This window comes from Clostridium algoriphilum (assembly GCF_020443705.1).
In the GTDB taxonomy this organism is placed as follows: Bacteria; Bacillota; Clostridia; order Clostridiales; family Clostridiaceae; genus Clostridium_AD; species Clostridium_AD algoriphilum.
Map to the genome: position 1 here is coordinate 115,344 of NZ_JAIZZK010000002.1, position 57,671 is coordinate 173,014.

The following is a 57,671-nucleotide window of genomic DNA, read 5'->3' on the forward strand; positions in this document are numbered from 1 at the left end:
ACCCATTAGTGCTTAATAATATAAGTAGATTTGTAACATTTGATGAAATAAAAGAAAAAGTTTCAAAAGTAAAAGAAATAGGGACTATTAATCAACATTTAGACCTAATAGCAGGTCTTCCAGGTGAAAATTATGAATCATTTAAGGAATCTTTTAATGACGTCTATAGCATTCACGCAGAAGTTATACAACTAGGCTTTTTAAAATTACTTAAAGGTTCAGATATGATGAATGAGGTTTCAATGTGGGGAATGGTATATGCACCCTATCCACCTTATGAAATTTTAAAAACAAGGGATATAAGTTATGAGGAATTAGTTAGATTAAAAAGGGTAGAAAAAATGGTAGATAAGTATTACAATTCACAAAAGTTTAGTACCATTTTAAAATACTTTGTTGAAAAGTTTAATACACCATTTGAATTCTATTATGAACTAGGTTTGTTCTTTTATCAAAAGGGATACTTGAGTAGAAAGATTTCATCTGTAGATTACTATAAAATATTTATTGAATTTAATGAGGAAAAACTTAAAGAGGAAAGTTTTGCTTTAAAAGAGATTGTTAAATACGACTATCTTAAATATAATAAAAAGAAATGGCTTCCAACCTTCCTAATTAGAGAGTCGAATAAAGAATTAGAAAGAAACATTAAGATGAAAATGTTAGAAAACAATATTATAAACAATGAATCTGATATTCATATTGAAAAATTCACCATTAATATTCTAGATTATTTAGATAATAATAATATATGTAAAGAAGATCAATATTTAGTATATGATATTAATAATGAGGAGAATATAAAGGATATAACTTATTTATTAATGTAAAATAATAATGAGTAAAATTGGTATGTTTATAAAAGAGGACATATATTTACTTAAGAAAAATTTCAAGCATAAATAAAAGAGTTAATATTACGAATATTCGCTTATTTTTACAAAAAAAGGTTGAAGTTTCTATTTATAATTAGTATAATTTAGTTGTAAATAATAACTACATAAAATATGATAATAATTAACATAAAGTGAAATTATTATATTATAAAGTGTTAATAATTAACTATACTCATAATACCTATTTAGGGACATAAGAATAAATGGCAAGTTAAAGCAAAATATCATGTTAACTTGCTATTTCTTTTTATGTGACTTTAAGGAAAAAGGTGGTGATATTTTGGCATTAGAGGCAATAAAAAGTATACAAGATGCAGAAAAGCAAGCAGTAGATATTATAAGTAAAGCAACTTTTGAAAGTAAAGACATACTTAAAGAATCTCAAACTTACGCTGAAGTTAAGTATAAAAAGATTTTGGATGAAGTTCGAGAAGAAAATAAAAAAATGATTGAAGACGCTAAAGAAGAAGGTAGGAGGAAGTCCGAACCAATTTTAGAAGCTGGTAAAATAGATATAGAGAATATACTCAATTTAGAAAAAGAAAGATTTGATAGGGCAGTTAGCATAGTGGTTGAGAGGATAGTGAAAAATAATGGCAATAGTTAAAATGAGTAAATTTACATTGTTTGCATTTGAATCACAAAAAGATGCTTTGTTAGATAACCTTCACAAGTTTGAAAATATTCAATTTATTAATCTACAAGAAAGCACAGGGGAACATTTACAATCTCTCCTAAAAGACTCGGAGAATGAAAAAGTTTCTTTTTTAGAAGGTGAGCAAGCAAAAATAAAATTTGCAATTGATCTATTAATAAAGTATTCAGAAAAAGAAGGTGCTATAAAATCTTTAGTCAAGGGTAAAAGTTTATTGAATTATGAGGAGTTAGAGACTTTAGCTAAAAAATCAAACTATAGTGAGAATTATAAGAGGCTAAAAGAAAAAGAGAATAATTTGCTCCAAATGAAGAATGAAAAAACTAAAATTACTTCGGAAATAGAAGTATTAACCCCATGGATATCATTGGATGCTACTTTCAGTGATCTAAAATCATTGAAATCGACCGTATTTTTAATGGGGTCAATTCCTAAAGTTATCAAAGAAACTTTTAGAGAAAAATTAGAAAGTGAAATTCCATATTCATACTTAGAAGTAATTAGTGAAGTGAAAGATGAAATAAATGTAATTGCTTTAGTACATAAGGATTATGAGGATAAAGCAGAAGACATATTTAAGAATCATAACTTTAATGCAATTAATTTTAAATATGATGGAATTCCAGCGTTGGTTATAAAAACGTTTAACAAAAGATTAGAAGAAATATCTAATGAAGAAAAAGGAATATATGTAGATATAAAAAATGATTGTATCTATCTAGAAGATTTTAAAATAGTATATGAATATTTATCAAATAAACATATAAAAGCGTTGGCATGTAAAAATTTCTTAAAAACAGAAAGTGTAGTTGCTATAGAAGGATGGGTCCCTTCAGGATTAACAAAAGATTTAGAGAAGACTATAAAACTTATAACTAAAGATAACTTTTATTTAGATCTTATAGAAGCTCCTAAAGAAAGTGATGAAGTACCAATACTTTTAAAAAATAATTCAGTGGTAGAACCTTTTGAATCAATAACATCAATGTATAGTTTACCTAAGTATTCAGAACTTGACCCAACCCCATTACTTACACCTTTTTATATGGTATTCTTTGGAATGATGGTAGCTGACATTGGATATGGAATATTAATGTTTTCAGTTATGGCATTTGCTTTAAAAAAATTCAATTTAAATGAAGGTCAACGAAAGTTTGCTAGATTTTTCCTAGTTCTTAGTGTACCTACAACTGTTGCAGGAGTTATTTATGGAAGCTTTTTTGGGGACCTAATAGGATTTATATCAAATCATAGTTTATTAAATCCTTCAAAAGATTTAATGACAATACTTATTATATCTATAGTAATGGGTGCATTCCAAATTTATTTTGGTCTTGCAGTTAAAGCTTATATATTAATTAAAGCCAGAAAGCCTATGGATGCTGTTTACGATGTATTAACATGGTATTTAGCATTAACTGGAGCATTTTTACTAATAGGTGGAGCACAAGTAGGATTAAGCCCACTTGTAATTAATATAGGTAAATGGGTTATGATAGCGGGAATGGTTGGACTATTACTCACTCAAGGAAGAGAAAGTAAAGGACTCGGCGGAAAGATTGGTGGAGGTATATATGGTTTATATGGTATTACGAGTTACATAGGAGATTTGGTTTCATACTCAAGACTTATGGCTCTTGGACTTGCCGGTGGATTTATAGCATCTGCGTTTAATAGCATTATTAGAATGTTACCAACACCATATAATATATTGCTGGGAGTATTTATATTTGTAGGTGCACAATTGTTTAATCTATTCTTAAGTTCTCTAGGAGCTTATGTTCATAGTGCTAGACTTCAATATGTAGAGTATTTTAGTAAGTTTTATAAAGGCGGGGGAAGAGCTTTCAAAGCGTTTAAACCCAAGAATCAATATATCAATGTAAAAAATAAGATGAAAATTTAAGGAGGAAATAATTATGACATTTATGGATTTTTTCGTTAAACATGGTGGATATGTTTTTGCTGCACTAGGGATGAGTTTAGCTGTATTATTACCAGGAATAGGATCAGCAAAAGGTGTAGGTTTAGTTGGTGAGGCAGCAGCGGGACTCACCACTGAAGAACCAGATAAATTTGGTAAAGCACTAATTCTTCAATTGTTACCAGGAACACAAGGGCTTTATGGTTTTGTTATAGGACTTATGATATTACCTAAATTAGCAACAGCAATGACACTAGATACTGGAATGTATTTATTCATGGCTAGTTTGCCAATAGCATTTGTTGGATTATATTCAGCAGTAGCTCAGGCTAAAACGTCTGCTGCAGGTATTGCAATATTAGCTAAAAATCCAGAACATACAACAAAGGCTATTATACTAGCTGTAATGGTTGAAACATATGCGATATTAGCATTTGTTGTTTCAATAATCTTAATAACAAAAATATTCTAATTTTAAACTAACAAGTTAAAGGGTGTGAATATATGTCAAATTTAGATAATTTATCAGCTAAAATAATAGAGGATGCTAATATTAAAGCTGAAGCTATATTGAAGGAAGCTAAGGAAAATGAGACTTTAATTATAGAAAAGAAGATAAAAGAAGCAGAGGTTGTAGAACATCAAATGCTGGAAAAAACTAAAATTGAGGCTATTATGGTAACACAGAGAGTTATATCAAATTCTAAGCTAACCGTAAGAAATGAAAAGTTAGTTGCTAAGCAGGAAATGATTGATAAGGTTTTTGTATGTGCTTTAGAAAAACTTTTGACAATGAATGATGATAAGTATTTTGAACTTATAAAAAGCTACCTTTTATCAATGCCAATAGTAGGGGATGAAGAAATTATATTTCCTGAAAAATATAAAAGTATTGTAGAGAATGAATTTTTATTTAATATTAATGCAGCACTTAAAACTTCAGGAAAAGTGGGAGATCTAAAAATAAGTTCTGACCAAAGGGATATAAATAGTGGATTTATAGTGCATAAAAATGGCATAGAAATCAACAACACATTTGAAAGTCTAATTAATTCACTAAGAGATGAGCTAGAACCTGAAATAGTTAAAGAACTGTTCAAATAGAAGGGAGATGACAATTGCTAATTGTTATCTACTCCTGATCTAAATAAGGAGGATAGCCATATATGGATAAAATGAATTTTACACAAGCTGTGGCTAGGCTAAGAGTATTAGAAACAAGACTCCTTACTAAAGTAAAGATTGAGAGAATGGTTGATAGTAACTCTGCGGATGAAGTACTTAAGATTTTGCAGGAAAATGAATATGCAATTTCTATGGGGAATGTAAAAAGAGTAGAGGACTACAACATACTACTTAAGGAGGAATTAAAAAGAGTATATTTACTTATGTATGAAATTTCTCCAGACCCCGATATAGTAGATATTATGAGCTTAAAATATGATTATCATAATATTAAGGTAATGCTAAAAGGGAAAGCTTTAGATAAGGATTTATCTTATATGCTAATTCCGGTTGGTGCAGTGGATATAGAAAAATTAAAGTCTTATATGATGATGCAGGAGTATAAGGAATTGAGCTCTAATATGAGGGAGTCAATACTTCAGTCAGAAAAAATATATCAAGAACTTAAAGATCCTCAAAAGATAGATATTATAACAGATCAATATATGTATAAAGATATGTTAATCAAGGCAGAGAAAACGAAAATCGATTTTATAATCGATTATGTTAAGAGAAGTATAGATTTTTCCAATATAAAGTCTATCATTAGATTGAAAAGACAACAAAAGGATGAGAGCTTTTTAAAAGAGGTTATACTTAGCGGTGGAGATATAGCTAGTGATATTTTATTAAGAGCTTTTAGTGAACCAATTGAAAATATGGCAGCTAAATTTACTTCATTCAAATATGGAGAAGTTGTAAGGCTAGGACTTGAAGAATATATTAAGACTGGTAAACTATCAGTTCTTGAAAAGCTATCAGAAAACTCTATTATGAAGGACCTAAAACCTGCTAAATATGTAACTTTTGGAGCTGAACCGATATTTGCCTATATTGCAGCAAAGGAAACAGAAATAAAAATAATAAGAATAGTTATGGTTGGTAAATTAAATAATGTTGATACGGCAGATATAAGAGAAAGGGTGCGTGATGTATATGCATAAGGTAGGAGTAGTTGGAGATAAAGATTCAATTCTTGCTTTTAAAGCTCTCGGTATTGACGTATACCCTGTTATTGAAATTGAAGAAGCTAAAAAAGTAATAGATAAAATGGCATCAGATAATTATGCAGTTATATTTGTTACTGAGCAGGTAGCTCAGCACTTAGATGAAACTATAGCAAGATACAATAGGCAGATGATTCCTGCCATTATATTAATACCAAGTAATCAAGGCTCACTAAATATAGGAATGCAAAAAATTAGAGATAATGTTGAAAAAGCAGTTGGCGTAAATATTTTATAGGAGGGATATAACTTGAAAACCGGTAAAATTGTAAAAGTTTCAGGTCCATTAGTTGTTGCGAAAGATATGGACGAAGCTAATATATATGACGTTGTTAAGGTTGGAGAAAAGGGTCTTATTGGCGAAATCATCGAAATGAGAGGAGATAGAGCTTCAATTCAAGTATATGAAGAAACATCAGGACTCGGACCAGGAGACCCGGTAGTTACTACTGGAGAACCGCTAAGCGTTGAGCTTGGACCAGGCCTTATGGAATCAATGTTTGATGGTATTCAAAGACCTCTTGATGCAATAAGAGCTATTGCTGGTAACTTCTTAACTAAGGGTGTAAATGTATCACCACTCGACAGAAAAAGAAAGTGGGATTTTGTTCCGACTGCAAAGGTTGGGGATGTTGTATCTTATGGGGTAGCTATAGGTACGGTTAAGGAAACTACTGTTATTACTCAAACAATAATGGTACCTAAGGGAATAGAGGGAACTATAACGTCTATAACTGCAGGAGAATATACTGTAGAAGAGGTAATAGCTGAGGTAAAAACAGAAGATGGAATTAAACAAATTACATTGATGCAAAAATGGCCAGTAAGACGTGGAAGACCATATGCTGAAAAATTAAATCCTGTAGAGCCACTAGTTACAGGACAAAGAGTAATAGATACTTTTTTTCCAGTAACTAAAGGTGGTACTGCGTGTGTTCCAGGCCCATTCGGAAGTGGAAAAACTGTAGTTCAGCATCAATTTGCAAAATGGGCTGATGCAGAAATAGTTGTTTACATAGGTTGCGGTGAACGTGGCAACGAAATGACAGACGTTTTGAACGAATTCCCAGAACTTAAAGATCCTAAAACTGGTGAATCCTTAATGAAAAGAACAGTGTTAATAGCAAACACTTCTAATATGCCAGTTGCAGCTAGAGAAGCTTCTGTATATACAGGTATAACAATAGCCGAGTACTTTAGAGATATGGGATTTGCTGTAGCTTTAATGGCTGATTCAACTTCTCGTTGGGCAGAGGCACTACGTGAAATGTCAGGAAGACTTGAAGAAATGCCAGGTGATGAAGGATATCCAGCATATCTAGGATCACGTGTAGCTGATTTTTATGAAAGGTCGGGAAAGGTAGTTTGCGTTGGAGATGATAAAAGAATAGGGGCAATTACAGTTATTGGTGCAGTATCGCCTCCAGGTGGAGATTTGTCAGAGCCAGTTACACAAGCTACACTTAGAATAGTTAAAGTATTTTGGGGGCTAGACGCTCAACTTGCTTATAGAAGACATTTCCCATCAATAAATTGGTTGGACTCTTATTCACTGTATATGGATCAACTAGCTCCGTGGATGGATGAGAATGTTGCACAAGATTGGACAAAGATTAGAGTTCAAGCTATGACTATTTTGCAAGAAGAAGCAAAGCTTGATGAAATAGTAAGACTTGTAGGTGTAGATGCCCTTTCTGAAAAAGATAGATTGAAACTAGAAGTTGCAAAATCTATTAGAGAAGATTATCTACAACAGAATGCATTCCATGAAGTTGATACGTTTACGTCACTTAGTAAACAATATAAAATGTTAAAGTTAGTCTTAGCATTTCATGTTGAGGGTGAAAAAGCATTGATCGCAGGAGTTTACTTAAAAGAGATATTGAATATGAAAGTAAGAGATAAAATAGCAAGAGCAAAATATATCCCAGAAACTGAAATGTCAAAAATTGATGATATATATACAGCCCTATCTACCGACATAGAAAAATTAATAACGGAAGGAGGAGTTGTTAATGATTAAAGAATACAAAACTATAACTGAAGTTGTAGGGCCACTAATGGTTGTAGAGAAAGTTGAAGGCGTTAAGTACGATGAACTAGTAGAGATAGAGTTACAAAATGGTGAAATTCGTAGCGGAAAAGTACTTGAAATAAACGAAGATAAAGCAATGGTTCAACTATTTGAAAGTTCAGCAGGAATTAACTTAAAAGGAAGTAAGGCTAAATTTCTAGGAAGACCATTGGAACTTGGAGTTTCAGAAGATATGCTTGGAAGAGTCTTTGATGGTCTAGGTAGACCTAAAGACGGTGGACCTAAAATTATACCAGATAAGAGATTAGACATAAATGGAGAAGCATTAAACCCTGTAGCAAGAGATTATCCATCAGAGTTTATTCAAACAGGAATCTCTGCAATAGATGGACTTAATACTTTAGTTAGAGGTCAAAAGTTACCAGTGTTTTCTGGATCAGGTCTTCCTCATGCTCAACTTGCAGCACAAATAGCAAGGCAAGCAAAGGTATTAAATTCTGAATCAAAATTTGTTGTTGTATTTGCAGCTATAGGAATAACCTTTCAAGAAGCACAATTCTTTATAGATGATTTTACAGCTACTGGTGCAATAGACAGAACCGTATTGTTTATGAATCTTGCAAATGATCCAGCTATTGAGAGAATAGCTACACCGAGAATGGCGCTCACTACAGCTGAATACCTTGCTTATGAAAAAGGATATCACGTGCTTGTAATTATGACTGATATCACAAATTATTGTGAGGCCCTACGTGAAGTTTCAGCAGCAAGAAAAGAAGTTCCGGGTAGACGTGGATATCCAGGATATCTTTATACAGATCTTTCGACTCTATATGAGAGGGCAGGTAGGATTAAAGGTCTTGAAGGTTCAATAACTCAAATACCTATACTTACAATGCCTGAGGATGACATTACTCATCCAATTCCTGATTTAACAGGTTATATAACTGAGGGGCAGATTATATTAAGTCGTGAACTTTACAAAAAAGGCATTATGCCTCCAGTAGATGTTCTACCTTCATTATCAAGACTTAAAGATAAAGGAATTGGAAAAGGTAAAACGCGCGAAGATCATGCAGATACAATGAATCAGTTATTTGCGGCTTATGCTCAAGGAAAACAAGCAAAAGAGCTTGCAGTTATTTTAGGTGAGTCAGCTTTATCAGATGCAGACAAGAAATATGCAATATTTGCAGATGCTTTTGAAAAGCAATATGTATCCCAAGGGTTTGAAACTAATAGGACTATAGAAGAAACAATTAATTTAGGCTGGGAGCTTTTAGCCATACTGCCTAGGAATGAATTAAAAAGAATTAGAGATGAATATCTAGATAAGTACTTACCAAGAAAAGAGGGTGAGTAAACATGGCAAGGCTTAATGTCAACCCGACTAGAATGGAACTTACTAAGCTTAAAAAAAAATTGGGTACTGCAACTCGTGGACATAAATTACTAAAAGATAAACAAGATGAACTTATGAGAAGATTTATTGATCTTATAAAACATAATAATGAGCTTCGAGCGAGTGTTGAAGATAAATTACAGAACTCATTTAAAGATTTTGTTATGGCCAGTGCATTAATGTCTCCAGAATTTCTAGAGGAAGCTATAGCGTATCCAAAAGAAAAAATTTCTGTAGAAGTTGAAACTAAAAATCTTATGAGCGTTAATGTTCCGATAATGAAGTTCAAAAGAAAATTAGAAAATGATCCTGGTAGTATATATCCCTACGGATTTGCCAGTACTTCAGCAGATCTTGATGGAGCAATAGAAAAGTTATATCTAATTTTACCAAGACTATTAGAACTAGCGGAAGTTGAAAAAACTTGCCAATTGATGGCAGATGAGATTGAGAAAACTAGAAGAACAGTTAATGCGCTTGAATATATGACAATACCACAACTTAAAGATACTATAAAGTATATAAAAATGAAACTTTCAGAAAATGAGCGTGGAGCTTTAACTAGACTTATGAAGGTTAAGAGCATGATGGAAAAGGCGCAAGAAATTGCAGATGCAAAAGGAATTAGCACATAGATAAGATGAAAATAAGGTGTATTTTATAACACCTTATTTTTTTATGATAACTTAAGTGGCTGTATGATATAATTAAAAATAGAATACAGAATATAGAATATAAAAATAAAATTATTGCTATGAAGGCAATTATCATAAAGAAGAGGAGAATGCATATGGCGGTTAGAAAAATTTTGCAATATGGGGACAAACATCTTAATACTACTTGTGAAAAGGTTGAAAAAGTTAATAAAAAAATACTGAACTTGGTTGATGATATGATGGATACATTGTACGAGGGCAATGGAATAGGTCTTGCTGCTCCACAAATAGGTATTTTAAAAAGGGTTATCTTAATTGATTTAGGAGAGGAAGAAGAAGATCCAATAATAGTTATAAATCCTAAAATAACAGCGCAATCTGGAAATGAAAAGGATTATGAGGGGTGTTTAAGTTATTTGGGATATGAAGGTGAAGTTTTTAGGCCTACAGATGTTACAGTTGAAGGAATTAATATTAAAGGGAAACCAGTAATATATAATGCGACCGGGTTACTAGCAAGGGCTTTCTGTCATGAGATAGATCATTTAGATGGAGTACTCTATATGTCAAGAGCTGAGGAAATGTATGAACTAAACCAGGAATAATAAATAAAGAACATGTCACATGATTATTAATATCATAGGGCATGTCTTTTTTATTTTTTGAATACATTGATTTCTTTCTTTACAAATGTTAATATAATATGGAATGCTAGTGTATATACATCAGTGTATACATATAAAGAAAGGGGTGTATGAGTAAATGCAGAACTTAAAAGAAAAGATTCAGAAATTGAAGAGAGAAAAAAATGCTTTGATCTTAGCACATTATTATCAGAATGATGATATTCAAGAGATAGCTGATTTCGTTGGAGATTCTTATTATCTTAGTAAAATAGCCAAAGAATGTAAAGAGCAAACCATAGTTTTTTGCGGTGTATTGTTTATGGCTGAGAGTGCAAAAATACTATCACCAGAAAAAACGGTGCTACTACCTAATATAGAGGCTGGATGCACTATGGCAGATATGATTAACGGAGAGGATGTTCGCGAACTAAAAAAAGAACATCCCAAAGCAAAGGTTGTATGTTATATGAATTCAACTGCAGAAGTTAAAGCTGAAAGTGATGTATGCTGTACATCCTCTAATGCATTAAAGATAATTAAAAAATTAAATAGTGATGAAGTAATATTTATACCAGATAAAAATTTAGGTGAATATATAAATGAACAAGCTCACGTAAAGAATATGATTTTTTGGAATGGTTTTTGTCGTGTGCATGAATTTGTTAATGTAGATGAAATTATGGATATTAAAAATGCAGATGAACACGTAAAAGTTTTAGTTCATCCTGAATGTAATAGAGAAGTTAGAAAACTTGCGGACTTTATAGGAAGCACTGGAGAGATAATTGACTTTGCTACAAAAGATAATTGTCAAAAGTATTTGATTGTAACTGAAGAAGGTATACTTTATAGCTTAAAAAATAAAAATCCCGATAAACAATTTATAACACCAAAGACACCTATGACATGTTGTAGTATGAAGAAAAATACTTTAAATGATGTTTATATGAGTCTTCTTAATAACCAGCATGAGGTAACGGTAGATGAAAATATAAGACAAGCAGCGCATAAATGTTTAAATGCGATGCATGAAATGACGAGGTGATATTAATATTATGGATATTATTGTTGACGTATTAATAGTTGGAACAGGGGCAGCAGGTCTATATTCCGCTTTAAATTTAAGTGATAATTTAAATATACTTTTAATAACTAAAGATTCTGTGGATAAATGTAATACATCATTAGCTCAAGGTGGAATTTCAGTAGCTAGAGATGAAAAGGATTATGATCTATTTGTGCAAGATACTTTAAAAGCAGGAAAGTATAAAAATTCTGTAGAAGCAGTAAAAACTTTAGTATATGAATCTATAGATAATATTAACGAAGTAATCGATTATGGAACAACTTTTGACAAAGAAAATGGAGGCCTAAGATATACTAAGGAAGGTGCTCACAGCATAAATAGAATTGTCCATAACAAGGATGAAACAGGTAAAGAGCTTTTTGAATCTTTACTAGAAGCACTTAAAAATAAAAAGAACGTTAGAATATTTGAAAATACTACACTTATTGATATCATTATTAATAATAATGTCTGCTGTGGCGGAGTAGTAACTAAGGGAGAAGAAAGAATAAATATATACTCTAAGGAGACTATTTTAGCTACAGGTGGAATTGGGGGTTTATTCAAGAACTCAACTAGTAGGAGAAGCTTAACAGGGGATGGGATAGCTATTGCACTAAGGCATAATATTAAAACCTCTGATTTAGACTATGTGCAATTTCACCCAACTGCTTTATACGATGATAAGGTCAATTGTGAGAAGTTTCTTATATCGGAGTCTCTAAGAGGTGAAGGTGCCAAACTAGTAAACGAAAATGGAAAAAGATTTGTTGATGAGCTTTTACCAAGGGATATAGTTGCTAGGGCAGTTTATGATGAAGAAGAAAAAAGCAGCAAACCGTATGTTTATTTAGATATTTCATTTAAAGGTAAAGACTATATAACAAATAGGTTTCCAGGAATATACAAAAAATGTTTAGAAAGTGGTATAGATATTACAAAGCAAAAAATTCCAGTAACACCAGTGCAACATTATCATATGGGAGGAATTGCTGTTGATTTATCTTCTAGAACATCTATGGATCATTTGTTTGCCTGTGGTGAGGTAAGCTGCACAGGAGTACATGGAGCAAATAGGTTAGCAAGTAATTCACTATTAGAAGCTTTGGTCTTTTCTAGAAGAGCCTCAAAATGTATTAATGAGTCCATTGGTGAAATTGCATCTTTAAGCCTTAAAGATATAAAGGGTATGGAGACCTTTGAAAATTATAGTGTAATTAATAAAACTATAGTTATAGATGAATTTAAGAAAATGAGGGAGGCTATAAGGAATGAATTGGTTAATTATTGATAGCCTTATCATAAATGCTATAAAAGAAGATCTACCACAAAATGATATTACAACGGAATTTATTATAAGAGATGAGTGCAATTGTAGTGTTGATTTAATAGCAAAGCAAAATGGAATAATTGCTGGGCTTCTTGTGTTTGAAAGAGTTTTTAAGTTACTGGGTGAAGTTAATGTGGAGTTTCTAAAATGTGATGGAGATGCAGTTACCGAGGGAGAATGCATAGCAAAAATAAGTGGGAAAACAAAACATATATTAACAGGAGAAAGAACTGCATTAAATTATCTTCAAAGAATGAGTGGCATTGCTACATTAACTAAAACTTACGTGAACAAGTTAGTGGGTAGTGGAGTAAAAATATTGGATACAAGAAAAACTACACCTAACATGAGAATATTTGAAAAATACGCTGTAAAAATTGGTGGGGGTTGTAATCATAGGGACAACCTTTCTGATGGTGTTCTTATTAAAGAAAATCATATAAGTGCTGCTGGAGGAATAAAGGAGGCAGTTAATATTATACGTGATAATGTTTCCTTTGTTAAAAAAATTGAAGTTGAAACAGAATCTTTAAAGCAAGTAAATGAAGCTTTAGAAGTTAAGGCAGATATTATAATGCTAGATAATATGGATGTTTTAGATATGAAAAAAGCCGTAGAGATAATTAATAAAAAAGCTTTAGTTGAGGCATCTGGAGATATAACAATAGACAATATTTCAATAGTAGCAAGCTGCGGAGTTGATTATATATCTGTAGGGGCGTTAACACATTCGTATAAGGTTTTAGATTTAAGTATGAAAAATTTAGTTAATAGTTAAGGTACTTGCGACATGTTATATTGCAAATCTAAAACATAAAATATGTTTATATAGTATTATAACAAAAGTATATATTGTGATAAATGCGGTTGAACTAGCCTTATTTGGTGACGTGAACGCATTGGAAGCAATATATACTTTTGTTGTTTTACATATAAAGAAAACTTAAAAACTTAAACTTTAAGGCACTTATCAATATATTCTTTTAGTCTATCAGTCCAAGCAGGAATCTCAATACCAAATGATTTTTTTATACGAGAAGTATTTACAGCGGTATACTTAGGCTCCTTTATAATATTAGATAAAAGTTTGTCTGAACTAACAATGAGCGGAACATTAAGATTACTGAATTTAATTATACTGTCTATTAGCATTGATTTTGATAGACATCCTTCATTTGTGTAATTATAAACTCCATATTTGTCAGTGGCTAAGAGTTTTTGAAGGACATTAGTTAAATCTTCAATATAAGTTATAGAAATAGTGGGATTTGAAAATAGATAAATTGCTGTATGTTTCCCATTTATGAGCTTTTTTACAAAACAATCATTACCACCATATATAGTTGAGCTACGAATAATGAAATATTTATTACAGATAGTTTGGATTATTTCCTCTCCACCTAATTTACTCTTGCTATAGGCATTTATTGGACTACAGTCATCAACTTCGCTGCAGGGTGATGTATAAGTATCGCCGTACACATCGGTGCTAGATAAGTATATTAGGGGTATATTAAGTGCATTACAACATTTGGAAATATTTAAAGTTCCCACTGTGTTTGTTTCATAAGCTAAAGTTTCATTATACTCGCAAATATATTTATTTGTTATGGCTGCAGTATGAATTATAGCATCAGGTTTTAATAATTCCAGTGTTTTTTCAGTAGCTAATTTGTCCACTATGTTAAGTTCAGTTTTATCTAGGCCATATATAGTATGTGATTTTGAAAGTGCGTTACAAAGATAAGTTCCAATATTACCTTTTGCACCAGTTATTAAAATTTTCATAGATACCTCCTAAAATTTCATGCTATTAAAGTATATGATGCAGTATCATTATTATTAAGGAATTTTGCAATTTACTATGTTAATTTTAATGATATTTGGAGATAATAAAAATCGGAAGTTTTCTTTTGTAGGTATTGCTCTAGATTATAGGTTAGAGACTAAAAAAAATAGAGCATTACATACATAAAATGCATGTCAGTTAACAATTGTTATTAGTTGAATGCATTTGGGAAATGTGGTAAAATATAATATATCTAATATGATTAAAATGATATATATATATATATAGGGGATAGCAATAATGATCTCTTATCTACTAAGAGAACTACAAGGAGGATTTATAATATGGAAACAACAAAACTAAAAGACAATATTTATTGGATTGGGGTAAATGATCCTAAGCTTAAGGTATTTGATATTATAATGGAAACAAAAAAAGGAACTACTTATAATTCATATCTAATAGATGATGAAAAAGTGGCTATAGTAGATTCTGTTAAAAACGGTTTTTTTGATGAATCTTTAAGTAAAATAAAAGGTATTATTGGAGAAAGAAAAGTTGATTATATAATAGTTCAACATACTGAACTAGATCATAGTGGTTCTTTAGGTAGACTATTAGAAGTTTACCCAGAAGCTGTTATTGTTGCTTCAAAAGCTGCTATAATATATTTAAAAGAAATAACAAACAAAGAATTTATTAGTAAACCGGCAGTGGGAGAACTCTCACTCGGTAAAAATACATTACAATTTATTTCTGCACCAAATTTACATTGGCCAGATACAATGTTTACATATGTGAAGGAACAGAAAATATTATTTACCTGTGATGTAATGGGGTGTCACTATTCACCAGCTAATTGTATAACTGATTCTTGCTCAGGTGATTATTTTGAAGAAATGAGATATTACTTTGATGTTATAATGGGACCATTTAAAAAATTTGTTAATTCAGGTTTAGATAAAATTAAAGATTTAGAGTTAGATATGGTAGCACCAAGCCATGGACCTATTCATATAGAAGACATTAAAATGTATGTAGACCTTTATAGAAAATGGGCTAAGGTTGAGGAAATTAAAGAAAAAAATATTCAAATTTTTTATATTTCAGCTTATGGTAATACTGAAATTATTGGGAAATATATTGCTAAAAAAATTAATGATAAGGGCATAAAAGCCGAAGCTCATGAAATAACATCTATGGATTTAGGTGAAATTATACCATTAATTGAAAAAGCTTCAGGGATAATGATTGGTTCTCCAACCATTAATCAAGATGCTGTAAAGCCTGCATGGGATGTTTTATCTCTTGTATGTCCAATTACTAATAGAGGCAAAATTGCAGCTGCCTTCGGATCATATGGGTGGAGTGGAGAAGGTGTTCCTATGCTTACACAAAGATTAAAGTCTTTAAAATTTAAAGTTGTAGAGGAAGGATTTAAGTTTAAATTTGTTCCAGACAACAAAGAATATGAGCAAGCTGATAAATTTGTGGAAGAGTTTTTGCAATTACTAAAATAAAATTATATTTTGGTATTTTAGATTTGTTTAAGACTCAGGTTAGAGTAAATAAGATAGATTAAATAATATAAAAAAGAAATCTCACTTACATAGTGAAATTTTTTTTTTATAAGTAATTAAAAATACACTAATGTAGGAATAAAATGATGAGTATATAAAATAATACTGTTGTACACTTTATATAGTGAGAATCTATATATAGAATATTAAATCGTAAATGATTTATGGAGGGGATGTATTTGAAAAAACAATATATAATTGATTTTTTAAATAAAAATGAATTAAGTGATATATCTGAAATCCAATATAAAAAGGGAACCATAGCACTGAAATTCAAATACTATTATGATGATGTAGAAATGCAAGCGGCTACATCCTATGCAAATGAAGAGGGTGATTTTAAACAAAACAAAGAAGAATGGTATGAAGAATTTTTTCTGCCTTACCTAAGTGATATTTCAGCAGATAATGTTGAAGACATTATGGAAGAATGTGCGGAAGAATTGGAAATTGAATACGAATTCATTGGTTGTGATATTTCGCAAGATGCATATGAGTTTAATGAATTCGCTGTTGTATTTTATGCAGAAGATTCAAATGTTGAGATTGATGATATTTTAATGGAATTGGATTTTTGATTATATATATATACTGAAAAGTGGTTTTGCTAAGCCACTTTTTTCGAGGTGGCTTTAACTTTCTGATATTTAACTATAACTTCATCTAACTGCTGACTACATGATACAACCATTTTATCCGTAGGTTTTTTAAAATTTAATAAAAAATGTAATATAGCTCTTAATGATTCTAATTCCTTGTTTATAATTCTTAGTTTTATATTCATATATTTACACCTCTTCCACTTAATTTAGTATTTGTGAAGTAAATACATAATACCATATTATTCAATCTATGTTAAATTTTTTGTTAGCCATGATAATGTAAGAAAATACAAAATATACTATAATATATGGGGATAAAGTGAAAATATATGGTAAATTGTACCATGAAAACCCACTCAGATGTTGAAAAAAGCTATTTGGTAAGATATGTAAATGACGAAAAAAGTCTTAATTTTCTTATGTTATTATGTAAATAATAGAGTATGTTTGTTTTATACTATTTATGATTAAAATTTTAAAATTAATAAAAAAATAGAATTATTGTAGGAGTGATATTATTAGTATGGATGAATTAACAAGCAGAATAAATTACCTTTATAAAAAAAGTAAAGAGGATAAGCTTACAGAGGAAGAGAAAGTAGAGCAACAAGAATTAAGGAAAAGATATGTAGAAAATGTTAAAAGAAATTTTAGATCTCAACTTGATACAATAAAAAAAGTATAAAAGTGAATAACAAATTTATAAAATAGTAGAAATGGGGAATTTTAATGGCTGTTACTATAGAGGAACTAATAGAATATTTTAAACTAGAGGTTTTAGTAGAAGGAGAAAAGGGTAAACTAATTAATATTAGTGATATTAATAGACCGGGACTACAAATTGCAGGGTTTTACGAGTATTTTGATAATAAGAGAGTTCAATTAATTGGCATGGCAGAGTGGAGTTTTTTAGATTGTATGGAGCCGGACCTTAGAAAAAAACGATTAAACAAATATTTTAAACTTGATACACCTTGTGTTATTTTTACTAGGCATTTGCAACCTCACAAGGAAGTTGTAAAGGCAGCTACTGAAAATGGACGATGGGTTTTACGAACAAAATTAATTTCAACAAGATTTATTAGTAAGCTAACAAATTACTTAGATACTAAGTTAGCTCCAGAAACTAGGCTTCACGGCGTCTTATTGGATGTTTATGGTATAGGCATATTATTAACTGGAGAGAGTGGGATAGGTAAGAGTGAATGTGCATTAGAGCTAATAAAGAGGGGTCATAGATTAATTGCAGATGATGCAGTAGATATTAAAGAAATTGATGGCGTTTTGCATGGCAATTGTCCATACATAACTTCAGGGATGCTTGAGGTAAGAGGTATGGGAATAATTGATATTCCAGCAATTTATGGTATGAGTTCAGTTTTAAATGCTAAGACTATTAGTTTATTCGTTTCGCTTACTCAGTGGAACGAGAATGAAGAATACGATAGGCTGGGTATAGATAATCAGTTTATGGATGTTTTAAATGTACCTTTGAGAAAAATAACATTGCCAGTTAGACCAGGAAGAAATATAGCAGTAATTATTGAAGCGGCTGCGGCTAATTATATATATAGTCTAAATTCTACCATAACTCCTGTTGAAACTATAAATAAAAGAATAGAGGAAGTAACCAAAGCACGTAATAAGTAATAAAAGATAAATTAGTAAAATATTTAATATTTGTAATGATTTTTATTAATTGTAATTTTAGTAAAAATTTAGTAAGATGGTAAATGTGGAAAATATTCGTCGTAGGGAGGAATTAAATATGTCTGATGTTAAAAATTTAGAAAAAAAATATGAAGTAGCTTGGGACAAATATACTGGAAATGATGTTAAAAAGGTATTTGCATTGTCTGATGAATATATTGATTTTATATCAAAATGCAAAACTGAAAGAGAGTGTGTAAATGAGTTTATATCACTCGCTGAAAAAAACGGCTACACAGATATTGACACTTATATAAATAATGGTAGTAAATTAAAAGCTGGTGATAAAGTTTATGCGAGCAACATGGGTAAAACATTAGCATTATTTTTAATCGGTTCTGAGCCAATTGAAAAGGGTTTTAAGATTTTGGGGGCGCATATTGATTCACCAAGACTTGATTTAAAACAAAACCCATTATATGAGGATTCGGATCTAGCATTATTAAAAACACATTATTATGGTGGAGTTAAAAAGTATCAATGGGTAACACTTCCTTTAGCTATCCATGGTGTTGTGGTTAAGAAAGATGGAACAATAGTAAATATAGTTATAGGAGAAGATGAAAAAGAACCAGTAGTTGGAATTTCAGACCTTCTAATTCATCTATCTGCTGATCAGATGAAGAAGACATTAGACAAAGGTATTGAGGGTGAAGACTTAAACGTATTTATAGGCAGTATACCAATAGAAGATAAAGATGCTAAAAATAGAGTTAAGTTAAATATATTAAGACTTTTAAATGATAAATATGATATAGATGAAGAAGATTTTGTATCATCGGAATTAGAAGTAGTACCTGCAGGGCGCGCTAGAAGCTATGGATTAGACAGCAGTATGATTATGGCTTACGGACAAGATGATAGAGTTTGTGCATATACTTCATATGCTGCATTAATGAATATGAAGAAAACAGACAAAACTTGTATTGTTTTACTTGTAGATAAAGAAGAAGTTGGAAGCATTGGTGCAACGGGAATGCAATCAAAATTCTTTGAAAATACAGTAGCTGAAGTTGTTAATTTAATGGGCGATTATAGTGAGCTAAAAGTTAGAAGATCATTATCAAATTCTAAAATGTTATCGTCGGATGTAAGTGCTGCATTTGATCCAAACTACCCTTTAGTAATGGAAAAACGTAATGCCGCATACTTTGGAAAAGGCATAGTTTTAAACAAATATACTGGAGCTCGCGGAAAAAGCGGATGTAATGATGCTAACCCAGAATTTATTGCAGAGCTTAGAACTATAATGGAAAAACATAATGTCTCATGGCAAACATCAGAACTTGGAAAAGTGGATCAAGGCGGCGGAGGTACTATAGCATATATTTTAGCTGAGTATGGTATGCAGGTTATTGATTCAGGTGTTGCTCTTCATAACATGCATGCACCATGGGAAATTTCAAGTAAAGCAGATATATATGAAGCACTAAAAGCTTATGAAGCATTTTTGTTAGAAATTTAGAATAAGAAAGTATAGATTATTATAAATCCATTTCTCTTCGATAAGTAATTCTAAACTAACTTTATTGAAAGATACTAAAAAGTAAAAACTCGCGAGAGCTCAAACATTTACTTTTATTAACGTATCTTTCATAAAATAAGTAAGAATTATTAACGCTTGTTCAAATGTATTTTACGTAATATATACTTTCTTTACCATACTAAAGGAAGGAAATTATATAATTTCCTAATTAGAAAATAAAAAGGAGATGTGAAAATATCTCCTTTTTATGAGTCTAATGCATTTACAAAGGCGGCTAGTTCTTCATTACTTAAAGAAACTGAACCAACAATGCCATGTTTGGTATCTGATTTTGTAATTCCATGAAAATCAGAACCTGCAGTAATTAACTTGCCGTATTCCTTTGCTTTTAATTTTAGAAAAGATTTTTGTTTTTTTGTGTTTATTGGATACACCGCTTCTATACCATCAAAATTAAGGCCTAACATTTCATCTATAGGAGTTTTTTTAATTAGCACAGGGTGTGCAAGTACAGCTAATGCATTAACTTTCTTTAATATGCTTATTCCATCAGCTGTTGAAATTCTCTTCATATGAACATATGCAGGGCTATCATTTGAAAGAAAATTATCAAATATATATTTCCAATCATATTTATAACCAGCATCAATTATTGCTTTAGCTATATGGGGCCTAGCAACTACACCTTTGGCTTCATCTAAAACCTTCTGGTAGTCTAATTTTATCTTGAAAAATGTATCTAGATTTTCTACTATCTTTTTACCTCTAGATAATCTAAAATCATCTATATCCTTTAAAAAACTTTGAAAATCTGGATCTTTATACTTATCATCTTTGAAATATCCTAGAACATGTATGCTCTCATTGTTATGAATAGTAGATAATTCTATACCAGGTATTACCCTAATATTATTATTTATACCTTCCCTAATTCCTTCTTCAACATTTAATGTAGTGTCATGATCTGTTATTGCAATAATATCAAGACCACTCAAAGAAGCTTCGTGGATTAATTCTTTAGGACTTAGTTTTCCATCAGATGCATTTGTATGAAGATGGAAATCACCTCGATTGTACATTTAATCACCTCAAATTTATAGTTTTACTATTACCATTTTACCTAATAATGGTCAATATTTAAAGGGGTATGTAATAAATAATTATTATTAATGAATATTTAATACGTGTTATTAGGAGCGACTATAAAATATTGTAGCCAGTTTCAATATTTAAATCCTAATGATTTTGTTGAAACTATTTGATATAATAGGTAATTATAAGAGGATAGGAGATCGTTTATGTTTTTGATGATAGACAATTATGATTCATTTGTATACAACCTTGTTAGATACTTTGAAGAGCTCGGTGAAAAAGTATTAGTATATAGAAACGATAAAATTACATTGAAGGATATTGAGAGAATTAAGCCAGAAGCCATAATAATTTCACCTGGTCCAAAATATCCAGAATGTGCAGGCAACTGCATGGAAATAGTAGAGCATTTCAAGGAGAGTATACCTATTTTGGGAATATGCTTAGGGCATCAAATTATTGGTAAGGTATTTGGTGCCAATATTATTCAAGGATTTGAACCAGTTCATGGAAAGGTATTTAAAATTAACCATTGTGGAAAATATGTGTTTAAGAATATTATGAGTCCAATGAGGGTTACAAGGTACCATTCCTTATTAATAGAAAAGGAAACCTTGCCAGAGGTACTAGAGATAACTAGTGAAACTGAAGATGGAGTTATAATGGGAATAAGACATAAAAATTATCTTATTGAAGGGTTACAGTTTCATCCTGAAGCAGAGCTTACGGAATATGGACATGAAATATTGCAAAATTTTATTAATGAAGTAAAAATAAAAAATATTTAAGACTAAGGAGATAAAATGCAGCTTGTAATTGAAAAACTTCAAACTAAACTTGATGGCTTTGATATATATTCTCTATTTAAGGAAGATACAAATACCGTATTGTTAGACAGTGCAAGAGATGAAGAAACCTTGGGAAGATATTCTTTCATAGGTGTAAATTGCTTTATAACATTTAAAAGTAAAAATGGTAAGTGCTACAAGAACGAAAAGGAATATGCAGGTGATACTTTTACAGAGTTAAATAAAATTTTAAAGGAATTCACTTTAGAAAATAATACTAATTTACCCTTTGTATCTGGTGGTATAGGATATTTTTCTTATGACTTGGGTAGAGAACTTGAAGAGTTACCTAATATAGCAATGGAGGATATAGATATTCCATGCTGTTATTTCAATTTTTATGACAATATAATTATATTAGATAACTTGGAAAAAATTACATATATATCGGCATTAGGGATGCTTAAATCTCAGAAAGACAGTATTTGCGGTATTAAGAGACGTATTCTAAAAGGTAATAAAGTTACATATGAAAAAGTTGGAAACATAACAAATAAATTTACTTCAAGTTTTGAAAGAAACAAATACATAAATACCATATCAAAAGTAAGAGAGTTTATAAAAAGTGGAGATATATATATTACTAATTTATCTCAAAGATTTAGTTGTAGCATTAGTAAAAGTGCATATGAGATATACAAAGATTTAAGATATATAAACCCTGCTCCATTTGCTGCATTTATGAATTTCGGGGATTTTAATATACTATGCTCATCCCCAGAAAGATTTTTAAGTATAGTGGATAGAAAGGTAGAAACTAGACCTATAAAGGGAACCATGCCAAGGGGGATAGGTGAAGAGGAAGACCTTAAAAATAAAAACATATTAATAAATAGTGAAAAGGATAAAGCTGAACTTCTAAATGTTGTGGATTTAGAGCGAAATGATTTAAGTAAAGTCTGCAAGCCTAATTCTGTAAAAGTAACGGAACTTTTTAAATTAAAGGAGTATAGTACAGTCTTTCATTTAGAATCTACAGTAGTAGGTGAGTTAAAAGAGCAGGTAGGTTCAATAGAATGTATTAAGGCGTGTTTTCCTGGAGGTTCGATAACAGGTACACCTAAAATACGTTCCATGGAAATTATTGAGGAATTAGAGTCTGTACGGAGAAATATATATACTGGGTCTCTTGGGTATTTGGGGTTTGATGGGAATGTAGATTTAAACATAATTATTAGAACAATTTTAATAAAAGACCATAAAGCTTATTTTGGTGTAGGGGGAGGAATAACTTGGGATTCTAAGGAAGAACTTGAATATGATGAAACCTTAGATAAAGCAATGGCGCTGATGAGAGTTTTATAAATAGGAGGTGGTACCCTAGGTAGGGTGGTTGCACTCTAGAAGAGTAATTGCACCTTAAAAGGGTAATATGATATTGATAAATGATAATTTAAAAGAAGATGAGATATCTTTGGATAGCGGGTTTTTCTTTGGTAGAGGAGTATTTGAGACTATATTAGTTAAAGAAAAACCAATACTTCTTGGGTCCCATATCAAAAGGCTAAATATTGGACTTATTACACTGAATGTAGATAAAAAAATTACAAAAGAAGAAATCTATGCTGCTGTTCTAAAACTAAATTGTAAAAATTGCGTGCTAAAAATCATGGTATCTGAAAAAAATACGATATTTACTACAAGACAAATTCCATATAAACATAGTGACTATGATGGAGGGTTTTCCTTAGGATTAAGTGAGGTTAGGCGGAATGCATATTCCAACTTGACTTATGTTAAATCCTTTAATTATGTGGAAAATATAATTGAACGTGATAAAATTATAAACAAAGGATATAACGAAGCCTTGTTTCTAAACACGGAGGGATTTTTAAGTGAAGGTGCTGTAAGTAATATATTTTTTATAAAAAATGGAATTATATTTACACCAAAAATTAAATGCGGGCTATTACCAGGTATTGTGCGAGAGTTTGTTATTAAGTATTCATCTTCTATAGGATTTGAGCTGAAAGAGGGAGAGTTTACATATGGCGAATTGTTGGAAGCTGAAGGCGTATTTATAACTAATAGCATTATGGGTATAATGAAAGTTAATAAAATCGACGATAGGGTTATTAAAGAAAGCGCAGTTGTATCTGAAATAAAAAGGTATTATGATATATACGTAGACAATTATAAGGAATAAAGGCTACTCTAAAGGGGTGGAAACCATAAATATTAACTTAATGGATGACAAAATAAATGATATTATAAAAAATCAAAGCTTTCAGAATAACCTAAGCAAAATAGAAGAGCTAGAAAAAAATAGAAAATATTGTTTGCATGATATGCAACACTTTTTAGATGTGGCACGACTTATGTACATAATTAGTTTAGAAAATGATTTATCTATACCCAAATATATAATTTATACAACTGCACTTTTGCATGATATAGGTAGAGGAGAACAGTATGAAAATGGTACTGCTCATAATATTGCTAGTGTGAGTATTTCTAAAAAAATATTACATCAGTGCACATATGCTGATGAAGAAATAGATAAAATCCTATATGCTATAGGAAACCATAGAAACGATACTGAAAGTTTTAATGTGTTAAGCGACTTATTATATAAAGGTGACAAGCTTTCAAGAAATTGTAATCATTGCACAGCAAGAGTTGGATGTAAATGGCCACAAGAGAAGAAAAATATGAAGATAACATACTAGAAACATAATGCATAATTTAGTATACATGGTATGTTAGATTTTTTAGGAGGAAAGATATGAAAATAGGAAACCAATGTTTTGAAATAGGTAAAAGGACTTACATAATGGGAATATTAAATGTTACTCCTGATTCATTCTCTGATGGGGGAAAATTTAATGATGTTCAATCAGCAATAAATCATGCGAAGATAATGGTTGAGCAGGGAGCTGATATTATTGATATTGGTGGAGAATCTACAAGACCAGGGCACTCAGTTGTTAGTGAGGCAGAAGAAATTGAAAGAGTGATACCTATTATAAAGGCTTTAAAGAAGGAATTGGATGTCCCTATTTCTGTGGATACATATAAAGGGAAAGTTGCAGAACTGGCGATTGAGGCAGGGGCAGATATGATTAATGATATATGGGGGTTTAAGAAGGACCCCTATATTGCACTTGTTGCGGCTAAATATAATGTCCCTTGCTGTTTAATGCATAATAGAGATAATAAGAATTATGATGATTTAATTTTCGATGTATTAAAAGATTTAGAAGAAAGTATAACAGTTGCACTAAATGCAGGCGTTAAAAAAGAAAATATTATATTAGACCCAGGAATTGGTTTTGCGAAAAGCTATGAGGATAATTTAAAAACCATGAATAACCTAGAAAAACTAAATAGTTTAGGGTATCCAGTACTCCTTGGAACCTCAAGAAAATCTATGTTAGGAGTTGCACAAGATTTACCTACTAGTGAAAGGCTTGAGGGGACACTGGCAACTACAGCTATAGGGATAATGAAGGGTTGCGAATTTATAAGAGTGCATGATATAAAAGAGAATAAAAGAGTTTGCGCTATAACAGACGCTATCTGTAGAGGGTGAATAAATATTCACTTATAAAGGAGATAAAACTATGGACAAAATGTATATAAAAGATTTAGAAATTTATGCCAACCATGGTGTTTTTCAAGAGGAAAAAACCTTAGGACAACGTTTCTTAATATCTTTGGAGCTATTTATTAATTTAAGAGAAGCAGGCACCACTGATGATATAACAAAAACAGTTCATTATGGTGAGCTTTGCAACCTTATAGAGGAAGAATTTAAGAAGGAAAGCTATGATTTAATAGAAAAAGCAACTGAAAAAATAGCTGAATTTATACTTTTAAAATACAATTTAGTTCAAAGAGTAAAGGTTACAATCAAAAAACCTTGGGCCCCTATAGGAAAATCCCTTCGATATGCAGCAGTTGAAATCGATAGATGTTGGCATACTTCGTATATTGGAGTAGGTGGGAATATGGGTGATAAAGAAAAAAATGTAGAGATGGCATTAGAGCTCATAAGTAAATCTTATCATACAAAGATAACTAAGAAATCAAAACTTTATGAAACTAAGCCTGTAGGGTACCTAGAACAAGAGGACTTCTTAAATTGCGCTATCGAAATAAAAACACTTTTAACTCCCCTAGAACTTGTAAGATTTCTGTTATCTATAGAAAAAGAATTAAAACGTGAGAGAGTTATAAGATGGGGTCCTAGAACAGTAGATTTAGATGTGTTATTGTATGATAATATAATTAGTTCAATAGACGAAATAATATTACCTCATCCAAGAATGCAGGAAAGAATGTTTGTATTAGAGCCGCTCAGTGATATAGCACCTTATGTTGTACACCCAATTTTAAATAAAACTATAATTCAAATTAAAAAGGAAATAGAAGCATAATAAGCTTTTATTTCCTTTTTTAAATTCTTCCTAACAAGTTACATGAATTCACTAAGAAGTTTATATGTTGAATTTAATTTGCTAATGTGTTTATTTATAGGCATAACAAAATACTTGTAAAAAAACAAATACCTTATACCTTATTTAGGTATAAGGTATTTGCATAGTCCAAAGAGATTATATGCTTTGTACATTTTACTTGTGTCAATATAATCCATGCTGTAGTCGCCATCCCATGGATATATGGAAATAACATTTTCGTTATATATATTTATAACATATTTATTGACACTAAAAGTTAAAAATATTTTATATAATGGTTTAGCTGGCAAGTTTGGTGGTTTAGCAATAAAGCTATCATTATTCAACGAATTAAAAAACTGTATAAAGGTAGACAAATCATCTTTAGAAAAATCTTTCTTTTTATAAAAATTCATATATAGAGTATAGAGTTCAACAGGTTTTTCTAGAGATAGATCTTTCATTAACAACTTAGTATAATAATAATTGGTTGGCTTATTTTTCATATAAATGCTTTTATTAAAATCGTATTTGCAGCCAAAGAGGCTTAAAGAGAAAAATACACACATTACGATTATAATACATTTATTTTTATTAATACTCAAGTAATCACATCCTTTAACGCTCCTTTAACGCTCCTTTAAATAAAATATGTTGATTAGTTATCTTTTAGTACACAAAATGGCGACATTAGCATAATTTAAAATAAGAGCTTAAAAATATGAATACAATGAAAATTCAGATAAAGGAGGGGCTTTTTTTGAAATACGGAGTAGATATTGGACATAATTGCCAACCAGGAGACACTGGGTATGTAGGTATTAAAAATGAAGATGAGTTAAATAAAGAGGTTGGTGTTAAGGTTATGGAAAAACTAAAACAACTTAAGCATGAAGTTGTGTACTGCACCCCTAGTTCTGATTCTAGTTTAAGTAATTCACTTTATAGAAGGACAAATATTGCAAATGAAGAAAAGGTAGATTTTTATGTGTCTATCCACTTTAATGGTGGTGGGGGACGTGGAACAGAAGTATTTGCAATATCAGAATCAGGTAAAAAAATTGCTCGAAGAGTTGTGAATGAGATAGCAGCATTAGGCTATATTAATAGAGGTGTGAAGGAGGGGAGCTTTCTGTATGTACTAAAAAACACCAAAATGCCTGCAATACTTGTGGAAGGTGGATTTGTTGATTCCAAAGAGGATATGGAAATATTTAATGCAGAAAACATAGCTAATGCTATAGTAGCTGGGTTAACAGGAAGTTTTGTTCATGAAAAAGAATAAAAAGGAATGATGTAATTGTTCAGAAACATTGACCATATTATTAACATAGATTTAGCAAACAGAATAAATGTTAACAACAATATTAATATTGAAAAAAATGATATTAATAGTCATAGATTTTTAATAACATTGTACTACAATTCTATAGATTATAACCTGACAGGTTCAACTGCAAGGATATATTTTAAAAAACCTGATACGACAAAAATATTAGAGAATTGTCTAATATATAATGCTTTATGTGGAAATATAAGTTATTTATTAGAACCACAAGTAGTAAGTTGTGTTGGAATTGTAGCAACAGAGATAATAATTTATGATGATAACGGGAGAATTATAACATCAGTTTCATTCAACTTTACAGTTATAGAAAATAATACTCATGAAATATTCGATGCAGATATTGATAAGGCAAAACAAAATGAAATTGATTATGGAATTAAAAAAATTAGAGAATATGATTTAATTGTTAACGTATTAGATTTTGGAGCAAAGGGTGATGGAATTACAAACGATACTCTAGCTATTCAAGAATGTATTAATAAAGCATCTAGTACCGGTGTTATATTTTTTCCATCAACTGGTTCTTTTTATAAGGTTACAAGCCTTACTATTCCGAGTGGTAAGGCTAATTTAAAGCTGTTAGGAACAGGGATGGTTCATTCATTTATTAAATTTAGTTCTAAGAAAGCAATATCAGTACAATGTGATGGCGTTCATTTTGATTCACTTCGATTACAAGGTGCAGGGATTCAAGTTGCAAATACTTTTCTATTTAAAGATGAAAGACCGAGCAACATGGCTGACTTTGATATCACAATTAGAAACTGTTACATTTCAGAAGTCGAGACTGTAGTTGAAACAAGAGGAAGAGGAGTAATAATTGAATTTAGTGCATTTTATGCTATACGTTATCAAATAATAAAGGCTGATTTCCCAATGCTTAAAGTATTTGTTTCGAGTGTTGAAAATACTCAAACGTATAAAAGTGGCTTTAGAGGTTTTATATTTAGAGAAAATCGTGTACACTATTCCCCATGTACCATATTAAATAATGTAGGTTCAAATAAAATGAATCTTAGTGGAGTGCTTATAACTGGAAATCAATTGGAAGGTTCAACAACATATATCGATGGTTATGTTAGAAATTGTATAGTAAGTAATAATATTCATTATCACGTTGGTAATGTGCGCGAAGCATTAATAATATTACATGGTTGTGATAATGTTAATATTGAGCTAAATGTATCAGGCAAGAAAATATGTAATGAGGGTATAGATAGTTACTCTAATAAAATTGTTCATTGTACAGGTAAATATAATAATCTTACTATTAAAGCAAATATACAAGATGTCTACAAAGATGTATTTTACTTTAATGCAGGAGGTGACAATTTAGATATACATGTAAATGCGAGTAACATATGTAGAGCTGATACAAAATGTTATAGTCTACTTAGGCTAGATAATAAGCGGGCTGTTTATGATGGAGTTAACGTTCGTGGTATAATAAATAGCCCTGCATCTAATTTCACGGCTATTAAACGTAGTGGCAATATAGTAAAAAATCATAATATTAATCTAGATATTATAGGAGACTTCTTATCTTATAATAATTTAGATTCTTGTGTACCAAGTACTAGGAAAACAACCAATGGATTGTATACTGGGGATGGAACTACTAATAGACAAATTACTATTAAATATAAACCTGCTTTAGTTCAAGTATTTTCAAATAATTTTTTAGGGGTAAAGCATATAGAAAATGCTACTCTAGCACCAAATATAACAATTAATAATTCAGGATTTACTGTTAAATTAACTGCTAATGTGATTAATGAAACTTATGTTTATATAGTGCAATAAAATTAAAAAGTATAGTAATGTTATAATCTACTGAGTATTACAAAGAATAATACAAGAAAAATAGGTTTAGCTTAGGCTAAATCTTTTTATTTAACTTTCAAATATTTGATTAATGAGTATATAATAGAGTTAGAATATCAATTTGTTGCAAATGATGAACATATAGTTAATAATTAATAATTAATTACTGTAAATACGATTTATTCGTGGTTATAAGTTCCAAAATGTCTAGCAATATAGTAGAATAAAGTTAAAAAGTCAACAAAGTATATTTAAATGGAAACGAAAACATGGAACTAAGTATTACGTTATATATTTTGAGGAGGAATAGATATGGGTTTTAAAAATGGTGATGAAATAGTTATAACAGTAAATAAACCTAGTGGTGGATGCATGAAAATAGGGGATACAGGTATTGTTAGAAAAACTTGCGAAAATGAAGAAAATGATGTTGACAGAGCTATAGAATTTGATTTTGACTTTTTAGGAATGCATGATTGTGAGGGAGCAGTTGAAAGTGGAAGAGGTTGGTTTATTAATACGGATGAAATGACATTGAGTAGTGAAAACTCAAGTGGAACTTTAAATCAACAAAAGAAAGAATTGTTACAAGCACTTAGAGATTTATGGGAGGTTAAAGGTACTCCTTCAACAGATAAACAAGCACACTATAAATTTGGCGTAGAATGCAGAGTCCAAGAAATTATAAGAAAATATGTAAATGAAAAATAGAAAGAGAGATTGAAATAATATTACATATATTGAATAAATGGGCAGCGAAGTTGAGGTAGAAGTTTATAAAGTAGTTACTATAACACTTGAGAAGGTTGCAGGAATAATATATCTGAATTTAGGTCAATATAATATTTAAAGATATTTACTTAATATACAAATGTGTATGGGAAAGAGAAGTGTTTTATAATGGCTTTTTTACGTTGGATTGGCGCAATAGTAGTGTTCATTTGGAGCTTGAATTTTATATTTGAATTTGGTGGCAGTATGGCACCTCTGTTAACTGTTATAGCTCCAATAATGTTTATCACGGCTATGACTTTCAAAGCAAATAAAACTTAGCAACACAAAAGATAACCTTGCCCATTTTTAGGAGCAAGGTTTATTTGTTTTTTTAGATAAAACATAATCATTTATATCACTTATGGCAGGAAAGGGAATTAATGAAATTAAAATAATAAAAGTGAAGGAATTAACGTTGATACTAGTGCCAAAAGATTACTATTTTAATAGAATTGAATACAATGTTATAATATAAATTGTAATTGTAAATATTATTAACTTTGTTAAAAATAAAATATGTGAAGAAAGTAGGGTTATCAAAGTGAATCGTTATAAAGCAACATTAATATTAATATTAGCTTCTACTATTTATGTCCTTAGTTATCCATTCCATAAAACCTTTGTAGGAGGGATTGTGTATAGTGGGAGCTGTGGTTCGATGATCGGTGGTTTCGCTGACTGGTGGGGTATTAACAAACTATTAAAGAAAACAATTCCTAAAAACAAGCAAAATATTTTTGATGGTCTATCTAATATGGTGAGTGAGGAGTTATTAACTAAGGAGACTTTAAAGAAATTACTTAATGAGTACAATATTTCAGAAATCGCAATTAAATTTGTAAAGAATAATAATGAATTAGAAGATATAAAGACGGTACTTAAGGTTATAATTGAGAATAATAATATTGACAGAAGCGAGATCAAAAGAATTATTTCTAAATTTACTATAAAAAGTTTGAAAGAATTTAATTTACATAAATTAATTGTTTCAGTTATGAAAATTTCTTTAAAAACTGAATATGAGGATAAAGTTTTAAATTTTATCTTAGGTGAATTAATATTATTTTCTAAAAGCAAAGATTTTAAAAATATACTTATTAAGTTCATAGATGATACACGATCCTCTTATGAGCATGGGAATATAAAAAAAAGAATTATTGATAAATTTAAGGGCAGTAATAATGATTTAGCATCTGATATAACACAAAAGATTGAAAAGTTTCTAATTAATATGAGAAAGGATGATAATGAAAGTAGGTTAATGCTAAAGCAGTGGTTATATGCTAAGGTAGATAATTTTGAGAAAAATAATAATTATAAAACTAAAATTGAGAGCCTTAAAATTGATTTATTAGAAAATGTTAAGGTTGAAGAATACATAAACATTATGATTGAAAAATCAAGTATCATATTTTTTGAGAATAATATCTTATATGACAAGCTTTTTCTCATCATAAAAAATTGGTTATTTGAAATAAATAAAAATGTTGATCTTCAAAGAAAAGTAGATGTGTTTCTCAAAAATATATTAAATAAACTAATAGATAATGAACATAAAAATATAAGTAAAACAGTTAAGGAAAATCTTAATAAATACACTGATACTATGCTAATTGAATTAATAGAATCAAATGTTGGAAATGACTTACAGTTGATAAGAATTAATGGTTCTCTTGTAGGTGGTATAGTTGGTATTTTAATGTTTATTATTAAGTATAGTATAGGAGTGTAGATATGAGAAATAAAAAAATAGCGGATTTATCAATTGTAGTTTTATTATTATTAGTTATTATAATTGCTCTTATACAAATGAATTTTAGAAACAATGAAATTATTAAAATGCTAAGTTTTGTTATTGAAGCAGCACTCGTAGGTGCTATTGCAGATTGGTTTGCTATAACTGCATTATTTGAAAAACCATTTCTAGTAGGTAAAATACCCATTATAGCATCACATACCGCTATAATATCGAAGAACAGAGAGATTATAGTAAATAGTGTAGCTGATGTAGTCCAAAATAAGTTATTAAGTGAAAAAGTATTGAAAGGTAAAATTGAAGAAATTAATATAGTTGATGGTTTAATTGGCTTTATTGATAAAAATATAAATACAAGAAGTGAATTATATGAAACATTAATAGATTATATTATAGAAAAAATAAACACTGTTGATTCTTTAGTTCTTGCTAAATTATTAGAAACTCATTTAAAACAAAAAATTGAGGAAATAGACATATCAGTTTATTTAGATAAAAAGATTGAATATGGTATAGATAATTACAAATTCAAAGAAATATTTAATATACTTTTAGATACTATATCTATATATGTAAATGATAAAGAGAGAAAAGATATATTAGAGAAGTTTGCAAATGATTTTCTGAAAAAAGAAGCGAATAGTCTTGTTATGGAAAAGATTATTAGTATTTTAAAATCTGTAAATGCAATAAATACTTCTGATGTCGTAAAATCAATTTTAGAACAAATCAATAAAATTCTTCTGAATTTAAAGAATGAAAATGATAATTTACGTTGTGAAACAATTCAAAAGATTGAACAGTTATTTAAAAAAGTGCATAGGGATAATAATATTAGAAGTGATATTGAGAAATGGAAAATAACAATGATTAAAGAGATTTCAGTGCAGGATGAGTTAAATACAATAATTAAAGATGTAATAAACGTAATCACTGAAAAAGAAACTTTTTTATGTAATAATACTTCAGAGAAGAATTATAAAAATCAGATAGACTTATTGCTTAAAGAAGATATTGTATCTGTTGTTACGTGTATTAAAATTCAATTAGAAAATCAATGGATTCGTTTAAAAAATGACGATGTTAACAAAGAAATCATGAATAAGTATATTAAAGAAGCTATATTTAAGTTTATTGAATCAAAGTATAAAAATGTAGGCCATACAGTGAAACAAGTATTAAATAGCATGGATGATGAATCTTTAAATAATTTTATAAAGAAAAAAGCCGGAAATGAGCTTCACGGAATACGTATCAATGGTTGCACAGTAGGTGCATTATTTGGTGGAGTTGTTTTTGCTTTAACACATATAATTTATGATTTAATATTACCCAATATATTAAGTTTTAGATTTTAAAAGTTAGAAAGTTTTTTTGAAAATAGTAAATGCCTTAGTACATTTATTAAAATTAACTAAGGCATTTACTATAACTGGTTCCGGAGGCGGGAATCGGCCCTTTTTATACAGAATACATAAACAGAAGACTTTTAAGGCTTGCTATAGCTTGCAAGAAGGCTATTTAATATTAACAGCAAAATACTATAGCCCTTATATAAAACCGGCTTAGAATTGATATTATAATGAATAGGGCTTAAAACAGAAGTAGAAGAAATGTCGACACATATCCATTATATGGAACAACTTATCGCGTCACAATATGTTAACAATACAAATATAATATAGTGAGGTGGTAATTTAATGAATAAAAAAAAATGTGAAGATATGTATGGGTCACTTTTGAAAGCGGTTGATATTCCAGTGGAGTTATATGAATCTATGCTTGGACAATACTTCATTGGGTATGCTGATAATTTAGTATTTGGAAATAATACAAGTGCGTGGGCAAGGTTATACAATCCAATTAACTCAGGCGTTATTTTGCATGTGAATGTGTGGACTGTAACTGATGTTGCCGAGTCAGCTTTTCGTGCGCAGTTTTGGTTTAACTCAACTCCGCCTGAGTCAGATATTAATTATGCACCTGTAACTCCAACAAATTTAAATATCAAACCATCACCTAGAGCAAAGGTGAAATTAGAATATGCATCTAATGTTACAGGTGAACCAACTGGAGGAATCAAAGCCTTTGTAAGACGTGCACAGCCTGAAACAACATTGGTGGAAAGTGAAAACGGAAAAATAATTATTGGTGAGGGTGGTAACTTCTTAGTATTTCTATCAAATTCTGAAACACCGGAACTTTTAACTTCAGGTAGGATAGCCTTTGGTTGGTGGGAAGAAAGCATCAGTAGTAACTGTAAATGAAATATACAAAAAAATATATCGATTTAATGCCATATAGAAGGGGGATGGCCGAAAGGCATCCCCCTTCTATTTCATCAATGGTAATCCATGTTTAGCAACTACAATTAAAGTTTATTTTAACATTTATAAACAAGTATTTGGAGCATAAAAATGATTAATGGGAGATGGGAAATTTATGTAATAAACAGGAATCTGATATGAAAGGGGATTTGTTACAATATATACTTGTATAAAAATTTGTATCATTGTATAATTAGAGTTGCTCTTTTGGTAGCTTGTAATAAAAATCTTGAAAATATAATAGAGAGCAACTATAAAACATATAGAAAAGGATGTAAAATATGACTAAAAAACTAAATCTAATTAAGAGACTAATTCTGTTTTTTGTAGGAATGAGTATAATACAGATTGGAGTAGCTTTGTTTTTAAAAACTAACATTGGTTCTGATCCGTTTACTTTATTCACTCAAGGATTAGCATTTTTATTAAAGAAAACACCTGGAAATGCAAATATGATTATTTTATTTGTGTTGTTTTGCATAATAATTTTAGTCGAAAGATCTCGTATAAAGATAGGAACAATTATATGCGTGATTGGAGTAGGACCCATTATTGACCTTGGAGTAAAGGCCGTTTCATTTTTCCCAATTGAATCTTTAAATATTGGTATAAAAATATTTTTAGTTATATTCGGCTGTGTTCTAATTGCAATTGGATTTTCTATACTTTCAGCAAGTAATCTAGGTGTTGCACCAAACGATATTATTCCATTTATAATAAAAGATAAAACTAAGTTAGAATATCGTTGGATTCGTATGGCATTAGATGTTAGCTTTTTAATAATAGGATTTGTATTAGGCGGAGTATTTGGTATAGGTACAATAATATCTGCATTGTTAACAGGCCCATGCATACAATTTTGCCTTCCATATGGAGAAAAGTTTGTAAATTCTATAGTTAAAAATCAAGTTGAAGATGAAAAGGAAGAAAATATATCTTTAGGAGCTTAAATTTAAAAGCTAATGGTGTCCCGAAAGCTGAACTTTTGGAACACCATTAGCTTTTAGAGTATATTATATTTAAATTTCTAATAGCTAACTATATATATATGCTTTTAGCACATTTTGTATTTATATATATTTATATATAATTAAATTTATAAAGTAATATATACTGTCATTTAGTTTGTAATATTAAATAAATTAAGAGGAGATGTTTTTATGAATAGAAATGTTATTATGGAGAGAAATGTTTTTATTGATAGGTATGTTTTCATGGATAAATATGTTTGCTCAGTGTGCGTGTACGAATATGATCCAGCAATAGAGGATCCAGATGACGAAACAGAACCAGGTACTAGCTTTGATGATATTCGAAACGATTGGGTTTGTCCAGTATGTGGAGCTGCAAAATCAAAGTTTATGAAAATATCGAGATCTACTAAACGTTATATAAAGGGAACTGACTAGGTACTAAGTTAAATAAAAATATAAATAAACAAAATAAATAACTCAACGGTTTAATTTTATATTGTTTAACTAATTGAAAAAATATAAAAAAAACCAGAATAGAAGAGACTTTTTTGGTCTCTTTTATTGTTCTAAATCTAAACCCGTTCTTTTAGTTTTTCGTTTAATAAATCCTTTTTCTTTTAAAATTTAAGTTTTGAATAACTTTAAATTTCAGCAATTGTCATGTGTGTCGCTCCTTTCAATAAACTTTTAGCAACAAAAAAATAACCACAATCACATGTAGTTACTTATTTGAGATTTAATAGTACCACCCTTAGATAATTCTGAGAAATACAGCGCAATGGGGGTGGCGGTCATCGGCTTGTCCTCTTTAGAGATTTGATACAACCTTACCCGGTCAAACGGAATATAAGATATCAAATTTAATTTCTGATAATTCTTTTAATGTTAAGTCTAATGAATCTATTTTTTCTTTCATCCATGTTTGTTTTGGGTTTAAATCTAGCTCTATCTTTTTTACCCTATCAATTATATCCTTAATATCTTCTACATTTTTTTTATTTGATGCTATATCACTTTTTATACTAGTGATATCCTTCTTAGCTCTATTTATAGTAGCTACAATTCCTTTTCTATATTCTTCCATAAATAACACCCCCTATAAATAACTATGTAATATTTATAAAAAATATTACAGCTTTTACAAGTAAAATATATAAACCATAAAAATAACTACTCTCTTTAGGAGAAAGAATGGATATTTCTAATTTTAACGATATTAATTAATTAAGTATATTGTAAATATATATATAAAACACAGTAGAGAAAGTCTAAATCTACTGTGTTTTTACATTTTTTAAGTAATTTATTTTATCTACTTTTTGTTTTTAGTTCCTTGATTAGCAGCTTGTACGCTAGCATTTCCATTAACCTTATATCCGTTTTTAGCATTTTGACTATCTAAACTATTAGCAATAAGGCTTTGATCTTTTTGTTTCATGGTCATATTTTGGCTCAGACTATTTTCACTATTAGGTATAATATTTTGATTATTTTCAGCAATGGTTTTATTCTGACTCATAAAAATCCTCTCCTTTACTAAATTATTCTATATTATAATGCCTCTAACTTAATATACTTATACTAAAATATAAATTTTCGTGAAATAAAGTTTTCATGAACCGTATTGTAATGTATAGAGAATTTATCAAAGTATAAGCCTTGATTTACTTAAGTTAATAACTCCTATTATGAGACTATGGAATAACTACAAAGAGTTTAAAAATTAAGTGATAATCCTATTTTAATAAGAAATATAATATAATATTATTAGGTCGGATTCTTCTTATATTGTTAATTACAAGAGTAGAGATGCCTTTGTTTTATTTTGTAATAACGCACACTAACAGTGTTTTAAAGGATAGATGTTAACACAATACCAATTGAGTTATATTCAAAATGTAAATTATAATATTAGAACAGAAACAGCTATAGAGGTTGTAGATGAATTAAAATAATAAATTTGGACACTTATTAACTCTAATGAACATATATTATATAGTTAACATCATTAAAGTTAGATATCTACTCAAACAATGCACAAAAGCAATAATAGTTTTAGGGTACCCCGCAGAGGTGCTCTTTTAAATTTCATCCTATAAATAAAGGATACTAATATCTCCTATAGGAATTTTAAGAAAAAAGGGGTGGTTTAGATTTCATTTAAATATAAAATCAAGAAAAAAAACTTAAATGATATAAAAAATTTAATAAAAAATACAAGAGATAAAATTAGATGGAGAAAAATACTTGAAACAACACCTGAACTAAAAAAATGGGAGTACAAGAAGTCAACAGTTGTATTAACAAGATCAGCATTACAGGATATATTATTTAATTAAGAAGACCTAAGGGTCATTTAACTGAATGGATTGTTATTATGATTAATAATAATTTCTTGAAATTTAAGTTTTGTAATGAAAGGCAGGAGAAGGTTTTTCTGCTTTTTTCCTTTTTTGATTACTCATAAATTACTTTTTTAACATACAATAATGGCATCAATAAATTCTCAATAAATGTAATTAAGATTCAAAATTCTGCTCTATTACAACAGAGACCTCGTATATATACACTTGTAATTGGATGATTGTTTTTACATTTTTCTTTACGTGTTGACATACGTTTACATATAATGTAAAATATACATATAATGTTTATTTTTAAAGGAGGAGAAAATTATGACATTTTTAAAAAACTTTGAAAACCGTGTAACTGGTAATACTATAACTCAAGATCAAGCAAATAAAATTAAAGCTGTCATAAATAAAGATGAAACCGCAAAGAAAGCGAACACTGAAAAGACTAAAACTATGATTGAGCAACAACGTAAAATAAATATGGCTAGCAACAAGATCAATCATATAAATCATATAAATCCTTTAACATCCATTATAGATAATGGAACTATAACTCAGCCTCAAGCTGACAAGATCATAATGAAGCAGATATACCTATACCACTTAAGAAACATGGCAAATATTTAAATGAACTATTCAACAACGATATCTACGTTTTTGATAACAAAGATAATAAGCTTCACTATGGTTACCAACTTACCTAAAAGATTTAAAATATAAACAAGAAATTTTAAATAATATGAATGGTAAAATTTAGTAAGACATCCGAGAGGGTGTTTTTTTTATGTTACACTCAGCTAAGCTGACAGGTGGAAGTATATTTTAAACTAAATTAATTACATTCCACATCAACTTGCTATTATTTAGGAGGCAAGTATGTATTGTAAAAATTGTGGTGCTCAAATAAATGATAAAGCAGAGTATTGTACATGGCATTTTGGGCATAAAAAAAGGCTTTCAAGAAATTCTTGAAAGCCAATTGGTGCCGGAGGCGGGAATCGAACCCGCACGGTATTGCTACCACTGGATTTTGAGTCCAGCGCGTCTGCCAGTTCCACCACTTCGGCATGCCTGACAAAAAATATTTTACCATATAAATATAATTAATGCAATAGATTTATTTAATTTTAATGTGTTTTAGTATGTTTTATAAAAGATTAGTCCTTTAAAGTTGATTTAAGGGACAATCTTTTTATTATAGCAATTATACAGAGGGATTATTAGTTTTAGAGTATATTATTGGTATAATATATGTAAAGATATTATTAATAATATCTGTTTAGGGGCAAATTCAACTGGAAGTTAAGAATATAATATGTTAAAATTTCTAAATGGGGGGAAAGCTAGTAGAAGAACCCTCACGGCTATAATAAAAGGATTATATATGTTGAAGAAATAGATAATTTTATTGATGAAGTATACTATAAGCTAAAATATAGTGCAATATAAAAAATTATAAACATATTTAGAAAGAAGGGATTTACAATGTCTAAAGAAAGGCTATTAATTTTAGATGGTCATAGTCTTATGTATAGAGCTTTTTATGCATTACCAGCTCTAACTAATTCTGATGGAATATACACTAATGCAGTTTATGGGTTTACAACTATGCTTTTAAAGATGAAGGAAGAGTTTGAGCCGGATTATATTGTAACAACATTTGATAGGCGTGCACCTACTTTTCGTCATGAAGAATATAAAGATTATAAAGCAGGTAGAAAAAAAATGCCTGAAGAGCTCCGCGGTCAGTTTGCTCTAGTTAGGGAACTATTAGAGAAAATGGCTATAGATATTTATGAATTAGATGGTTTTGAAGCGGATGATTTAATAGGGACCTTGTCTGTATTTGCAGAAAAACAAGGACTTGAAGTTTACATAGTAACAGGAGACAGAGATGCACTTCAGCTTGCAACAGATAATGTTAAAGTTGTAATAAATAAAAAAGGAATGTCACAAAAAGAAATATATGATAGAAATCGAATGATAGAGGAATATGGGGTAACTCCTACAGAATTTATAGATGTAAAAGGGTTAATGGGAGATTCCTCTGATAACATTCCGGGGGTTCCAGGAATTGGTGAAAAAACTGCTTATAAGCTTATAAAAGAGTATAAGAGTATAGAAAATCTTCTTATGAATATTGAAAATGTTAGTGGGAAAAAGCTTGTGGAAAATCTAGTAACATATAGTGAACAGGCTATTTTTAGTAAGAAATTAGCTACTATTATTACATGTGTTCCTATGGAGATAGATTTAGAATCAATTAAATCAAAAGAAGAATTTGATGTACGCGCTGTAAAAGACTTGTTTTATAAATTACAGTTTAAATCTTTAATAAGTAAAATACCAGATTGTGAGGAAACTATTGAAGAGATATTTTCTGCGGATTTTACTGTAATAGATGAGTTACATAAGCTTTCAGAACTTATAAATGAAATTAAAGATACTATATATATAATTTTTGATATAGAAAACGCTAATGTGTTTACTAAAATTAGCATTAATAACATATACCTTAATTATAAGGAGAAAAATTATTTGATTAAGGTTACTGATTTATTTAATGAAGATGAAGAAAAAACTATAAAATACTTAAAAACTATGCTTGAGAGCAATGAAATTAAAAAGGTAAGTCATGCTGTAAAAAATGCTTATACTGCTCTTAATAAAAAGGGCATCAAACTACAAGGGATACTATTTGATACGGAACTTGCGGCTTATTTGTTAGATTCTGCAAAGAAAGAGTATAGCCTAGAAACCCTTATGGATATTAATCTTAGAATTAGTATTAAGGGCGAAGACCATGAAAAAGGAATTAATAAAGTAGCACTCTTAAAAAGACTTTATGAGATATTAGAAAAGCAAATCAAAGAGTATGAGATGGAGGAACTTCTATACAAGGTAGAACAGCCCTTAACAGAAGCTATATCATACATGGAGTCTGAAGGATTCACAATAGATAAAGATAACCTTTTGGAACTTGGTGTAAAATTTGCCGCAGATATAGTTGAACTAGAAAAAACTATCTTTGATTTGTCTGGTGAAGAATTTAATATAAAATCTCCAAAACAATTAGGCAAGATATTATTTGAAAAATTAGATTTACCTGTTATAAAGAAAACAAAAACAGGATATTCAACTAATGCAGAGGTTTTAGAGGCGCTAGTAGATAAGCATCCGATTATCATAGAAATTACTAGGTATAGAGGGCTAACAAAAATTTTCTCTACCTACATTGAAGGGCTACAAGCAGTAATTGATGCAGATTGTAGAATACATTCAAATTTCACCCAAACAGTTACCACAACAGGAAGGTTATCGAGCACAGAACCTAACTTGCAAAATATTCCTATAAGACATGAAATGGGTAGGGCTATAAGAAAAGCATTCATACCACACAATGATCAGTGTGTTATATTATCTGCAGATTATTCACAGATAGAGCTTAGAGTACTCGCTCACATAGCTGGAGATGTAAATTTAATTGACGCTTTCATTGCGCATAGTGATATTCATACTAAAACAGCGTCTGAGGTATTTAATGTACCTATGGAAGAAGTTACAAAACTTATGAGAAGTAATGCGAAGGCCGTAAACTTTGGTATAGTATATGGCATTGGAGAGTTTAGTTTAGCTAAAGATTTAAATATATCAAGGAAAGAAGCTAAAACATATATAGAAACATACTTTGAAAGGTATCCTAATGTTAAGAAATACATGAAGGATATAGTACTTGAAGCTGAGAAAAATAATAGTGTTACTACTATTTTGAATAGACGTAGATTTATACCCGAAATAAATTCAGCAAACAAAATTGTAAAGTCCGCGGGTATTAGGCTTGCCATGAATACCCCTATACAAGGAAGTGCAGCAGACATTATAAAACTGGCAATGGTAAATGTGTTTCATAAACTAAAGGAACAAGGATTAAAAAGTACATTAATTCTTCAAGTACACGATGAATTAATATTAAATGTATATAAGGATGAGCTTAAGCAGGTTGAGTATTTGGTTAAAGATCAGATGGAAAATGTTGTAAAGCTGTTAGTTCCTCTAGAAGTAGAAATAAGTATTGGAGAGACTTGGTATGAGGCTAAGTAATATGGGAGATTTATTAGGTAAACCTATAAGGCTACATTCTTAGATTTCAACTATAAAAAAGTGAGGGAGAAGGAAATGCTAAAGGTAGGAATAACAGGTGGCATTGGTAGTGGAAAAAGTACAGTAACTAATATGCTTATTGACAAGGGCTTTCACATTATTGATGCTGATATTGTGTCGAGAGAGGTCTTTATACTATATCCAGAAATAATGAGTAGGATTAAAGACGAATTTGGGTGTGAGTTTTTTGACAGAAATGGTGATCTTAATAGAAAAGAGCTTGGAAATTATATATTTAAGAGTGAAACTCGTAGAAAAAGACTTGAGAATATAATGATTCCTTTTATCAAAAAAGAAATTAATCAACGAATAAAGATGTGTGAAAGAGAAAACCTTCAGTTATGCTTTATCGATGCACCCACCTTAATCGAAAGCAAGTTACATACTAGTATGGATGTAACTATTTTAGTTTGGGTAAGTAGTGACATTCAAATTCAAAGAGTTATATATCGTGGTGATTTAAATTTAAACGAAACAATGGATAGAATGAGAGCTCAAATGCCAATAGATGAAAAGAAAAAATATTCAGACTATATTATTAATAATGGGGGAAGCGTTGAAGATACAATGGTGCAACTAGAGTTAATTATTACTGAGCTAGAAAGGTTAAATGTGAAGAAATGAAGTTTAAAAGAATTATAAAAATTTTAAGTATAATTTTTTTAGTTATTATACTAATTAATATAAAAAGTATTTTTAAGATCTTTTACCCATTGAAATACGATGATCAAATAATTAAATATTCACAAAGGTATGATGTAGATCCTTGTTTAGTCGCGGCTGTAATTAGGGCAGAAAGTAATTTTGATGGAAATGCTGTGTCGCACAGAGGTGCTTACGGGCTTATGCAGATAATGCCTGATACAGCGCAATGGATTGCTACAAATATGAAATTAAAAAAGTTTAATGTGGATAAATTATATGATAACGAAATTAACATTGCCATGGGATGTTGGTATATTCATAACTTAAATAACGAATTTAATGGAAATATAGACTTGGTTTTAGCAGCCTATAATGGTGGACGTGGAAATGTTCAAAAATGGCTTAAAAATCCAGCATATTCGAGTGATGGAAAAACATTAATTAATATACCTTTTGGAGAAACAGATAAGTATGTAAAAAAAGTAAAAACAAATTATAATATTTATTTTAAATTGTATGGCGAAGGTCTAAAGTCATCTGATTCCAAATAAACTAAAATACTGACTTTCACTTTTATTAAAATGACTAAATAAAATTAGATTAAAAATCTTGACAAATAGTTTGAAACTGATATATAATTAATCTCGTAGTCGTAAGTATTACTGAAATATGTGATTACGAGACTTAATCCTTTATATAATAAAATTTGCGATAGTGGCGGAATGGCAGACGCGCACGTTTAAGGGACGTGTGGGAGACCATACGGGTTCAAGTCCCGTCTGTCGCACCAAAAAAAATACAAAGTTTAAAAAGATTGAGAAGAGAAGTAGTAATACTTTTCTTCTTTTTTTTAGTTAAGTAGATATAAGTTGAACAATAAATGAATTATTAAAATAAATAAGGAAAAACTAAATTTGAAAGAGGTGTTGTTTATGAAAATCAAAAAGAATGATCTTAATGAAAAGCAGGAAAAACAATCTAAAAAAAATGAAAGTAATCCTGTTACCATAAATGGTGATAGTAATATGAGAAAACCTGTAAGGGGATTAAAGTAAAGAACACTATAAAAAAACGATAAACCAATGGGTATTGTAAAGAGGATGTAATTGCATCCTCTTTATTTTTATTAATTAAATTTCTTGAAAATTAGTATCAAAACGCAGCCTCTAGCATAAATTGATAATGTATTAATACCAGAATGGGGAGGGCAAATATGAAATTAGATGACAGAGATATTGAAGATATAGATATGCAAGAGGATTATGAATTGGTTCCACTTGAACCTACGATGTGTGGATATGGCCAAATGAACATGATGCCAAACATGGGAATGCAAAAGGGATACATGCAAGATGTAAATCCTAATATGAGGATGAACTTATTAATGGGAATAAATCAAGATGCAGAAATGAATCCATGGATGGGAATGAACCAATTTAATGAAGGGATGTTCATGAATGGTTTTAATCCTATGGGTGGGATGTATAGTGATATATCTGCGAGAGATTATGAGGATGAGAGCTTTAAACAAGAGGATAAGTATCAAGAGAAAGATCCACTTATAGATCAGTACAGACCTGCTCCACCTATTTCTCAATCCAATGACGTTGAGAGGATTGTAAGAAGAATTGAAAGGTATAATCCTGCTATATTTAGGAGAATGACTAGGTGTGGTATACCATATTTAGAAGCAAGGGAATTAGTTAGAAGAATTGTTAGAGTTACACTTATGTATAGAGATGAATAAAAAAGTAGTTTTAAATTAACATAAAAGATAAAAGATAAATAAATTTATTTAATGTATAACCCTATAAAAATTTATAGGGCTATTTTTATTTATTAGGTATTTTCAAGTAATTACAAGTATACCTATAGTAATATAAAAGTTATATTGAAGGAGATTTAAAATGAACGTAGAATTTAAGTATTAAGTGGGAGTAAAAAATTAAAGATGTGTAAATATAAAGAGGTGTGAATATGTTTAATATAGACATAAGTTTTGAGGATATTAGCATCAGGAATGTAGAAGAACAAGATGTTTTAAACATTAAAAATTGGATTGATAACCAACAGATTTCTGATATAGAAGCTGGATTAAATTATGGCATTACGGAGTTTCATGAAAGATATTTAGAATATTTTGTGAGCGAGGGAGAATATTTTCTTAAAGTATTATGTGGTAGTGAAATTATAGGCATTATAAAGGGTAGGATAGAATTCAAAAATCCGAATGAAGTGTGGATTATGTGTTATCTAGTAGAAATTAAACTATATGATGATGAAATATCAAAAACAATTATTAATGAATTCTTAAAACATTTATATGATAATTATGGAATAAGTAATTTTTATACTTTTGTTTCAGCTAATAATCAGGATATGCTGAGATTATGGAAAAGTAATGACTTTGAGATAATTAGAGTGACAAGTAGTTTTTTAGAGATAGATAATGAAGACAAGGATATATTAATTCTAGAAAAAATAATTCAATAAATTTAATCACAAAACTAACATATATTTTTCTTTTTTATTCTAATGTCAGAGTTTTTATAATAATATTATAAATAAGGATTTATTAAGTTAGGGGATGTTAAAGTGAAATATACAAGATATAATTATAAAGCACCTAAGAAAAGCAACAATTTTATAATTGTTATAACACTAACATTGATAGCAGCGATTGCTTTGGGTACAGTTTTTTCTAAACTATTGCCTAAAAATAATGCAAATGCGAGTTCAAATGATAAAGCTACAAAAGTAAGTATAGTAAAAAATACTAAGGTAACCAAAGAGAGTGAAGGTGTTACTAAGGCAACTACGGACACTAATATTAAGGACTATGTAGCAATTCAATGCGGTGTCTTTAGTACAAAGGCAAGTGCTTTAACACTAAAAAATAGTTTAACGGAGTTTGGTACACCATTTCTTATTGAAGAAGGCAAGTTAAATAGAGTTTTACTTGGCGTATATCCTAAAAGTAGTGCCGATAGTATTATTAAACAACTCGTGGCAAAAAAAATAAGTTATGCTAAAGTTAATTTTCAATTGGTTGGTAATGATTCGACCTCGGCACAAACCAATGAAATGATAAGTGCAGATATTCAAATATTAAATAAATTATCAGAAAAAGATACTAAAGCAGTTCAAACTGTTGAATTAAAAAAATGGGTTGGTACATTAAAAGGTGAAGATAAGAAGAGTGAAAATTATAGCTCGCTCACAATTTTTAAATCATATTTAAAGGCTTTGCCACAGGAATTAAAAAAAGATAAAACAGAGGCAGGGTATGTATATATTTATAAATTTATAAAGCAACTTTTAAAGACATAAATACATACTTTTATTTTATAATACAGTTATAGTAAAATTTCGTAAAAAATGATATAATAGTAAAAATAGTATAGAAATACAAGTAGATTATATAAACCTACTTGTATTTTTTGATTCGAATTGTTAGTAAATATCATACTTCAATCACTAAATTAATTATTAACTTTTTTTGAATAATATTTTATATACTTGTGTATGAATTTATTAAATGTTAAAATGTATAAGATATAAGTAATGTGGGGGGTATAATTTGAAAAGTGCAGAAAAAAAAAGTTCATATTTTATTTTTTTTATATTGTTAGGAGCTATTTCCGGAAGTTTTATAGGTGAACTATTGGGAGATAACATGAATGCACTCGAATTTTTAAAGAGTACCTACACAATTGGTATGAGTAATCCTATGCTTATAGATTTAAAAGTACTCTCAATAACTTTCGGTATAAATTTTAACATTAATATTATGTCTATTATAGGCATTATTTTGTCAATAATATTATATAGAAAGTATTAGGAGTGATGTAGTGGATATTATTCTAGCTTCTGCGTCACCGCGTAGAGCTGAACTTTTAAAAAAGATAACTAGTAATTTTAAGATAATGGTTAGTGACTTCGAAGAAAGTAACATATTATTTTCTGGGAATTGTGAGGACTACGTTATGACCTTAGCAAAAGGAAAAGCTATGGCTATTTGTAGTAGCGTGAAAAAACCAGCTGTTATAATAGGGTGTGATACTATTGTTTATCTGAAAGGTAAAGTATTTGGTAAACCTAAAGATAACCTTGAAGCTTTTCAAATGCTTAGTGATTTAAGTGATAATACACATCAGGTATATACAGGAATTGCAGTAATAAACACTGAAACTCAAGAAATTAAGAATAAATATGTTTGTACACAAGTAACGTTTTCAAAACTTTCTTCAAGTGAAATAAATAATTACATAGAAACAGGAGAGCCAATAGGCATGGCTGGAGCTTACGCAATACAAGGAGCAGCTGCTATATTTGTTAAAGAACTAAAAGGTTGCTATTATAGTGTGGTGGGGTTGCCAGTGAATAAATTGTATTTTATGTTAAGGGAGATGGGGGTCAATCTATAAAGGAGTTGTTTATGGGTATGACCTACAAAATCATGGATTTGCCACTGAATGAAAGACCAAGAGAAAAATTATTAAGATATGGTGCAGAAACTTTATCTAACAATGAACTATTAGCTATAATACTTAGAATTGGATCAAAACACGAAAATATTATAAGTCTTTGTAGTAGAATAATTTCTGAATGTGGCGGACTAAATGGACTTTATAGTTCAAGTGCAGAGGAATTTATGAATTTAAAAGGTGTTGGGAATGCCAAAGCAACACAACTTTTAGCGCTTATAGAAATTTCAAAAAGATTTAGAAGTTTTAAGTCTGGAGAAGAATACAAAATTACCTCACCAAAAGATGTTGCGCAGTATCTTATGGAAGAAATGAGATACTTAAAAAAAGAATATCTTAAGTTAATTATGTTAAATACAAAAAACGTAATTATAAGTATAAAAGATATTTCAATTGGTAATTTGAATACATCAATAGTTCATCCAAGAGAGGTTTTTTACGAAGCTATTAAGAAGTGTAGTGCTTCCGTGGTTATTTGTCACAATCATCCGTCGGGTGATCCAACTCCGAGCAAAGAAGATATAAGCATTACTATAAGGCTTAAAGAATGTGGTAAATTATTAGGAATAGAAGTGCTTGATCATATAATTATTGGTAATGGAATTTATACGAGCTTAAAAGAAAAAGGAATGCTTTAGAAATGAAAGGAGAAATTAAAATGGGAATATTTGGAACATCTCGTGATATGGGGATAGATTTAGGAACAGCAAATACATTGATTTACTTAAAGGGGAAAGGGATTGTACTAAGAGAACCTTCTGTTGTAGCTATAAATATAAATACTAATAAGGTACTTGCCGTTGGCGAAGAGGCTAAGCAGATGATAGGTAGAACACCAGGTAATATCGTTGCCATTCGTCCTATGAAAGATGGAGTAATTGCAGATTTTAATATTACTGAAAAAATGCTTAGGCACTTTATAAATAAAGTTAGTCCAAAGGGTTTTACAAGTCCAAGAATTGTAGTTGGATTTCCCTCTGGTGTAACTGAGGTTGAAAAGAGAGCAATAGAAGAAGCAACTAAAAGAGCAGGTGCAAGAGAGGCTTACTTAATGGAAGAACCAATGGCAGCAGCTATTGGAGCTGGGCTTCCTGTAAATGAACCAACAGGAAGTATGATCGTTGATATCGGAGGCGGAACTACGGAGGTTGCAATAATATCATTAGGTGGTATTGTAACATGCAAGTCTCTAAGAGTGGCGGGAGATGAACTTGATCAATCAATAATAGCTTTTGTTAAAAAACAGTATAGTCTTATGATTGGTGAGAGAACGGCAGAAAATATTAAAATGGAGCTTGGATCAGTGTATGAACAAGAAGATGATGAAATGAGCATGGAAATAACAGGACGAGATTTAATAACAGGGCTTCCAAAAGTTATAGAGGTAACACAAAAGGAAGTAAGAGAAGCTCTCAGTGAACCAATTCAATCAATAATTGAAGCAATAATAACAACACTAGAAAAAACCCCACCAGAGCTTGCATCAGATATAATGGAGAAAGGTATTATGTTAACTGGAGGTGGTGCATTACTAAAAGGAATAGATGCACTTATAAACCAGGAAACACATATGCCTGTACATATATCTGAAAATCCACTTGATTGTGTTGCTATAGGAGCAGGTAAAGCTCTCGATAATATTGATGTTATGAGTAAAAGAAGATAAATATGAGATTCTTAAAGAATAAACTGACAGTAGTTATCATAATACTGTCAGTTAGCTTTTTAGCTTTAATAGGCTATAGCGCGAATCGAGATAAAAAGTCTTTTGTGGAGAATGGTGTGGGGGTAACAATAAATTCAGTACAAGGTATATTTTATAATGGATTTTATAAAATAACCAATTCATTTCAATTTATAACAAACATTTCAAATGTTAAGAAGCAAAATGAAGAACTTAGGAAAAGTAATAATAAACTTCAAAGCAAAGCCCTAGAATACGATGTTTTAAAAAAAGAAAGTGAAAGGTTAAGAAGCATGCTTAATTTTTCAAAGCAAAGAGATGAATACAATTATGTAGGTGCTGAAATTATTGGAGTAAGCGGAAATAGCTTTTCAGATGGATTTATAATAAATAAAGGTGAAAATAAAGGATTTAAAAAAGGAATGATAGCTATGACTGGAGAAGGATTAGTAGGTCAGGTTACATCAGTTGGTAACAATTGGTCGATAGTTCAATGTTTATCTAATGAGAATATTGCAGTCGCAGCGCTAGTTCAAAGTACGAGAGATAATAATGGTATTGTTAAAGGGTATAAAGATGAAAATAATAAATCACTTGCAGAAATAGAGCGCCTTTCTTTAGAGTCGGCTGTGAAAAAAGGTGATGTAATAGTAACATCAGGCCTTGGAGGAATATATCCAGCTGGAATTAGAATAGGAAAGGTTTTAAGTGTTCATGAGAATAAAGGTGAAGTTATGAAAAGCGCTATAATAGAGCCTTATGTTAATTTTTCAAAGATTGAAGAAGTATTTATTGTGGTACCAACAGACCCTAGAGAAATAAAATATTAGGAGTTGTATTATGAAGAAAATATTAACCATAGTATTTTTATGCATTCTATTCCTAATATTAGATAATACTTTAATGCCTTTACTTAAGATAAATGGAGCATATCCAAGTCTAATATTTACTTTTGCACTCTGTTATTCAATAGTTAGTTCTCCAAAAGATGCAGTAGTAATAGGAATTTATGCTGGTGTACTACAAGATGTGTATTTTTTTAATGGGTTTGGAATAAATATGTTAAGTAATATGCTTATGTGTGTTCTAGCTAACTATATAGGTAAAAATATATTTGTCGAAAAATCATTTTTACCAATAATATCATCCTTTGTGTTAAGCATAGTTAAAGGTTTAATGGTATTTTGTATATTGTTCTTAGTAAGACAATATACAAATATAGGAGTAATATTCTATCATGCAATATATAATTTAATAGTTTCTATTTTTATGTATAAATTTACGTATAAACTTTCTCAAAAGGAATACATGAAGACTGAGTGGAAATTTTAACACTATGTTTACGTGATGATAAAACAATCATTTAAAAGGAAGTCCATAATTGAACTACTATGTCCATTTTTTAAAAGGTTGGTGAAATAGTGAGTAAGAGAAACAAAAATGATAAAAAGTTTTCTAGATTTAATACTTTAGCTGTAATTATGATCTTAATCTTTTCAGTTATTGTTCTAAGGTTAGTTAATATACAGGTGATTAATGGAGAGGTATATAAGGAAACTGCAAATCAACAAAATCACAAGATAATATCTACACCAGCCCCAAGAGGTGAGATAGTAGATAGAAATGGTGCTAAATTAGCTACAAGTATGCAAAGCTATACATTAATATTTACTAAAACAACAGAAAGTGAAGCAAGTTTAATTCCAACCTTGGACAAGGTATTAAAAATTCTTGATGATAACAAGCAAACACTCGTAGACGATTTTTTACTTGGAGTAAACACTGAGAAAAACAAGACGGAGTACAAATTTAATTTTAAGACTACAGATAAATCATCACAAAATTGGTTAGAGCTTAGATTTAAAAAAGATAGAGGGTTTGAGGAAAAAGTTATTAAAAATATTTATAAGGATAAAAAGAAAGATGATCTAACTGAGGCCCAGCTTAAAAAGGTTGATGAACTTCTTTTAAAGATTACACCTGAACAAGTTTTCAATCAATTAGTAGTGCAGTATGGGCTTGATAAAATTAAAAATTCAAAAAGCAAAGTTGATCTTAGACGGTATATGGTAGTTGAGGATAATATAAAGATGCAGAGCTTTTCTGGTTATAAGCCTGTAGTTATTGCAAGTAACTTGTCTAAAGATGCTTCATTCATTATTGAACAAAGGCAACCTGAGATTCCGGGTATTAGTGTTGTAGTTCAGCCAATTAGATACTATCCTAATAAGGATTTAGGATCGGCTTTTTTAGGTTATATTTCTAAAATAAACCCTTGGGATAAAAATAAGTATGAGGAAAAGGGTTATGATATAAGTTCAGATTACATTGGTACTGCAGGAATTGAGTCAACTTTTGAAGATGTTTTAAAAGGAACTAAAGGGCAAGAAAGCATCTCGGTTAATAAACAAGGACGTAAAGTTAGCTCTTTAGGTCAGATTGAAACTTATCCTGGTCAAACAGTACAACTTAACATAGATAAAGATATGCAATATGCTGCAGAGAGAAGTTTAGATGCAGTACTTGTAAGTTTACAAAAAAAAGGTAAAGTCAAAGATGTAGATATGACAAATGCGACAAGAGGTGCAGTGGTCGCAATGGATGTTAAGACAGGTAAAATATTAGCATTGGCAAGTAGACCAGGGTATGATCCTAATATTTTTTCAAGAGGCATAACAAGCGATGAGTATGATAAAATATTTGGTCCAGTCACTGAGAAAATGGGACTAGATTATATTAGAAAAAGAAATCTTGTAAATGTTAAAGGCATACTAACTGATAAAGAAATGACAAAATCCAAAGCGGAAAAAGAGAAAATATTACTTGATTATATGTTTCCTGTAGACAAAAGTGCACAGGGTGAGACTACAATAAGAAAGGATAATAATGATATTTTCCCCAAAGCAACTTTTAATTACGCAACTAAATCTTTAATACCACCTGGCTCTTCATTTAAACCACTAACAGCTATTGCAGGACTAGAAGAAGGCGTCATAACCGAGACTAGTACAGTATATGATGGTGGGCCATACAATAAACGTTACCAAACAGTTACAGCTGCATGTTGGATATATAATGATACTGGTAATGGTCATGGAATAGTAAATATTCAAAGGGCAATGAGAGAATCTTGTAATTACTACTTCTATGATGTAGCTGATAAGCTATATGCTCACGGCGGAGAAAATCAAACTGGGTTAGACTTACTAGCAAAATATGCATGGAAATTTGGTCTTGGCATAGAGCCTAAAAGTAATAAAAAACCAGCCACAGGTATAGAAATACCTGAAAATTATGGTCAGGTATATAATTATGAATCTAGTAAAGAAATATTAGCGAGTATTCATGTAAGTAATTTAGTGGGCAATTTACAAAAGGGATCAAATTCATATAAACCACTTGATCTTGAATCACAGAAAGAAAGTGGAACTAAAGAAGAAATAAGTAATATTGTAAAATTAAATAAAAATAAGGTTAAGTTTATTGCTGAAATTAAGACACAAATGAAAAAAGATAAGAAAGGTTACGTTAATACAATTCTGCTAAAGGAGTTCATTAACGCTTCCTCAGTATTAAAAAGTAATAATTATACAGATAAAGAGATTAAATCTATGACTGGAACTGTAAATTCTGAAATAGGTGATGCTAGTGTTGAAATTAATTCTGCAGCTAATGCATACTATGCAGCCATAGGACAGGGTTTCGATGCATTTACACCTCTGCAGTTAACGAATTATGTTTCTACTATGGTAAATGGTGGGAATAGATATGAACTGCATTTGGTTGATAAAACTTTAGATCCAGATGGAAATGTAATTAAAGAAACTAAGCCTGTAGTTTTAGAGAAAACTAATATAAGTGCTAACACAATTAGAATAATTAAAGAGGGCATGTTAGAAGTTACTAGTAACCCTAATGGTACAGCTTATAGTGTTTTTGGCGATTTTGCTATACAAAGTGGAGGGAAAACAGGTTCAGGTACTTTTAATGATCTTACTCAATCAGCGCTAGGAAGGACTTCTTATGGGTATTATATAGGGTTTGCTCCATATGATAAACCTGAAATAGCTATCTGTGCGGTTGTTTTTGATGGAGGTCATGGTGCCTATGTTGCACCAATTGCAAAATCAGTTTACGAGCAATACTTTAAAGTTGCAATCTTAAAAAAAGACGCTAAATATAAATTTATGGTTAATCCAGATGAGAAAACCAGTGATATAGATTTGAATAATGCTACAACTGGGAATTCTCATGATTAGTAGAATAAGTATTTAAATTATGAATAAATGAGAATTGCAAATAAACTCTGACAAATTTATTTGTCAGAGTTTATTTATTTTATTGTTAAGAATAAAATAAAATAAAAAAATATTGAAATTAGGCAGGAATTTGATGATAATATGTTGAAATAGTAGCGTAGTCACATTCAAATAAATATGCTAGCATTTTTGACTTGTTATTTATTTTCATGTGCCTTAAGTTCAATTATGGAGCAAAACAATTAATAATTGCTTTTCACCCCAGAGGAGAGCTAGGAGGTAAAAATCATGGTTACGGATAAAATAATCATTAAGGGAAATAAAGAGGGATTAAATGTAGTTATAAATATGAATCATTTTAGTGATTTTGATGATATGTTAGAGTCTTTAGTTGAAAAGCTTTCACAAGGAAGAAGATTTTATAAAGGTAGTACTTTAAAAATCACTACTGAACTTAAATACATAAATGAAAGGGAAAGCAGAAAATTAAAGGAAATATTATTTGATGAATTTTTAATTAGTGATTGCATTTTTCAAAATCAAGAGGACTCAACGGGCAAAGTTTTTACTGGTATTTATGAGGGGAAGACTAAGTTCATCAGAAAGACAATAAGAAGTGGCCAAAGCATAAATTATCCTGGTAATATAGTTATAGTTGGGGATGTGAATCCGGGAGCTGAAATATATGCAGCAGGAAATATAATTGTAGTTGGAACTTTAAGAGGAGTTGTGCATGCAGGTACTAATGGTAATGAAAAAGCTATAATTGCAGCATTTAAATTGGAGCCTCAAATACTACAAATAGGAAACATAATAACAAGATCACCTGAGGATGAAGTTAAACCTCAATATCCCGAGGTGGCAAAAATAAAAAATGGGAATATTATTGTAGAACCGTATTTAGCTAATAAATATATATAATGGAGGTAATGCACATGGGAGAATCTTTAGTTATAACATCAGGTAAGGGTGGCGTTGGAAAAACAACCACAACTGCAAATATAGGAACAGCTATTGCATCTATGGACAAAAAGGTAGTAGTAATCGATGGTGACACGGGGCTTCGAAATCTTGATGTTTTAATGGGACTTGAAAATAGAGTGGTGTTTACACTAGTAGATGTAATTGAAAAAAGATGCAGATTAAAGCAAGCCCTAATAAAAGATAAAAGATTTAGCAATCTATATTTACTGCCAACAGCACAAACTAGAGATAAAAATGATATCAGTATAAAGGATATGCTCTTAGTTGTTAATGAGTTAAAAGAAGACTTTGATTATGTTATTATAGATTGCCCTGCAGGAATTGAACAGGGCTTTGAGAATGCTATTGTAGGAGCTGATAGAGCTATTATAGTAGTTAATCCAGAACTCACGTCTGTTAGAGATGCAGATAGGGTAATAGGGAAACTAGATTCTAAAGGTATTGATAGGCATGAGGTTATAATAAACAGAATGAATTATGAAATGACAAGGAATGGGGACATGCTATCTGTAGATGATATTATAGAATGCCTGGCAATTAAACTAATAGGAGTTGTTCCTGATGATAGAAAGGTTACAATTTCAACAAACAAAGGCGAGCCAATTGTATTAGATGACAAGTCGTTAGCAGGCGTAGCTTTTAAAAACATTGCTAGAAGAATTATGGGAGAGGAAGTACCCTACGCTTCACTAGATGGATCATCAGCTATAGGCGCAGGATTCTTTGCATCTCTAAAAAGAATATTTAAAGAATATAGGGGGGGACATTAATGAATTTATTTAAAATGTTTTCTAATAAAATCTTCTCGAAGGATATTGCAAGTGATAGATTAAAGCTGATTTTAATACATGATAGAGCAGATATTTCGCCTGATTTTTTAGAAATGATTAAAGCAGATATACTAAAGGTGATTTCAAAATACGCTGAAGTAGAAACTGGGGATATTGAAGTTAGACTAACAACAACGGAAGAATACGAAGGCAATTCACCGGCATTAATAGCAAATATACCTATCAAAAAAATAAAAAGAAAATAAGAAAAGGCTATGTGTAATTAACAACTTATGCATAGCTATTTCACTTTAATATGATATAATCATATTTGAGATGGAGGTAGGTTAAACCATGAAAATTTTACAAAACTTAAGACTTAATAAGAAACTATTAAGAGAATTGGATTATGTTGCAATTATATTTGCAATTTGTATTGTAATTTTTGGGTGTATAAATATTTATAGTGCTACAAACAAGGATTATGGATTTTATTATTTGAAATTGCAAGTTGCGTGGTTGATATTAGGTCTTATTATGGTATATGTTCTTTTGGCTTTAGATTATATGTTAATAGAAAATTATGCTGTCATAATATATTGGGCAGGAGTTATATTGTTATTGATCAATGATTTTTCTGTACTTGGATCTTCTGCTAATGGTGCTAATTCTTGGATAAAGATTGGTAGCTTTGGGATACAACCTTCAGAATTTGCTAAAATTGGCATGATAATAATGCTTGCAAAAAAATTAGATGAAATGGAGGGGAGAATCAACGACCCTAAAAATTTATTTGAGTTAATGTTTTATGCAGCAGTGCCAATGATTTTAATTGTTATTCAACCAGATATGGGAATGACTATGGTAAGTTTCTTCATAGTACTAGGTATATTTTATTGTATAGGACTCGATTCTAAGATAATAATCGGAGGGATGACTTCAGTTTTATTGTTGGTTGTAGGTGTATGGAATTCGCCAATCATGAAAACTTATTGGAAAGGAAGACTTACATCTTTCCTAAGTCCTGAGAAAAATGCACTAGGGTCAGGGCTTCAGCTTATTCAATCAAAGATTGCTATAGGTTCAGGAGGAATCCTTGGACGTGGTTTTGGGAAAGGAGTGCAATTTAATTCTGTTCCAGAGAATCATACAGATTTTATTTTTGCCGTTTTATCTGAAGAATGGGGACTTATTGGTGCATTAATACTAATATTATTATATGGTATCATTATATATCGCTTAATAAAAATTGCAAAAGAATCTAAAGATATTTTTGGAACTGTAATATGTGTGGGGTTTATTTCAAATTTATTGTTTTCAATAATGCAAAATATTGGTATGACGATGGGACTTATGCCTATAACAGGAATTACTCTACCATTCATGAGTTATGGTGGAAGTTCACTCCTAACAGGTTTTATGGCATTAGGACTTGTTTTAAATGTAGGCATGAGAAGAAAGAAAATAAATTTTTAAAACACTGGATGTGATAATTTAAGCACATTTATGTGGATTACATAGGGGGAATAAAAATGAGGATAGCATTAGTAGCACATGATAAGAAAAAGGATGATATAATTGATTTTGCAAAACGGTACAAAGATGTTTTGGAGAAACATGATTTATACGGAACAGGAACAACAGGAAAATTAATAAATGAACAAGTTGGATTGACAGTTACTAGATTTTTATCAGGACCTATGGGAGGCGACCAACAGATAGGCGCAAAACTTGCACAGGGTGAAATGGATATGATAATTTTTTTGAGAGACCCATTAACACCTCAGCCTCATGAACCAGATATATCAGCACTTCTTAGATTATGTGATGTACATTGTGTTCCACTTGCCACAAACTTAGGTACGGCTGAAGTTTTAATGAGAAGTTTAAAAAATCGTGAATTTTAATAATACACTTAGCAAGCACTGCATATTATGCAGTGCTTGTTTTTTTTGCTGTATAATTGACACTTTTTTCCTATAATATGTAATATAAATAGGAGAAATTAAATATATATAAATAGTAAAAAGAATGCAAGAGGGGGATAAAAATGGGCAATTATAATACGCAATATCAAAGCTATTATAATAATTTAGCAAGAAAGCAAAGAGGATTAAATAAATTTCCTAATGATAATAATAAAAAAAATAGAATAACAAATTTTTATATAAAGAGATTAACCAGAGAATTGATTGGTGTGTTAGCGTTGTTTATTTTTGTTCTGTTTTTTAAAGTAGTAGTTACACCTAAAACTCAACTTGCTTATAACTATTCTAAGCAAGCCATAAATCAGCAATATAATTATAGTACTTTAATTGGTAAAGCAAAGACGGTTAAAATAAAGGATGTACAAGTTATTACAGAAAACTTTATAGAGAAAGTTAAAAGCTCAATTTCAAATAAAGATGCTAGTTTTCAATAATTTAAGTAATGGCTTTGGGGGATTAATTGATAAGAATAAGTAAGTTATTTATACCGTACATTATTTTATTAATAATATTAGGGTTTAAAGGGGAACTGGTAGTAGCTTTTTCTTTTGTATTCATCCATGAATTAATGCATTATCTAACTGCTAGGATTTTAGGATTTTCAGGTTTTGATATAGAAATACTTCCTATAGGAGCTGTACTTAAAGTAAAGGATTTAGATGAAGCAAGTGCTAAAGAGGATTTAATAATTTCTTTAGCAGGTCCCTTATTCAACTTAGTGCTTGCAGCAATTTTTTTCGCTTTATTTACGATATATAATATACCTTATTTGCATTTGATTTATAAAACTAATCTGGCTTTGGGTGTTTTTAACCTTATACCAGCATTCCCACTAGATGGAGGTAGAATACTTAGAGATATACTTAGTGTTAAGACTATATATAGAAAGGCTAATGAAATTTCCATTAGAGTTAGCATGGTACTTGGAAGTGTTTTTATGTTTATTTATTTTGTAAGTGTTGCTGCACAGAAAAGCAACTTTAATTTAGGTCTAATTTCTATATTTAT

The 57,671-nt window shown here is 30.1% G+C and carries 63 protein-coding genes and 2 tRNA genes (2 of these 65 cut by a window edge); 58 read left to right on the top strand and 7 right to left on the bottom strand.

From position 1 onward, the window contains the following. The 14 genes from LGK95_RS02780 to nadC form a co-directional block, all read left to right on the top strand. Window positions 1-830, top strand: the 3' portion of a protein-coding gene (locus LGK95_RS02780; protein WP_226121975.1) for a B12-binding domain-containing radical SAM protein. The gene continues 880 nt to the left of window position 1, outside the view; only the last 830 of its 1,710 coding nucleotides appear in the window; its start codon lies beyond the left edge, outside the window; the stop codon is at window positions 828-830. Window positions 831-1,176: 346 nt separating this feature from the next. Further along, complete coding sequence (locus LGK95_RS02785) at window positions 1,177-1,503, top strand: ATPase (RefSeq protein WP_226121977.1); 327 nt, start codon at window positions 1,177-1,179, stop codon at window positions 1,501-1,503. Then, window positions 1,490-3,457, top strand: a complete 1,968-nt coding sequence (locus LGK95_RS02790) for a V-type ATP synthase subunit I (protein WP_226121979.1) — start codon at window positions 1,490-1,492, stop codon at window positions 3,455-3,457. The genes LGK95_RS02785 and LGK95_RS02790 overlap by 14 nt, the downstream gene beginning before the upstream one ends. A gap of 13 nt (window positions 3,458-3,470) precedes the next feature. Continuing rightward, window positions 3,471-3,947, top strand: a complete 477-nt coding sequence (locus LGK95_RS02795; protein ID WP_226121981.1) for a V-type ATP synthase subunit K — start codon at window positions 3,471-3,473, stop codon at window positions 3,945-3,947. Window positions 3,948-3,979: 32 nt separating this feature from the next. Beyond that, window positions 3,980-4,579: a V-type ATP synthase subunit E gene (locus LGK95_RS02800; protein WP_226121983.1), complete on the top strand. Its 600-nt coding sequence runs from the start codon at window positions 3,980-3,982 to the stop codon at window positions 4,577-4,579. A 62-nt stretch (window positions 4,580-4,641) separates the two neighbouring features. Next, window positions 4,642-5,643 (top strand): V-type ATP synthase subunit C, encoded by a 1,002-nt coding sequence (locus tag LGK95_RS02805; RefSeq protein ID WP_226121985.1) that lies wholly within the window; start codon window positions 4,642-4,644, stop codon window positions 5,641-5,643. Further along, window positions 5,636-5,944, top strand: a complete 309-nt coding sequence (locus tag LGK95_RS02810; protein ID WP_226121987.1) for a V-type ATP synthase subunit F — start codon at window positions 5,636-5,638, stop codon at window positions 5,942-5,944. The genes LGK95_RS02805 and LGK95_RS02810 overlap by 8 nt, the downstream gene beginning before the upstream one ends. A 12-nt stretch (window positions 5,945-5,956) precedes the next feature. Then, entirely contained in the window at window positions 5,957-7,729 is a 1,773-nt protein-coding gene (locus LGK95_RS02815; RefSeq protein WP_226121989.1) for a V-type ATP synthase subunit A, read from the top strand. Beyond that, a complete protein-coding gene (locus LGK95_RS02820) occupies window positions 7,722-9,104 on the top strand; it encodes a V-type ATP synthase subunit B (protein WP_226121991.1) in 1,383 nt (460 codons plus the stop codon). The genes LGK95_RS02815 and LGK95_RS02820 overlap by 8 nt, the downstream gene beginning before the upstream one ends. A gap of 2 nt (window positions 9,105-9,106) precedes the next feature. Continuing rightward, window positions 9,107-9,778 (top strand): V-type ATP synthase subunit D, encoded by a 672-nt coding sequence (locus LGK95_RS02825; protein WP_226121993.1) that lies wholly within the window; start codon window positions 9,107-9,109, stop codon window positions 9,776-9,778. A gap of 155 nt (window positions 9,779-9,933) precedes the next feature. Continuing rightward, window positions 9,934-10,404: a peptide deformylase gene (def, locus tag LGK95_RS02830; protein ID WP_226121996.1), complete on the top strand. Its 471-nt coding sequence runs from the start codon at window positions 9,934-9,936 to the stop codon at window positions 10,402-10,404. 157 nt (window positions 10,405-10,561) lie between these two features. Continuing rightward, window positions 10,562-11,470, top strand: coding sequence for a quinolinate synthase NadA (gene nadA, locus LGK95_RS02835; RefSeq protein WP_226121997.1), 909 nt, complete (start codon window positions 10,562-10,564; stop codon window positions 11,468-11,470). 10 nt (window positions 11,471-11,480) lie between these two features. Beyond that, a complete protein-coding gene (locus LGK95_RS02840; RefSeq protein ID WP_226121999.1) occupies window positions 11,481-12,782 on the top strand; it encodes an L-aspartate oxidase in 1,302 nt (433 codons plus the stop codon). After that, window positions 12,763-13,599, top strand: coding sequence for a carboxylating nicotinate-nucleotide diphosphorylase (gene nadC, locus LGK95_RS02845; protein WP_226122000.1), 837 nt, complete (start codon window positions 12,763-12,765; stop codon window positions 13,597-13,599). The genes LGK95_RS02840 and nadC overlap by 20 nt, the downstream gene beginning before the upstream one ends. A 173-nt stretch (window positions 13,600-13,772) precedes the next feature. Here the strand turns inward: nadC and LGK95_RS02850 are convergent, their stop codons facing one another. Beyond that, window positions 13,773-14,609: an SDR family oxidoreductase gene (locus LGK95_RS02850; protein ID WP_226122001.1), complete on the bottom strand. Its 837-nt coding sequence runs from the start codon at window positions 14,607-14,609 to the stop codon at window positions 13,773-13,775. A gap of 345 nt (window positions 14,610-14,954) precedes the next feature. On the opposite strand from LGK95_RS02850, the gene LGK95_RS02855 reads away from it, so the two are divergent. Together LGK95_RS02855 and LGK95_RS02860 are read left to right on the top strand one after the other, a co-directional pair. After that, a complete protein-coding gene (locus LGK95_RS02855) occupies window positions 14,955-16,130 on the top strand; it encodes an FprA family A-type flavoprotein (protein WP_226122003.1) in 1,176 nt (391 codons plus the stop codon). Window positions 16,131-16,369: 239 nt separating this feature from the next. After that, entirely contained in the window at window positions 16,370-16,768 is a 399-nt protein-coding gene (locus LGK95_RS02860) for a hypothetical protein (RefSeq protein ID WP_226122006.1), read from the top strand. A 29-nt stretch (window positions 16,769-16,797) separates the two neighbouring features. Here LGK95_RS02860 and LGK95_RS02865 read toward each other — a convergent pair whose 3' ends face one another. Beyond that, a complete protein-coding gene (locus LGK95_RS02865) occupies window positions 16,798-16,974 on the bottom strand; it encodes an aspartyl-phosphate phosphatase Spo0E family protein (RefSeq protein WP_226122008.1) in 177 nt (58 codons plus the stop codon). A gap of 335 nt (window positions 16,975-17,309) precedes the next feature. Here LGK95_RS02865 and LGK95_RS02870 point away from each other — a divergent pair, with 335 nt between their 5' ends. The 3 genes from LGK95_RS02870 (at window position 17,310) to LGK95_RS02880 (ending at window position 19,967) form a co-directional block, all read left to right on the top strand. Beyond that, on the top strand, window positions 17,310-17,477 hold the full coding sequence (locus tag LGK95_RS02870; protein WP_226122307.1) for a DUF896 domain-containing protein: 168 nt from the start codon (window positions 17,310-17,312) through the stop codon (window positions 17,475-17,477). Between the two features lie 44 nt (window positions 17,478-17,521). Beyond that, entirely contained in the window at window positions 17,522-18,442 is a 921-nt protein-coding gene (gene hprK, locus LGK95_RS02875) for an HPr(Ser) kinase/phosphatase (protein ID WP_226122010.1), read from the top strand. A 118-nt stretch (window positions 18,443-18,560) separates the two neighbouring features. Next, window positions 18,561-19,967: an aminopeptidase gene (locus LGK95_RS02880; protein ID WP_226122012.1), complete on the top strand. Its 1,407-nt coding sequence runs from the start codon at window positions 18,561-18,563 to the stop codon at window positions 19,965-19,967. 266 nt (window positions 19,968-20,233) lie between these two features. On the opposite strand, the gene LGK95_RS02885 is transcribed toward LGK95_RS02880, so the two are convergent. Further along, window positions 20,234-21,067, bottom strand: a complete 834-nt coding sequence (locus LGK95_RS02885; RefSeq protein ID WP_226122014.1) for a PHP domain-containing protein — start codon at window positions 21,065-21,067, stop codon at window positions 20,234-20,236. Window positions 21,068-21,286: 219 nt separating this feature from the next. Here LGK95_RS02885 and LGK95_RS02890 point away from each other — a divergent pair, with 219 nt between their 5' ends. The 6 genes from LGK95_RS02890 (at window position 21,287) to folK (ending at window position 26,307) form a co-directional block, all read left to right on the top strand. Next, a complete protein-coding gene (locus LGK95_RS02890) occupies window positions 21,287-21,868 on the top strand; it encodes an anthranilate synthase component II (RefSeq protein ID WP_226122016.1) in 582 nt (193 codons plus the stop codon). Window positions 21,869-21,883: 15 nt separating this feature from the next. Next, on the top strand, window positions 21,884-23,233 hold the full coding sequence (gene pabB, locus LGK95_RS02895; RefSeq protein ID WP_226122018.1) for an aminodeoxychorismate synthase component I: 1,350 nt from the start codon (window positions 21,884-21,886) through the stop codon (window positions 23,231-23,233). 67 nt (window positions 23,234-23,300) lie between these two features. Next, window positions 23,301-24,074, top strand: a complete 774-nt coding sequence (locus LGK95_RS02900; RefSeq protein ID WP_226122020.1) for an aminotransferase class IV — start codon at window positions 23,301-23,303, stop codon at window positions 24,072-24,074. A 40-nt stretch (window positions 24,075-24,114) separates the two neighbouring features. Continuing rightward, window positions 24,115-24,597, top strand: a complete 483-nt coding sequence (locus tag LGK95_RS02905) for an HD domain-containing protein (protein WP_226122021.1) — start codon at window positions 24,115-24,117, stop codon at window positions 24,595-24,597. A gap of 56 nt (window positions 24,598-24,653) precedes the next feature. Continuing rightward, window positions 24,654-25,460, top strand: a complete 807-nt coding sequence (gene folP, locus LGK95_RS02910; protein ID WP_226122023.1) for a dihydropteroate synthase — start codon at window positions 24,654-24,656, stop codon at window positions 25,458-25,460. A 31-nt stretch (window positions 25,461-25,491) separates the two neighbouring features. Next, the gene (folK, locus tag LGK95_RS02915; protein WP_226122025.1) at window positions 25,492-26,307 is read left to right on the top strand and encodes a 2-amino-4-hydroxy-6-hydroxymethyldihydropteridine diphosphokinase; all 816 of its coding nucleotides are present in this window, start codon (window positions 25,492-25,494) and stop codon (window positions 26,305-26,307) included. A gap of 140 nt (window positions 26,308-26,447) precedes the next feature. Here the strand turns inward: folK and LGK95_RS02920 are convergent, their stop codons facing one another. Next, entirely contained in the window at window positions 26,448-26,834 is a 387-nt protein-coding gene (locus LGK95_RS02920) for a DUF4883 family protein (protein ID WP_226122027.1), read from the bottom strand. A gap of 254 nt (window positions 26,835-27,088) precedes the next feature. Between LGK95_RS02920 and LGK95_RS02925 the strand changes: the two genes are divergently transcribed. The 9 genes from LGK95_RS02925 to LGK95_RS02965 all read left to right on the top strand — a co-directional run bounded on the left by LGK95_RS02925 (window position 27,089) and on the right by LGK95_RS02965 (window position 35,766). Then, entirely contained in the window at window positions 27,089-27,613 is a 525-nt protein-coding gene (locus LGK95_RS02925; protein WP_226122029.1) for an N-acetylmuramoyl-L-alanine amidase, read from the top strand. Between the two features lie 15 nt (window positions 27,614-27,628). Continuing rightward, window positions 27,629-29,479, top strand: coding sequence for a BppU family phage baseplate upper protein (locus LGK95_RS02930; RefSeq protein ID WP_226122031.1), 1,851 nt, complete (start codon window positions 27,629-27,631; stop codon window positions 29,477-29,479). A gap of 333 nt (window positions 29,480-29,812) precedes the next feature. After that, complete coding sequence (locus tag LGK95_RS02935; protein WP_226122033.1) at window positions 29,813-30,211, top strand: hypothetical protein; 399 nt, start codon at window positions 29,813-29,815, stop codon at window positions 30,209-30,211. 189 nt (window positions 30,212-30,400) lie between these two features. After that, on the top strand, window positions 30,401-30,553 hold the full coding sequence (locus LGK95_RS02940) for a hypothetical protein (protein WP_226122034.1): 153 nt from the start codon (window positions 30,401-30,403) through the stop codon (window positions 30,551-30,553). Between the two features lie 262 nt (window positions 30,554-30,815). After that, on the top strand, window positions 30,816-32,006 hold the full coding sequence (locus LGK95_RS02945; protein WP_226122042.1) for a DUF445 domain-containing protein: 1,191 nt from the start codon (window positions 30,816-30,818) through the stop codon (window positions 32,004-32,006). A gap of 2 nt (window positions 32,007-32,008) precedes the next feature. Continuing rightward, the gene (locus LGK95_RS02950; protein ID WP_226122051.1) at window positions 32,009-33,388 is read left to right on the top strand and encodes a DUF445 domain-containing protein; all 1,380 of its coding nucleotides are present in this window, start codon (window positions 32,009-32,011) and stop codon (window positions 33,386-33,388) included. A 342-nt stretch (window positions 33,389-33,730) separates the two neighbouring features. Continuing rightward, complete coding sequence (locus LGK95_RS02955; RefSeq protein ID WP_226122052.1) at window positions 33,731-34,297, top strand: DUF6143 family protein; 567 nt, start codon at window positions 33,731-33,733, stop codon at window positions 34,295-34,297. Between the two features lie 341 nt (window positions 34,298-34,638). After that, window positions 34,639-35,307 carry a YczE/YyaS/YitT family protein gene (locus LGK95_RS02960; RefSeq protein ID WP_226122054.1) on the top strand — a complete coding sequence of 223 codons (669 nt, stop codon included), beginning with the start codon at window positions 34,639-34,641 and terminating at the stop codon, window positions 35,305-35,307. 264 nt (window positions 35,308-35,571) lie between these two features. Next, the gene (locus tag LGK95_RS02965) at window positions 35,572-35,766 is read left to right on the top strand and encodes a rubredoxin (protein ID WP_226122308.1); all 195 of its coding nucleotides are present in this window, start codon (window positions 35,572-35,574) and stop codon (window positions 35,764-35,766) included. Window positions 35,767-36,166: 400 nt separating this feature from the next. Here the strand turns inward: LGK95_RS02965 and LGK95_RS02970 are convergent, their stop codons facing one another. Both LGK95_RS02970 and LGK95_RS02975 read right to left on the bottom strand, forming a co-directional pair. Beyond that, window positions 36,167-36,415, bottom strand: a complete 249-nt coding sequence (locus LGK95_RS02970; RefSeq protein WP_226122056.1) for a hypothetical protein — start codon at window positions 36,413-36,415, stop codon at window positions 36,167-36,169. Window positions 36,416-36,643: 228 nt separating this feature from the next. Continuing rightward, window positions 36,644-36,850, bottom strand: a complete 207-nt coding sequence (locus LGK95_RS02975) for a hypothetical protein (protein ID WP_226122058.1) — start codon at window positions 36,848-36,850, stop codon at window positions 36,644-36,646. Window positions 36,851-38,006: 1,156 nt separating this feature from the next. Between LGK95_RS02975 and LGK95_RS02980 the strand changes: the two genes are divergently transcribed. Beyond that, complete coding sequence (locus LGK95_RS02980; RefSeq protein ID WP_226122059.1) at window positions 38,007-38,312, top strand: hypothetical protein; 306 nt, start codon at window positions 38,007-38,009, stop codon at window positions 38,310-38,312. Window positions 38,313-38,561: 249 nt separating this feature from the next. Continuing rightward, on the top strand, window positions 38,562-38,657 hold the full coding sequence (locus LGK95_RS02985) for a zinc-ribbon domain-containing protein (RefSeq protein WP_226122061.1): 96 nt from the start codon (window positions 38,562-38,564) through the stop codon (window positions 38,655-38,657). Between the two features lie 8 nt (window positions 38,658-38,665). On the opposite strand, the gene LGK95_RS02990 is transcribed toward LGK95_RS02985, so the two are convergent. Next, window positions 38,666-38,752: transfer RNA gene (locus tag LGK95_RS02990), tRNA-Leu, on the bottom strand. Between the two features lie 418 nt (window positions 38,753-39,170). On the opposite strand from LGK95_RS02990, the gene polA reads away from it, so the two are divergent. From polA to LGK95_RS03095, 22 genes are all read left to right on the top strand, one after another. Beyond that, complete coding sequence (gene polA / locus LGK95_RS02995) at window positions 39,171-41,786, top strand: DNA polymerase I (protein WP_226122063.1); 2,616 nt, start codon at window positions 39,171-39,173, stop codon at window positions 41,784-41,786. 75 nt (window positions 41,787-41,861) lie between these two features. Continuing rightward, entirely contained in the window at window positions 41,862-42,470 is a 609-nt protein-coding gene (coaE, locus tag LGK95_RS03000) for a dephospho-CoA kinase (RefSeq protein WP_226122065.1), read from the top strand. Next, complete coding sequence (locus LGK95_RS03005; RefSeq protein ID WP_226122067.1) at window positions 42,467-43,042, top strand: lytic transglycosylase domain-containing protein; 576 nt, start codon at window positions 42,467-42,469, stop codon at window positions 43,040-43,042. Before coaE ends, LGK95_RS03005 begins: the two co-directional genes overlap by 4 nt. 157 nt (window positions 43,043-43,199) lie before the next feature. After that, a tRNA-Leu gene (locus LGK95_RS03010) sits at window positions 43,200-43,281 on the top strand. Between the two features lie 142 nt (window positions 43,282-43,423). Beyond that, window positions 43,424-43,546 carry a hypothetical protein gene (locus tag LGK95_RS22330; RefSeq protein ID WP_264174460.1) on the top strand — a complete coding sequence of 41 codons (123 nt, stop codon included), beginning with the start codon at window positions 43,424-43,426 and terminating at the stop codon, window positions 43,544-43,546. A 158-nt stretch (window positions 43,547-43,704) separates the two neighbouring features. Next, window positions 43,705-44,238 (top strand): hypothetical protein, encoded by a 534-nt coding sequence (locus tag LGK95_RS03015; RefSeq protein ID WP_226122069.1) that lies wholly within the window; start codon window positions 43,705-43,707, stop codon window positions 44,236-44,238. Window positions 44,239-44,468: 230 nt separating this feature from the next. Beyond that, a complete protein-coding gene (locus tag LGK95_RS03020) occupies window positions 44,469-44,984 on the top strand; it encodes a GNAT family N-acetyltransferase (protein WP_226122071.1) in 516 nt (171 codons plus the stop codon). A 102-nt stretch (window positions 44,985-45,086) separates the two neighbouring features. Then, entirely contained in the window at window positions 45,087-45,821 is a 735-nt protein-coding gene (locus LGK95_RS03025) for an SPOR domain-containing protein (RefSeq protein WP_226122073.1), read from the top strand. Window positions 45,822-46,071: 250 nt separating this feature from the next. Then, window positions 46,072-46,332, top strand: coding sequence for a DUF4321 domain-containing protein (locus tag LGK95_RS03030; protein WP_226122075.1), 261 nt, complete (start codon window positions 46,072-46,074; stop codon window positions 46,330-46,332). A gap of 10 nt (window positions 46,333-46,342) precedes the next feature. Further along, the gene (locus tag LGK95_RS03035) at window positions 46,343-46,918 is read left to right on the top strand and encodes a Maf-like protein (RefSeq protein ID WP_226122077.1); all 576 of its coding nucleotides are present in this window, start codon (window positions 46,343-46,345) and stop codon (window positions 46,916-46,918) included. Between the two features lie 11 nt (window positions 46,919-46,929). Continuing rightward, window positions 46,930-47,616 carry a RadC family protein gene (gene radC, locus LGK95_RS03040; protein ID WP_226122079.1) on the top strand — a complete coding sequence of 229 codons (687 nt, stop codon included), beginning with the start codon at window positions 46,930-46,932 and terminating at the stop codon, window positions 47,614-47,616. Between the two features lie 20 nt (window positions 47,617-47,636). Beyond that, window positions 47,637-48,644 (top strand): rod shape-determining protein, encoded by a 1,008-nt coding sequence (locus LGK95_RS03045; protein WP_319001889.1) that lies wholly within the window; start codon window positions 47,637-47,639, stop codon window positions 48,642-48,644. A gap of 2 nt (window positions 48,645-48,646) precedes the next feature. After that, window positions 48,647-49,492 carry a rod shape-determining protein MreC gene (mreC, locus tag LGK95_RS03050; protein ID WP_226122083.1) on the top strand — a complete coding sequence of 282 codons (846 nt, stop codon included), beginning with the start codon at window positions 48,647-48,649 and terminating at the stop codon, window positions 49,490-49,492. A gap of 10 nt (window positions 49,493-49,502) precedes the next feature. Continuing rightward, window positions 49,503-49,994: a rod shape-determining protein MreD gene (mreD, locus tag LGK95_RS03055; RefSeq protein WP_226122085.1), complete on the top strand. Its 492-nt coding sequence runs from the start codon at window positions 49,503-49,505 to the stop codon at window positions 49,992-49,994. Between the two features lie 89 nt (window positions 49,995-50,083). Next, window positions 50,084-52,921, top strand: a complete 2,838-nt coding sequence (locus LGK95_RS03060) for a penicillin-binding transpeptidase domain-containing protein (RefSeq protein WP_226122087.1) — start codon at window positions 50,084-50,086, stop codon at window positions 52,919-52,921. A 288-nt stretch (window positions 52,922-53,209) separates the two neighbouring features. Next, entirely contained in the window at window positions 53,210-53,842 is a 633-nt protein-coding gene (minC, locus tag LGK95_RS03065) for a septum site-determining protein MinC (protein WP_226122089.1), read from the top strand. Window positions 53,843-53,856: 14 nt separating this feature from the next. After that, window positions 53,857-54,675, top strand: coding sequence for a septum site-determining protein MinD (gene minD / locus LGK95_RS03070; RefSeq protein ID WP_226122090.1), 819 nt, complete (start codon window positions 53,857-53,859; stop codon window positions 54,673-54,675). Further along, a complete protein-coding gene (gene minE / locus LGK95_RS03075) occupies window positions 54,675-54,941 on the top strand; it encodes a cell division topological specificity factor MinE (protein WP_226122091.1) in 267 nt (88 codons plus the stop codon). The genes minD and minE overlap by 1 nt, the downstream gene beginning before the upstream one ends. Window positions 54,942-55,035: 94 nt before the next feature. Continuing rightward, window positions 55,036-56,151 carry a rod shape-determining protein RodA gene (rodA, locus tag LGK95_RS03080; RefSeq protein ID WP_404814397.1) on the top strand — a complete coding sequence of 372 codons (1,116 nt, stop codon included), beginning with the start codon at window positions 55,036-55,038 and terminating at the stop codon, window positions 56,149-56,151. A 56-nt stretch (window positions 56,152-56,207) separates the two neighbouring features. Beyond that, window positions 56,208-56,582, top strand: coding sequence for a methylglyoxal synthase (mgsA, locus tag LGK95_RS03085; protein ID WP_226122093.1), 375 nt, complete (start codon window positions 56,208-56,210; stop codon window positions 56,580-56,582). A gap of 143 nt (window positions 56,583-56,725) precedes the next feature. After that, entirely contained in the window at window positions 56,726-57,097 is a 372-nt protein-coding gene (locus LGK95_RS03090; protein ID WP_226122094.1) for a hypothetical protein, read from the top strand. Between the two features lie 26 nt (window positions 57,098-57,123). Next, window positions 57,124-57,671: the 5' portion of a M50 family metallopeptidase gene (locus LGK95_RS03095; protein ID WP_226122095.1), read on the top strand. Its footprint extends 319 nt past the window's final position; only the first 548 of its 867 coding nucleotides appear in the window; it begins with the start codon at window positions 57,124-57,126; its stop codon lies beyond the right edge, outside the window.

Bases quoted from the DNA above. Each gene is read 5' to 3' on its own strand.
- LGK95_RS02790 (WP_226121979.1), top strand. From the start codon at position 1,490: ATGGCAATAGTTAAAATGAGTAAATTTACATTGTTTGCATTTGAATCA.
- LGK95_RS02795 (WP_226121981.1), top strand. From the start codon at position 3,471: ATGACATTTATGGATTTTTTCGTTAAACATGGTGGATATGTTTTTGCT.
- LGK95_RS02800 (WP_226121983.1), top strand. From the start codon at position 3,980: ATGTCAAATTTAGATAATTTATCAGCTAAAATAATAGAGGATGCTAAT.
- LGK95_RS02805 (WP_226121985.1), top strand. From the start codon at position 4,642: ATGGATAAAATGAATTTTACACAAGCTGTGGCTAGGCTAAGAGTATTA.
- LGK95_RS02810 (WP_226121987.1), top strand. From the start codon at position 5,636: ATGCATAAGGTAGGAGTAGTTGGAGATAAAGATTCAATTCTTGCTTTT.
- LGK95_RS02820 (WP_226121991.1), top strand. From the start codon at position 7,722: ATGATTAAAGAATACAAAACTATAACTGAAGTTGTAGGGCCACTAATG.
- LGK95_RS02825 (WP_226121993.1), top strand. From the start codon at position 9,107: ATGGCAAGGCTTAATGTCAACCCGACTAGAATGGAACTTACTAAGCTT.
- def (WP_226121996.1), top strand. From the start codon at position 9,934: ATGGCGGTTAGAAAAATTTTGCAATATGGGGACAAACATCTTAATACT.
- nadA (WP_226121997.1), top strand. From the start codon at position 10,562: ATGCAGAACTTAAAAGAAAAGATTCAGAAATTGAAGAGAGAAAAAAAT.
- LGK95_RS02840 (WP_226121999.1), top strand. From the start codon at position 11,481: ATGGATATTATTGTTGACGTATTAATAGTTGGAACAGGGGCAGCAGGT.
- nadC (WP_226122000.1), top strand. From the start codon at position 12,763: ATGAATTGGTTAATTATTGATAGCCTTATCATAAATGCTATAAAAGAA.
- LGK95_RS02850 (WP_226122001.1), bottom strand. From the start codon at position 14,609: ATGAAAATTTTAATAACTGGTGCAAAAGGTAATATTGGAACTTATCTT.
- LGK95_RS02855 (WP_226122003.1), top strand. From the start codon at position 14,955: ATGGAAACAACAAAACTAAAAGACAATATTTATTGGATTGGGGTAAAT.
- LGK95_RS02865 (WP_226122008.1), bottom strand. From the start codon at position 16,974: ATGAATATAAAACTAAGAATTATAAACAAGGAATTAGAATCATTAAGA.
- hprK (WP_226122010.1), top strand. From the start codon at position 17,522: ATGGCTGTTACTATAGAGGAACTAATAGAATATTTTAAACTAGAGGTT.
- LGK95_RS02880 (WP_226122012.1), top strand. From the start codon at position 18,561: ATGTCTGATGTTAAAAATTTAGAAAAAAAATATGAAGTAGCTTGGGAC.
- LGK95_RS02885 (WP_226122014.1), bottom strand. From the start codon at position 21,067: ATGTACAATCGAGGTGATTTCCATCTTCATACAAATGCATCTGATGGA.
- LGK95_RS02890 (WP_226122016.1), top strand. From the start codon at position 21,287: ATGTTTTTGATGATAGACAATTATGATTCATTTGTATACAACCTTGTT.
- pabB (WP_226122018.1), top strand. From the start codon at position 21,884: ATGCAGCTTGTAATTGAAAAACTTCAAACTAAACTTGATGGCTTTGAT.
- LGK95_RS02900 (WP_226122020.1), top strand. From the start codon at position 23,301: ATGATATTGATAAATGATAATTTAAAAGAAGATGAGATATCTTTGGAT.
- LGK95_RS02905 (WP_226122021.1), top strand. From the start codon at position 24,115: ATGGATGACAAAATAAATGATATTATAAAAAATCAAAGCTTTCAGAAT.
- folP (WP_226122023.1), top strand. From the start codon at position 24,654: ATGAAAATAGGAAACCAATGTTTTGAAATAGGTAAAAGGACTTACATA.
- folK (WP_226122025.1), top strand. From the start codon at position 25,492: ATGGACAAAATGTATATAAAAGATTTAGAAATTTATGCCAACCATGGT.
- LGK95_RS02920 (WP_226122027.1), bottom strand. From the start codon at position 26,834: ATGAAAAATAAGCCAACCAATTATTATTATACTAAGTTGTTAATGAAA.
- LGK95_RS02935 (WP_226122033.1), top strand. From the start codon at position 29,813: ATGGGTTTTAAAAATGGTGATGAAATAGTTATAACAGTAAATAAACCT.
- LGK95_RS02940 (WP_226122034.1), top strand. From the start codon at position 30,401: ATGGCTTTTTTACGTTGGATTGGCGCAATAGTAGTGTTCATTTGGAGC.
- LGK95_RS02950 (WP_226122051.1), top strand. From the start codon at position 32,009: ATGAGAAATAAAAAAATAGCGGATTTATCAATTGTAGTTTTATTATTA.
- LGK95_RS02955 (WP_226122052.1), top strand. From the start codon at position 33,731: ATGAATAAAAAAAAATGTGAAGATATGTATGGGTCACTTTTGAAAGCG.
- LGK95_RS02960 (WP_226122054.1), top strand. From the start codon at position 34,639: ATGACTAAAAAACTAAATCTAATTAAGAGACTAATTCTGTTTTTTGTA.
- LGK95_RS02965 (WP_226122308.1), top strand. From the start codon at position 35,572: ATGGATAAATATGTTTGCTCAGTGTGCGTGTACGAATATGATCCAGCA.
- LGK95_RS02970 (WP_226122056.1), bottom strand. From the start codon at position 36,415: ATGGAAGAATATAGAAAAGGAATTGTAGCTACTATAAATAGAGCTAAG.
- LGK95_RS02975 (WP_226122058.1), bottom strand. From the start codon at position 36,850: ATGAGTCAGAATAAAACCATTGCTGAAAATAATCAAAATATTATACCT.
- LGK95_RS02980 (WP_226122059.1), top strand. From the start codon at position 38,007: ATGACATTTTTAAAAAACTTTGAAAACCGTGTAACTGGTAATACTATA.
- LGK95_RS02985 (WP_226122061.1), top strand. From the start codon at position 38,562: ATGTATTGTAAAAATTGTGGTGCTCAAATAAATGATAAAGCAGAGTAT.
- polA (WP_226122063.1), top strand. From the start codon at position 39,171: ATGTCTAAAGAAAGGCTATTAATTTTAGATGGTCATAGTCTTATGTAT.
- coaE (WP_226122065.1), top strand. From the start codon at position 41,862: ATGCTAAAGGTAGGAATAACAGGTGGCATTGGTAGTGGAAAAAGTACA.
- LGK95_RS03005 (WP_226122067.1), top strand. From the start codon at position 42,467: ATGAAGTTTAAAAGAATTATAAAAATTTTAAGTATAATTTTTTTAGTT.
- LGK95_RS22330 (WP_264174460.1), top strand. From the start codon at position 43,424: ATGAAAATCAAAAAGAATGATCTTAATGAAAAGCAGGAAAAACAATCT.
- LGK95_RS03015 (WP_226122069.1), top strand. From the start codon at position 43,705: ATGAAATTAGATGACAGAGATATTGAAGATATAGATATGCAAGAGGAT.
- LGK95_RS03020 (WP_226122071.1), top strand. From the start codon at position 44,469: ATGTTTAATATAGACATAAGTTTTGAGGATATTAGCATCAGGAATGTA.
- radC (WP_226122079.1), top strand. From the start codon at position 46,930: ATGGGTATGACCTACAAAATCATGGATTTGCCACTGAATGAAAGACCA.
- LGK95_RS03045 (WP_319001889.1), top strand. From the start codon at position 47,637: ATGGGAATATTTGGAACATCTCGTGATATGGGGATAGATTTAGGAACA.
- mreC (WP_226122083.1), top strand. From the start codon at position 48,647: ATGAGATTCTTAAAGAATAAACTGACAGTAGTTATCATAATACTGTCA.
- mreD (WP_226122085.1), top strand. From the start codon at position 49,503: ATGAAGAAAATATTAACCATAGTATTTTTATGCATTCTATTCCTAATA.
- minC (WP_226122089.1), top strand. From the start codon at position 53,210: ATGGTTACGGATAAAATAATCATTAAGGGAAATAAAGAGGGATTAAAT.
- minD (WP_226122090.1), top strand. From the start codon at position 53,857: ATGGGAGAATCTTTAGTTATAACATCAGGTAAGGGTGGCGTTGGAAAA.
- minE (WP_226122091.1), top strand. From the start codon at position 54,675: ATGAATTTATTTAAAATGTTTTCTAATAAAATCTTCTCGAAGGATATT.
- mgsA (WP_226122093.1), top strand. From the start codon at position 56,208: ATGAGGATAGCATTAGTAGCACATGATAAGAAAAAGGATGATATAATT.
- LGK95_RS03090 (WP_226122094.1), top strand. From the start codon at position 56,726: ATGGGCAATTATAATACGCAATATCAAAGCTATTATAATAATTTAGCA.